Raw genomic sequence first — 56,116 nt, 5'->3', positions numbered from 1 at the left:
CGTGGAAACCACAGGCGCCACCGCCTCCGTCATCTATGTTCCGGCCCCGTTCTGCAAGGACGCCATCCTGGAAGCCATCGATGCCGGCATCAAGCTCATCGTCACCATCACCGAAGGCATCCCGACCTTGGACATGCTGCAGGTCAAGGTGAAGCTGCAGGAAACCGGCGTGCGGATGATCGGTCCGAACTGCCCGGGCGTCATCACCCCGGGTGAGTGCAAGATCGGCATCATGCCGGGTCACATCCACAAGCCGGGCAAGGTGGGCATCGTCTCCCGCTCCGGCACCCTGACCTACGAAGCGGTCAAGCAGACCACGGACGAGGGCTTCGGCCAGTCCACCTGCGTCGGCATAGGTGGTGACCCCATCCCGGGCTCCAACTTCATCGACATCCTGGAGATGTTCCAGAACGATCCCAAGACCGAAGCCATCGTCATGATCGGCGAGATCGGCGGCAGCGCCGAGGAAGAAGCCGCGGCCTATATCAAGGCCCACGTCACCAAGCCGGTGGTCTCCTACATCGCGGGCGTCACAGCCCCGGCTGGCAAGCGCATGGGTCATGCGGGCGCCATCATCGCCGGTGGCAAGGGCACGGCAGCAGAGAAATTTGCCGCCCTGGAAGATGCCGGCGTAAAAACCGTGCGTTCCCTCGCCGATATCGGCAAGGCCCTGCGTGAAGTAACCGGCTGGTAAGTTATTTAGCCTGTTATCTCTGATAAAAATGCCGACCTGATAGTCGGCATTTTTTATGGTTTAAAAATATAGGTATATCATCGCACTTATCAATGGTTAGAAGGTGGAATGTTATTATCACCAGAGTATGAGTTTTTTATTTTATTCCTCTTTATGGTTCTAATTTCCGCACGGCATATCAGTCTTTCTCTTCTTGTGTAAAAAACAACCACGCACAGGACTAACATGGAGAGCATTTCAACAATAACGATCCAGTCTGGCGCGTTTTTAGGTCTAATATCGGTAAAGAAAATTAAATATATTATTGAGAGTGCAGAAAACAGCTTGAATATATACTCAGCATTCAGGATTACTGATGCCAGTAAAAACTGATTATTATTGGCATATCTTAAAGCAATTCTACCTGTAGCCATTTTTGTAATGTTTTTTATTTTTCTTATTTTATGTAATAATATCATTATCTCATTCCTGACAGTTATCATGTTCTAGATGGATGAATCTGTAACTCAAAGGGCAGCTGATTTCTGTTGTGCCTTTCTCAGCTGGAAATTTACATGTCGCTCCCATTCAAGCTGCCGCTTGCCGCTTGCCGCGTGCCGCTTGCCGCTTGCCGCTTGCCGCTTGCCGCTTGCCGCTTGCCGCTTGCCGCTTCTTGGCCGTGGGTGGTAATAGGGATTTTCACTATATGGTTTCAATATTTAGAATGGTTTTTAACATTTAAGCATTTTACTGCGAGGCTAACAAGTGAAGCTAGGGAAATGTTTGTGTTCCAACCATATATAACTGGCTCATTCGCTATAAACAATTTGTTTAGTTCAGCAGTTCTGCTTTCCGAGAATATGGAGTGAGCCACTAAGTTCGATTCATTAGAATTGATAAAATCATATGAATCAGCTGGGTTTGGGGGCGAGGTTCAGGGAGATTTAAAACTCTTGCGTAATCTATGGAAACATTTTCCATAACTGTCATATTTGATGCTGAGTCTTGTCTGGTACAGCTTTAGAAGGCACTGAATTGTTGTCTATGGCATTCAGTGAGTAAGATGAGCAGTGCTTCATCATAACAATCATGAGTTCTGGTTTTATTTTCAATGTTCCTGCACGTTTAATGTCAAGATATTTTCTGAATTTATAACCGCAGAGTTTCATAGAAATGCCCTGTAATCTCGAAATTCAGTGTCCAATTTACCACCGTCATGCATAGAACTGTAGGTTCGATTAGCGAAGCGTAATCGGACGTTCGCGTGATTGGACCTCGTAATTAACAAGAAATCCATCTCGTATGTTGGGCTTCGCAGGCTCAACCACAACCTACAGGCGTTGTAGGTTGGCGCTGAGCGTAGCGAAGCCCAACGTTTAACCACAATTTCTGACCTTTCCGATTCTCTGGCATCTCCCCGTTTACCTTGAAAAATCGGGCCATAAGGCGTATAACCACGCGCTTGTCAGCGTATTGAGTGAGCCCATTGCCATGCAGCAAAAAGTGCCGCAGTTAAACGAAGTGCAGACCGCCCCCTTCTGGCAGGCGAAGAGCCTGCAACAGATGACCATGACGGAGTGGGAGTCCCTGTGCGACGGCTGCGGCAAATGCTGCCTGAACAAGCTGATCGACGAGGACACCGAGGAGCTGGTGTTCACCAACGTGGCCTGCAACCTGCTCAATACCAAGACCTGCCAGTGCTCCGACTACGGCAACCGCTTTAAAAAAGAGCCGGACTGCCTGCAGATCACCTTCGACAAGATTGCCGAGTTCGACTGGCTGCCGTCGAGCTGCGCCTATCGCCTGCTGGCAGAGGGGCAGAGCCTGCCGCAGTGGCATCCGCTTATCACCGGCAGCCGCAGCGCCATGCACCAGGCCGGTCAGTCGGTGCGCGGCAAGGTAGTGCACGAGGTGGATGCCGGCGACTGGATAGATCACATCATTACCTGGGCCAGCTAACGCCAGGCCTGTCTATCGGGCCAGCCGCGAGCCGTACCAACTGCGAAGGGGCAGGGGAGTCATCACTCTCCTGCCCCTTCGGCTTTCTGGCTTTTTCCTAAGCGCAGTGAAGGCGTCTATTTGTCCGCCTTGCCCGCCGCATCCGCCAGCCGGGCCAGCTGTTTGTCATACCAGGGCACAGGGCGGTTTTCATCTTCCGCTCGCTCCTTGCGCCGGATGGCATTGCGCACCACCATGGCCCCCAGCCAGCGCAAGGGCTCGGGCGGGAAATGGCCGCGCGGGCCGCTTACCAGGGCGCATTCGCGCCACACCTTGTCCGCTTCCCGCACCTCATCTCTCACCAGGGCCGCCAGTATTTGACCGCCCATCCAGCTCTGGGCCACTCCGTTGCCCGAATAGCCGAGGCCATAGACGACGTTGGGCTGCGCGCGCCAGTGGCCGAAGAAGGGAAGGCCATCCACCGAGCGATCGGAGGCGCCGCACCAGCTGGCGGCGACGGGTACATCTTCAAGTGCCGGAAAGAAGCGGCGCAGGGTGCGGGTGAGGGGCGCAAGATAGCGGCTCGGGGCATCAAACTCGGCCAGATGGCGGTTGGCAAAGGCGAAGGTGTTGCCCCCCTTGCCCAGCATCAACCGCCCTTGCGGGGTGGATCTGTAGTAGTGCACGAAGGTGCGGCCATCCACCACGGAGCGACCGTGCGCGAGTTGCTGGGCGGCAAGCGCCTGTGGCGCCGGGTCGGTTATCACCATATCCGAGGAGACCAGCACTATGCTGCGGCGAAACTCGCGAAAGTGCGCCGTCATGGCGCTGTTGAGGGCCAGCACCACCTTGCGGGCACGCACCTCACCCTGCGGCGTTTGCACCCGCACAGGCTGGCCTGCGTCGAGGCGCTGCATGGGGGAGCCTTCATACACCTCGACCCCGAGTTCCCGTGCCACCCGCAGCAGGCCGCGCACCAAGAGTGCCGGTTGCACCGAGCCCGCGTGGGGGCTGTAGAGCCCCTCCAGATGAACGTGGGAGCCGCTCTGGCTCGCCAGTTCACTCTCTTCAATCGCCTGCCACTGGTTAAGGTTGGCTCGCTTTAGTTCCCGCAATACCGGATCCATCAGGCCGCGCTGTGCCTCGCTGGTGGCGGTGTAGCAGGTGCCCTCGACTCTCAGCTCCGCCTCTATCTGGTGCTCCGCGCAGAAGCGGGCTATTTCGTGTACCGCCTGCTCGGAGCTTCGCACCAGCCAGGCGGCCTGCTGCTCCCCAAACAGGCGCTTCAGGGTCAGGTATTTGGCCGACCAGGTGAGCAGGCAGCCGCCGTTGCGCCCCGAGGCCCCGCTGCCACACAGGTCTTTTTCCAGCACCAGGATGCGCAAGTGAGGCTTGGCCTGTTTAAGGGCAATGGCGCTCCAGAGTCCGGTAAAGCCGCCGCCGACGATGCAGACATCCACCTCGTGGTTGCCGACAAGGGGCGTGGGGGGCTCGGGCTGTTCGGCGGCGAGCGCTTCGGCCAGCCAGAAGGGGCGAGTGGACATGATGACTCCTCGATAAGGTTATTGATGGCGCCAGCGCTGGGTGCGATCCAGCAGGGTGCGGCTCAAAAAGAGCTGGAGCAGCTTGACGGTGGCGGCGGCCAGCAGGATCAGGGTGGCCATGGCGGCGGCTGCGGCGGTATCGCCGGAATCCTCCATGTTCAGCACGGCGATGGAGGCGATCACGCTGTCACTCGAATAGAGGAAGATCACCGCCGAGGTGGTGGTCATGGCGTTGACGAACAGATAGATGAAGATCTCCAAGAGCGCCGGCAGGGAGGCGGGCAGGGTGACCCGCCAGAACGCCTTCCAGAGCGGAATACGCAGGGAGATGGCCACCAGCTCCAGCTCTCTGGGCAATTGTTTGAGGCTGGTCAGCGCCGTCATATGGCCCACTGTGTAGTAGTGGATGACGCAGGAGAGCACCATCAGCGGCAGGGTGCCATGGAGGCTGCCAAACAGCGGATTGCCGTTGAAGAAGAAGATGTAACCCAGCCCCAGCACCATGCCGGGTACCGCCAGCGACAACATGGCGAGCAGGTGCAGCAACTGGCGAAGCCATGCGAAGTGGCGCCCCTTCTCCTGTGCCCAGGCCAGCACCATCACCAGCACTGTGCCCACAAGGGCGGTATAGAGACCCAGTTGCAGGGTGTTGGTAAAGGGCTGCCAGCCATAGACGCTGTTGCTGTCAAAGGCGTAGTGATCCAGCGTCAGCCCAAGGTTGTAGGGCCAGAACTGCACCAGGGAGCCGTAAACCGCCATCCCGACCAGCGCCAGAAACAGCAGAGCCCAGAGAGTGCACCAGCCGAGCGCCAGCAGATCCCGCAGCCGATGGGGCTTGGGGCTATAGGGCACCGCCTTGGTGCTGCTCTGCTCCTGCATTTTGCTGCGCACCCTGTGTTCCAGCGCAAAGCTGAGCAGCGCCGGCAGCAGCAGGGTGACGCTGGCAACGGCGCCGAGGGAGAAGTTCTGCATCCCGATCACCTGGCGGTAGATATCGGTGGCCAGCACGCTGTACTGGCCGCCAATCACCTTGGCCACCCCGAAGTCGCAGATGGTGAGGGTGAAGACGGCAATGGCGGCGCTGAGCAGGCCATAACGGGCGGTAGGCAGGGTGACGGTGACAAAGGTGCGCCAGCCGCTGCTGCCCAGGACCCGGGCCGCCTCATAGAGACGGGCATCGCTCTGACCGAGCGCCGTGATCAGGATCATCAGGGCGTGGGGGAAGCACCAGAAGCCCAGACCAATGACGATGCCGATGGGGCCGTAGATGCTCTCGCCGCCGAGCAGCCCCTTGGCGATCCCCTGATTGCCAAACCAGTAGACCAGGCTGATGGCGGGCAGCAGGGAGGGCATCAAGAGTGGAATAAGGCCAACGAGGCGAAACAGGCTCTTGCCCGGCATGCAGGTGCGGGTGAGGGCATAGGCGTAGCCAAAGGCGATGGTCACCACCAGGGCGGTGATCAGCACCCCGAGCCAGAGGGTGTTGCCGAGGGTTTGACCCAGGTGAGGTGAATCGAAGTAGGCGCTGAAGTTGGCCAGCCCCACCCCGAGGCCATTCTCATCCTGCAGGCTCTTTTGCAACATGGTGAGCAGCGGCAGCAGCAGGCCGCCGGTGAGCAGGGCGATGCCTAGCAGAAGCAGCAGGAGTTGCAGCAACTGATCCCGGCTCCAGCCGGAGCAGAGCCGCTGCCACAAGGGGTAGCGAGGCTGAGGCTCTTGGGTTGCCTGTGCTGGGGTTGCCAGTGCCGGAGTGGAGAGATGAGGGCTCATGGACGCTCCCCTTCAAAGAGCTGCATGGCCCCGGCGGGCCAGTGCAGGGAGCAGCGCATGCCGCTTCGCCAGCCACCCTGTTCGTGGTGGGGCAGCTCCTGGGTCGGGCGCTCCACCAGAATTTGCTGTGGGCCCAGATAGGTGTCGGCGGTGCAGATAAGGCGCTGGGCGGCGCCGAGAAACTCCACCTGATCGATGGTTGCTTCAACGCCATGCTGACCAGGATAAGGCTCATGGGGGGCGCCCAGGGTGATCGCCTCGGGGCGTATGGCCACCTGCAATTTGCTGCCAGCCGCCGCCCGGTTGGCGAGCGTCAAGGGTTGTTCGTTGAGGCGCACCTGAGTGGGGCCGAGCACCAGGGTCTCGAGGAAGTTCATGGTGCCGACGAAGCTTGCCACGAAGCGGCTCGCAGGCTGGTGGTAGATCTCTTGCGGTGTGCCCACCTGCACTATGCGGCCGCCTTCCATCACTACTATGCGGTCCGCCATGGTCAGGGCTTCTTCCTGATCGTGGGTCACCATTATGGTGGTGATACCGAGGCGCTGCTGCAGGGCGCGGATCTCGCTGCGAAGGTGGGTGCGCACCAGGGCATCCAGGGCGCTGAGCGGTTCGTCCAGCAGCAGCAGACCGGGGGAGAGGGCGAGCGCCCGGGCCAGCGCCACCCGCTGCTGCTGGCCGCCGGAGATCTGGCTCGGGTATTTGTGGGACTGGGCAGTGAGATCCACCAGCGCCAGCCAGTGATCCACCCGCTCCTTGATGGCATCGCGCGCCAATCCCTGGTTCTCAAGGCCAAAGGCGATGTTCTGGGCCACCGTCAGGTTGGGGAAGAGGGCATAGGACTGAAACACTATGCCAAAGTCGCGCTCTTGAGGAGGCAGGCGGGAGATATTGCGCCCCCCTTGCCAGATCTCGCCGCTATCCGGCAGATCCAGACCGGCGATGGCTCTGAGCAAGGTGGTCTTGCCGCAGCCGGAGGGGCCGAGAAAGCAGATGAACTCCCCCGGCTCAATGGTCAGAGAGATCCCCTTGAGGGCCTGGAAGGCACCGAACTGCTTGTTGAGATGTTGAATGTCCAGATAGGGCTGGGTCATGATTCGACTCGCTACTGATTTGGTATATACCAGTTTGCGGGTGAAGTGTGACGGTCAGGTGATCGCGGGATGACAGCTCGATGACAGTCAGATGACGGCGGGCATTCGGCAGGTGGCTTGGCCGCGTGCGGAGAGGCTGGGCGCCGGCAATCGAGGGTGAAACAAAAACTGGGAGCGAAACCCAAAAAGCGAAGGCCAACACCTGTTGGCCTTCGACAATCGGTTTATCGGCATCGGCTTGTCTGGGGTGCACAAACCGCTCCTGTTCAGGATTACTGCTTGGCTTCCGACTTGCCGTCGAAGCTGGCGCTCCACTGGGTCAAGATGGCGTTGCGCTCGCGAGCTGCCCAGGCAAAGTCGTTGTCGATCATCTGGCCCTTGATATCTGCCGGATAGCCCGCTCTCGGTTGGGCGACCCCAGGGATGGCGACCACGGCGAACGACTTGTTGTAGAGGGCGTTGGCCTGCTCGGTGGCGGCAAAGTCAAGCAGCTGCTTGGCCGCATCCAGCTTGGGGGTGCCCTTGATGATGGCGGCGGCTTCCATGTCCCAGCCCGAGCCTTCGCTCGGGAACACCACCTCTATGGGGGCCCCCTTGGCCTTGAGGCTGGTGGCCGGGAAGTCAAAGGAGATGCCGATCACCGTCTCGCCGCTGGCGGCCAGCTTGCAGGGGGCCGAGCCTGAGTGGGTGTAGCGGTCTATGTTCTGGTGCAGGCCGTTCATGAACTGCCAGCCCTGCTGCTCGCCCATGGTCTGCAGCCAGCCCGCGACGCTCAGGTAGCCGGTGCCGGAGGAGCTGGGGTTGGGCATGATCACCTTGCCCTTGTAGATGGGCTTGGTGAGATCGGCCCAGCTGGTCGGCGCCGGTATTCCTTGCTTCTCTGCCTCTACCTTGTTGAAGCAGATGGCGCTGAAGAAGGCGTCCAGACCAATCCAGTGGGGCTCGGCCTTGCCGTCACGAAAACGGCTGTCGAGCTTCTCCAGCCCCTTGGGGGCGTAACCGGTCAGCATCTGCTGCTGATCGAGCTGCATCAGGCTGGTGGCGGCCAGTCCCCACACCACGTCGGCCTTGGGCTGGGCTTTCTCCGCCAGCAACCGGGCTGTGACCACCCCGGTGGAGTCACGCACCCACTTGATGTTGATATCCGGGTGCTGGCGCTCAAATGCCGTCTTCAGCTCGCCGAGCTGCTCCGGCTCGAAGGCGGTGTAGACGGTGAGATCGGTCGCGGCCAGTGCCGGGGCTGTCATGGCGGCCAGCACGGCGGCGGCCAGCAAATGGGTTCCCTGTTTCATCCTCTTCTCCATTTTGGTTGGCTTGGTATAAACCAGATTGGTCGAAGCAGAGGCTAGGGGAACTTTATGACGGTACGGTGACGGCCCCGTGACGTTTTGCCGCACTCGATTGGCCGTACTTAACTTGTCTGTTCCTAATTCTGGGTATCCACCTCTATCTCCAGGCTGTCGTGGCGCCAGTACTCCAGATCGAAGTCGAGCACCCGGCCGTGCTGATCGAAGTTGAGTCGCTCGAGGCGCAGGGCGGGTAGACCGGCGGTGGCCCCCAGCGCCTTGGCCACCTCGTCGGGCAGGGCGGTGGGGAAGAAGCGCACCTGCATGCGGGCGTAGTGAAGATCGTAATGGGCCTGGTAGATCTCGGTCAGGCTGCCGGCAAGATCCAGCTCCAGCAGACCGGGCACCCGCTCTGGCAGGCAGTGGTTCTCGCAATAGCAGATGGCGCGCCCGTTGGCATAGCGCAGCCGCTTGAGCAGAAACAGGCTGTCGAACGGTTTGAGCTGCAACTGCGCCATCAGTGCCGGGGGCACCGCCTGGCGGCTTTTCTCCAGCAGTTCGGTGCGCGGCTCGCCCCCTTGTTCGCGCACTATCTGGTGAAAGTTGGAGGTGCGTCTGGGGTTCAAGCGAAAGCGCGGCGGGGTGACGAACCAGCCCCGGCGATCCTCCCGATAGATGAGGCCATTGGCCTCCAGCTGCACCAGCGCCTCGCGGATGGTGACCCGGGTGGTGCCGTAGAGTTCCCCCAGCAGCCGCTCGGAGGGGAGCTTGTCGTTAGGGACCAGGCCCCCTGCCAGGATCTGGTTGGCGAGGGCATCCTTGATCTGCAGGTATTGGGGTTTGCTCATGAAAATCCTTGGCTGGGCAGTGGTAGGGGCGCAGGTCCGGTCGCTAAATGGAGGCGATATAATGCGTTGGTAGATACCAGTGTTGCCCCTGTTGTTCAGGCTTCCTAGATTATCGCGATCCCAGCGCTGAAAATGAATTTTTTGTTGCACGTGGCCCCACCCCTTTGACCTTGGCGGGGCAGTTACCCACAATGCGCTCATTCTGGTATATACCAAAAGGAGCGAAGTCATGACCCATATTCCTGCGGCCCCCGCCGCCGTCGATTACCTGCTGCTGACCCCGGGCCCCCTCTCGACTACCGCCACTGTGCGCGCCGCCATGCTGCAAGACAGCTGCACCTGGGATGCGGACTACAACCTCGGCGTGGTGGAGCCCATCCGCCGCGAGCTGGTGCGGCTGGCCACTGGCCCGGAATATGAAAGCCACTACAGCGCCGTGTTGCTGCAGGGGAGCGGCAGCTATGTGGTGGAGAGCGTGCTGGGCTCGGCGATCGGTGCCAATGAGTGCCTGCTCATCATCAACAACGGCGCCTACGGTGCCCGCATGGGGGAGATGGCCCGCTGCCTCGGCCTGCGCCATCATGAGCTCGACTGCGGCGAGACGACCCGCCCCGAGCCTGCCGCCATCGACGCCATGCTGGTGCGCCACCCCGAAATAACCCATCTGGCCATGGTGCACTGCGAAACCACCACCGGCATGCTCAACCCCCTTGAAGAGGTGGCTGAACTTTGCCAGCGCCGCGGCATTCGCCTGATCGTCGATGCCATGAGCAGTTTTGGCGGCATCCCCATCGACATGGGGCGCCTTGGCATCGAGTTTCTCATCAGCTCCGCCAACAAGTGCATTCAGGGGGTGCCGGGCTTTGGCTTCGTCATCGCCCGTCGCGCCGCGCTGACGGCCTGCGCCGGTCGCGCCCGCTCTGTCTCCCTCGACCTGCACGCCCAGTGGCAGACCATGGAGCAGCAGGGGGGCAAGTGGCGCTTTACCTCACCCACCCATACGGTGCTCGCCTTTGCCCAGGCCCTGCGCGAGCTGGACGAAGAGGGGGGCATTGCCGCCCGCCATCAGCGCTACAGCGAGAGCCAGCGCACGCTAGTGGCGGGGATGGCTGAGCTCGGCTTTGCGCCGCTGCTGCCCGAGCAGTGGCAATCCCCCATCATCACCGCCTTCTACTCCCCGGCTCACCCGGACTACCGCTTCGCCGACTTCTACCAGCGGCTCAAGGGGCAGGGCTTTGTCATCTACCCGGGCAAGGTCTCCCAGGCCGATTGCTTCCGTATCGGCAATATCGGCGACGTGACCCCAGAGCGGGTGCGAGCCCTGCTCGCCGCCATGGCCAGCGCCTGCTACTGGCAAGGGGAGGCGTGATGATGATGCGCGATGCCCTTCACGGCAGTGGCCGGGCCGACAGCGAAGGGGATATCAATCTGGGGGAGGGGCGTGCGCGCTGGTGGGCAGACCAGAGCGAGGCGGTGCAGGCGGGATTGGCGGAAGATAGCCGCTACTTCCTCCATCAGGCCCTCTCCAGCCCCTGCCTCGATCTGCTTGAGGGGGCGCAGGGGAGTTGGCTGACCAGCGCATCGGGCGCGCGTTACCTCGATTTTCACGGCAACAGCGTCCATCAACTGGGCCACGGCCACCCCAGGGTGGTGGCCGTGGTGCAGCAGCAGCTTGCCGATCTGCCGTTCGCGCCTCGCCGTTACACCCATCAGGTCGCCATCGACTGCGCCCGCACCCTGGCCGAGCTGGCTCCCAGGGATCTCAACCGGGTGCTGTTCGCCCCCGGCGGTAGCGAGGTGGTGGGGATTGCCTTGAAGCTTGCCCGTTTCATCACAGGCAACAGCAAGGTGGTGTCCCTGTGGGATGCCTTTCACGGTGCCTCCCTCGATGCCATCTCGGTCGGTGGCGAGGCATGCTTTCGCGCAGGCATGGGCCCGCTGATGGCCGGGGTGGAGCGCATCCCGCCCCCCACCCGCTATCGCGGTGTCTGGTATCGCGGGGAGGGGGATGACCTGCACTACGCCGATTATCTGGAGTACGTCATCGAGAAGGAGGGGGGGATAGGTGCCTTTATCGCCGAGCCTATTCGCAATACCGATGTGCAGGTGCCCTCGAAGGCCTACTGGCGGCGGGTGCGGGAGATCTGCGATCGCCACAAGGTATTGCTGATCGTCGACGAGATCCCCAATGCCCTTGGCCGTACCGGCCACTGGTTCAGCTTCGAAGAGTTCGGCATAGAACCCGACATCATCTGCCTCGGCAAGGGGTTGGGGGGCGGTGTGGTACCCTTTGCCGCGCTCATCACCCGGGATCGTTTCAATCAGGCTGCGGCTATTTCGCTCGGTCACTACACCCACGAGAAGAGCCCCATCGGCTGCGCGGCGGCCCTCGCCACCATAGCCACCATCCGTGAAGAAGGGCTGCTGGCCAAGGTGCAGGAGGATGGCCGCTTTATGGCGGCAGAGCTCGCGGCGCTTGCCGAGCGCCACCCGCTGATCGGTCAGGTGCGCGGCATAGGTTTGCTCTGGGCGCTGGATCTGGTGGTCGATCACCAGAGTCGCACCCGCAATAGCCAGGCCGCCGAGCGGCTGCTCTACCGCTGTCTGGAGCTTGGGCTCAGCTTCAAGGTCTCCCAGGGCAACGTCATCCAGCTCTCGCCACCGCTCAACATCGCCCGCGCCGATCTGGTGCGCGCCATCACTATTCTCGATCGTGCCCTCGGCGAGATCGCCCTTTCACCGGAACAGGAACATCACCATGACTGACTTGCAGATTGCCGTAGCCCCGACCACCGACGTGGAGGCACTGATCCTCGACTGGGCCGGCACCGTCGTCGATTTCGGCTCCTTCGCCCCCACCTCCATCTTCGTCGAGGCCTTCGTCCGCGCCTATGACTTCCCCGTGAGCCTGGATGAAGCGCGCCAGCCCATGGGCCTTGGCAAGTGGGATCACATCGCCGCCCTGGGCCGTCTGCCTTCGGTAGATGAGCGCTGGCAGGCCCGCTTCGGTCACCCCATGAGCCACGCCGAGGTGGACCACCTCTATCACACCTTTATGCCGCTGCAGATTGCTGCCGTGACCCGCTTCGCCGCCCCCATCCCAGGTGTGCTGCCGGTGCTGGATGGGCTGCGAGCACAAGGGATGCGGATCGGCTCCTGCTCCGGTTATCCCCGACCGGTGATGGAGGCGCTGGTGCCAGCCGCGGCCGATCACGGCTATAGCCCCGATCACTGGGTTGCCACCGACGATCTCAAGGCGGGTGGGCGCCCCGGCCCCTGGATGGCGCTGGCCAACCTGATTGAGCTGGGAGTGAGCGCAGTGCATCGTTGCATCAAGGTCGATGACGCCGTGCCGGGCATCAGCGAGGGGCTGAACGCCGGTATGTGGACCGTAGGTCTGTCGGTCTCCGGCAACGAGTTCGGTGCCACCTGGGAAGAATTTGATGCCATGAGCGAGGTGGAGATAGCCGCCAAGCGCGCACCGGCAGAGGCCAAGCTGCGGGGGGCAGGGGCCCACTATGTCATCGATACCCTGGCCGACATAGCCTCAGTCATCGCCGACATCAATCGCCGTCTGGCGGCAGGGGAGCGGCCCTGAACAAGGTGGTGTGAGGGAAGGGGAGGCTTGGGTTGTCATCGGCCTTGCAAGCCGCTGGGCCCTGAAGAGCAGACATAAAAAAACCGGCGCCTTGGGCGCCGGTTTTTGTTCACCGAGATTCTATTACAGAGAGGCGGTGAAGGTACGGGTGATGACGTCTTGCTGTTGCTCTTTGGTCAAAGAGTTGAAGCGAACGGCATAACCGGATACGCGGATGGTCAACTGCGGATATTTCTCCGGGTTTTCCATGGCGTCCAGCAGCATTTCACGGTTCATCACGTTGACGTTCAGGTGCTGACCACCTTCCAGGTTGGCTTCATGGTGGAAGTAACCATCCATCAGGCCGGCCAGGTTGGCTTTCTGGGCTTCCATGTCTTTACCCAGGGCGTTCGGTACTATGGAGAAGGTATAGGAGATACCATCTTTGGCGTAAGCGAACGGCAGCTTGGCGACGGAAGTCAGGGACGCAACGGCACCCTTCTGATCACGACCGTGCATCGGGTTGGCACCCGGGCCGAACGGCGCACCGGAGCGACGGCCATCCGGGGTGTTACCTGTCTTCTTGCCGTACACCACGTTGGAGGTGATGGTCAGCACGGACTGGGTAGCCACGGCACCACGGTAGGTGTTCAGCTTCTGAATTTTCTTCATGAAGCGCTCGACCAGGTCACAGGCGATGTCATCGACGCGAGCGTCGTTGTTACCGAACTGCGGGTACTCGCCGTCGATTTCGAAGTCGATGGCAACGCCATCTTCGTCACGAACCGGCTTGACCTTGGCGTACTTGATGGCAGACAGGGAGTCAGCTGCCACGGACAGACCGGCGATGCCGCAAGCCATGGTGCGATAGACGTCACGGTCGTGCAGCGCCATCAGGGAGGCTTCGTAGCTGTACTTGTCGTGCATGTAGTGGATGATGTTCAGGGCGGCGACGTATTGCTTGGCCAGCCAGTCCATGAAGTGATCCAGCCTGTCCATCACGTCGTTGTAGTCGAGGTACTCGCCCTTGACCATCTCGGTTTTCGGGCCGACCTGGATCTTGAGCTTCTCGTCCATGCCGCCGTTGATTGCATACAGCATGGTCTTGGCCAGGTTGGCACGAGCACCGAAGAACTGCATCTGTTTGCCGACGATCATCGGGGACACACAGCAAGCGATGGCATAGTCATCGTTGTTGAAGTCCGGACGCATCAGGTCGTCGTTCTCGTACTGAACGGAAGAGGTCTCGATGGATACCTTGGCACAGTACTTCTTGAAACCGACCGGCAGCTTCTCGGACCACAGTATGGTCAGGTTCGGCTCAGGGGACGGGCCCATGGTGTACAGGGTGTTCAGCATACGGAAGCTGTTCTTGGTGACCAGGGTACGGCCATCAACGCCCATACCGGCCAGGGTCTCGGTGGCCCACATGGGGTCGCCGGAGAACAGTGAATCGTATTCAGGAGTACGCAGGAAGCGAACCATGCGCAGCTTCATGACCATGTGGTCCATCAGCTCCTGGGCTTCTTGCTCGGTCAGCAGGCCTTTCTTCAGGTCACGTTCGATGTAGACGTCCAGGAAGCTGGAGGTACGACCGAAGGACATGGCGGCACCGTTCTGGGACTTGACTGCCGCCAGGTAGGCGAAGTAGGTCCACTGCACGGCTTCTTTGGCGGTCTTGGCCGGTACAGAGATGTCGCAGCCATATTTGGCGGCCATCACCTTCATCTGGGCCAGGGCACGGTGCTGCTCGGAGATCTCTTCGCGCAGACGGATGGTGGCTTCCAGGTTGACACCGTTTTCCAGATCGGCCTGCAGGGACTTGAACTGGGCCAGTTTGTCGGCCATCAGGAAGTCGATACCGTACAGGGCAACACGGCGGTAGTCACCGATAATGCGGCCACGGCCGTAGGCATCCGGCAGACCGGTGATGACGCCGGATTTACGGCAGTTCAGGATGTCCTTGGTGTAAACGTCGAACACGCCCTGGTTGTGAGTCTTGCGGTACTCGGTGAAGATCTTCTCGACCATGGGGTCAAGTTGACGGCCGTAGACTTCGCAAGAGGTCTTGACCATCTTGATACCGCCGTTGGCGATGATGGCGCGCTTGAGCGGCTTGTCAGTCTGCAGACCGACGATTTGCTCCAGGCTCTGATCGATATAGCCGGCATCGTGAGCGGTAATGGTGGAGGGCAGGTCGGTATCAAAATCGACCGGCGCGTGAGTGCGGTTCTCGATCTTGATCCCTTCCATGACCTTGTCCCACAGCTTGGTGGTAGCTTCGGTCGCGCCAGCCAGGAAGGACTCGTCACCTTCATACGGGGTGTAGTTCTTCTGGATGAAGTCACGGGTGTTGACAGAGGTCTGCCATTCACCGGCCGCGAAGCCTTCCCATGCTTTTTGGAACTGTTCGTTAAGTTCTGCCATTTTCATTACCTCTCAAGGTATTTATGTGTCTGCCGCCATCCTTAATGATGGCGACGGAAGATAAACCAGTAAGTCAGACCAACCATGACGCCGCCACCAATGATATTACCAAGGGTGACCGGAATGAGGTTGTTTAGGACGAAGTTGGATACGGTCAAGTCGGCGAACGAGGCCGGGTCCTGGCCGATGGCCTGCCAGAATTCCGGGCCTGCTACCGCATGGATGGCGATGCCGACCGGGATCATAAACATGTTTGCGATGCTGTGCTCAAAGCCGGAGGCCACGAACATGGCGACGGGGAGCAGCATCACCATCACCTTGTCGGTGGCAGTGCGGGCACCGAAGGCCATCCACACGGCGAGACACACCATGAGGTTGCAGAGGATGCCAAGGGCCAGGGCCTCGAAGAAGGTGTGGTGGATCTTGTGCTGGGCCACTTTCATGGCGTTCAGTCCCCACTGACCATCCGCCGCCGTGTATTCGGCCGACATGATGATGAGCGCGACTATGATGAGCCCGCCGATGAGGTTGCCAAAGTAGACCAGACCCCAGTTCTTGAACAGCTGAGCCCAGCTGATGCGGTTGGCGGCCTTGGCCACCAGGGTCAGGGTGGTGGAGGTGAACAACTCGGCACCGAGCAGTACGCACAGAATGAGACCGAGGGAGAAACAGAGACCGCCGACCAGCTTGGACATACCCCAGGCCATGCCGCTCGATCCCGTGGTGACGGTGATATAGAAGACGAATGCGATGGCGATGAAAGCACCTGCCGTGATGGCCAGAGGAATGACCTTGTGGGCGGGCTTGGTTGCCTTGGCATAGGTAATGTCTTCAGCCAGCGCGGCTATGGCTTCGGGCTTCAGACAATCAAAGGGAGATTCTGCTTTCAATTCTCAGTACCTGCATATTTTGCCTGTGGAAATCATAACAAAGGGGCTGATCCCCAAAATTGACTCCGATCAAGAATTACAGATTGTGAATGTAATTTTACTACAGGTTTTTTCTTCATCCGGAAGCTTGACTTTACACCAGGTTTCAGGTGAAACAGAAATGGGTCTGTTTTTAATTTCATGATTTTTAAGAATTTATATCTTTCGCATCAAAAAAAGCACCGGCAATGCACCTTTACGCCTCCCGAACATGATGAACCTCGAACTGACAACCCCCTAAGAGGTATTTTTTGTTATTTATTTCATCTTTGAGTAAGGGCCCGCCAAAGCGTAGCCCATAAAACAGAAGGGGCCATCAGGCCCCTTCGTCACACTAGCATATCAGTTCCACGTATGGATTCGTTTGGCTTTTTGCAGTTTCTCGTAGGCCGCGAGCAATTTCTGATGCAGCGGGAACTGGGAGAGGGACAGATCGGCCGCCTCCAGCCCGTGGAAACGCGCCTCGCCGCGGGCATGGGCCCAGGCCTCGGCCAGGGTCTCTTCCCCGAACATGCGGGCGAACACCGGGCGGTACTGCTCGGGGTCACGCTCTTCATCCAGGAACAGCTCGACGCAGGCGCGCAGGGCGCGGTAGTAGTTCGCGCGATCCGCCGGGAACACCGACTGGTTGAACTCCATGGTCCAGTCGATGAGATCCAGCGCGCTTTCCAGCTCACCGGCGGCCAGCGCCAGCATGGCTTTGAGCTCACCGACCCGCAGGGTGTGCAGGGCTGTGCCCTTGGCGGCGGCGATGCCGAGCAGCTCGCGCACCCGGGTGCGCTCGTCGTGACCCTCTTCATCCAGCTGATCAAAGAGTGCCATGTACTGCTCCGCGTCCCACTCCAGGGACGGCAGGGCCAGGATGATTTCCCGCAGGTGGGCGCCCATGGTGTTGTTGGCCAGCAGCAGATCCTCGACCGGATAGATGTCGGACATGCCCGGCACCAGGATGCGGCAGGCGTAGACGCCCAGGTGCTCGTAGTCGGCGATGTAGACCGGCTGCTCCAGCTCGTGGAAGATGCCGATCAGGTGATCGAACTCCTCCTGGGAGCTGCCGCGGAAGTCCCAGTCGGCAAATTCGAAGTCGGACTCCTGCTTGAACAGATCCCAACTGATGAGGCCGGACGAGTCGATGAAGTGGGTCTCCAGGTTGTGGTGATCCGCCACCTGCTCGTTGTCGAATGACGGCGGCACGAAGACGTCCAGATCCTTGAGGCCACGGCCCTGCAGCAGCTCGGTGACGGTCCGCTCGAAGGCGACCTCGAAGCGCGGGTGGGCGCCGAAGGAGGCAAAGCAGGTGCCGTTGCTCGGGTTGAGCAGCACCACGCAGATGACCGGATAACGGCCACCCAGGGAGGCATCGAAGCTGTAGATGGGGAAGCCTTCGGCCTCCAGCGCATCGATGGAGGCCTTGATGCCGGGGTAGCGGGCGATCACCTCGCTCGGGATCTCGGGCAGGCTGATGGCTTCGGCGATGATCTTGTTCTTCACGTGGCGCTCGAACACCTCGGACAAGCCCTGGGTGCGGGCCTCGGTCCTGGTGTTGCCGGCGCTCATGCCATTGGAGACATAGAGGTTGCCGATGATGTTCATCGGGATATAGACGGTCTGATGATCGGACTGACGCTCGAACGGCAGGGCGACTATGCCGCGCTCTTCGTTGCCGGATTGCAGATCCACCAGCATGTCGGCAGTCACTTCGCCATCCGGGTTGTAGAACTTGCGGGTGAAGCTGTCGAGCAGACCGGCAGGCAGTTGGTCACCCTGGATGGGGAACCACTTTTCGTTCGGGTAGTGGACGAAGTCGCCATTCGCTACCTGCTCGCCCAGATAGAAGTCGGCGAAGAAGTAGTTGGTGGAGAGACGCTCGAAATACTCCCCCAGGGCCGACGCCAGGGCCGCCTTCTTGCTGGCTCCCTTGCCGTTGGTGAAGCAGAGGGCGCACTCTTTGTCCCGGATGTGCACGGACCAGACGTTGGGCACTGGGTTGAGCCAGGAGGCCTCTTCGATATCAAACCCCAGGGCCTGCAATTTGGTCTGGAACCGCTCGATGGAGTCTTCCAGCGCCGCGTCCTTGCCGGGAATAAAAGTGTGGTCGGTCATCACAATATCCTGATTTTTAATGGCTCATGTTCGGTCGCAGATAATAGCATGAGTGGCGGGAAAAGCGGCCAGGACAATCCCCTGCCAGGTGCGGGTCTGGTTGCCGTCGGTGGCCGGCATAGTCTGGGTTATTAGCCCTCCTTAACAACATTAAGAAAAAGTAGATTTTTTTATGCCATGCCGCCGTCCATCATGGGGCCGACTTGTTTCTTCGTGGTGACAAGCATCACGCGCTAGCTTTCTGGGCACGGGTCACTTGGCCTCGTCTGCCGTTATCGCCTTCGCCACGATTCACCCATTGGGAGTTGCTATGCCATTCATGACACCACAGATTGATGCCAGGGTGACCAGCCTGGCCCCGGGATTCCGGGCCCTGAGCATCCAGGTCGACGGGGCCACCATGGTCGATCGCAACGTCGGCGCACAGGCGCTGGCGCGGGCCTGCCAATCCGTTGCGGCGGGCGGTGCACCTTGGGCACAGGATCATCTGTCCGCCTGGGGCGAGGTGTTCAAACGCTTCGGTGCCAAGCCCCAGCGGACCCCCTGCTCGGCACAGGCGCTGCTCAAGCGGGTGCAACGGGAGGGCAGCCTGCCCTGCATCGATCCTGTCGTCGATCTCTACAACGCCATCAGCATCGAATACGCCATCCCCGTCGGTGGGGAGGATCTCACCGCTTATGAGGGGTCGCCCCGGTTGATCATTGCCGATGGCACCGAACTGTTTGACACCATGAAGGAGGGGGCCCCTGCCCACGAGACCCCCGAACCTGGCGAGGTGGTCTGGTGTGATGACAGAGGCGTGACCTGTCGCCGCTGGAATTGGCGTCAGGGGACCAGAACCCGGCTCAGCGCCGAGTCCGGGCAGATGTGGTTCATTCTGGAAAGCTTGCCTGAAATGCCGCTGGCGGCGCTGCAGGAGGCCGGTGATCGGCTGATCGAGGGGTTAAGGCAGATGATGCCGGGCGCCCGGATTGAGAGTGTGCTGATAGGAAGCCCAGACGGGGCATGAGGAAAACATAATGGCCACCCTGGGTGGCCATTTTTAATACGCGCTGCTGGGGCGCCGCTGGGCTGCGCTTCCATCTCGTTATCAGCCGATAAACTTGAGTCCCAGAATACCGCCGATGATCAGCAGCAGGCAGAGCACCCGGGCCAGGGTGGCTGGCTCGTTAAACAGCCAGATCCCCATCAACACAGTGCCGACCGCGCCTATGCCGGTCCAGACCACGTAGGCTGTGCCAAGCGGCAGTTGTTTGACCGCCATGGCGAGCAACAGCACGCTCACCCCCATGGCAGCTAGGGTCAGCAGGGTGGGGAGGGGACGGCTGAAACCGTCGGTGTACTTGAGGCCGATGGCCCAGGCGACCTCGAACAGGCCGGCCAGTAGCAGGAGTAACCAGGGCATATGAGTATTCCACGCGGGGCAGGGTCGTCCCTGCGAGTCAAGGAGGCCTTGGGGTCGTCCCCAGGGGGCAGTGGTTGCCAGTCGGACATCATGATGCCTGACCGATGGGGAGTCCGCCAAGCGTGGTAGCCCGGAACCCATGGTTATTGCGGCAAATGACACAGATTATTGCGCAATTCGACTTGCGCCTGTCGCCACAATCCGTAATGTGGACAGACGCATTATTTACACATCATGCTTGTGGCCAATTTGTGAACGGACCCGCGTCCGGCAAGGGATCACGGCGTATGAGACTTCATTTTTACAGCAGCTATCCAGGGTAGGACATTATGAAAAAAGTTGGTTTGGTCGGTTGGCGTGGCATGGTGGGTTCGGTACTGATGAGCCGGATGCAGGAAGAGAAGGATTTTGCCCGCATTCAACCCACCTTCTTCACCACCTCCCAGGCCGGTGAGGCCGCCCCCAATTTCGGCGTCGATGCCGGCACCTTGCAGGACGCCTTCGACATCGAGGCGCTGGCCGCACAGGAGATCATCATCACGGCTCAGGGTGGCGACTACACCAAGGATGTCTATCCCCGTCTGCTGGCCTCCGGCTGGCAGGGTTACTGGATTGATGCCGCCTCCTCCCTGCGCATGGAGAAGGACGCCGTCATCATCCTGGATCCGGTCAACGGCGACGTGATCGACGAGGCGCTGGACAAGGGGATCAAGACCTTCGTCGGCGGCAACTGCACCGTCAGCCTGATGCTGCTGGCCCTGGGTGGCCTGTTCAAGGCCGATCTGGTGGAGTGGGTGAGTGTGGCCACCTATCAGGCCGCATCGGGCGGTGGCGCGCGCCACATGCGCGAGCTGGTCACCCAGATGGGGCTGCTGCGTGACGAAGTGGCGGTGGAGCTGGCGGATCCCGCCTCCGCCATCCTGGACATTGAGCGCAAGATCACCGAGAAGACCCGCTCCGGCACCCTGCCGGTGGACAACTTCGGCGTGCCGCTGGCAGGTGGCCTCATCCCCTGGATCGACACCAAGCTCGACAACGGTCAGAGCCGCGAAGAGTGGAAGGGCCAGGCCGAGACCAACAAGATCCTCGGCATCGAAGATGCCGCCATTCCGGTGGATGGCCTCTGCGTGCGCATCGGTGCCCTGCGCTGCCACAGTCAGGCCTTCACCATCAAGCTGAAGAAAGACGTGCCGCTCCCCGAGATCGAGGCCCTGCTGGCCGCTCACAACGACTGGGTCAAGGTGATCCCGAACGATCGCGACATCACGGCCCGCGAGCTGACCCCGGCCGCCGTCACCGGTACCCTCAGCATCCCGGTAGGCCGTCTGCGCAAGCTCAACATGGGCCCGGAATACCTGGCGGCCTTCACCGTGGGTGACCAACTGCTGTGGGGCGCCGCCGAGCCGCTGCGCCGCATGCTCAACATCCTGCTGGCTCGCTGACAGGGGATAGCTCGCAAGGGCACACAATAAGGAAGGCCCGGCCTTTCTTATTGTGTCGGCACAACGAGTGACATAAAAAAACGGCATCCTTGCGGGATGCCGTTTTTTAATTGATCCAGTTTGACTCTTACATGTTTTGTGCTTCGTTTGGCACGATGACAGAGGCGTGATTTCCTTTCGGCCCCTGCTGCAGTTCAAAGTTGACTGCCTGACCCGCTTTCAAGGTCTTGTAACCTTCCATTTGAATCGTGGAGTAGTGAGCGAAGATGTCTTCACCACCGCCTTCCGGACAGATAAACCCAAATCCTTTTGCGTTGTTGAACCACTTGACTGTTCCGGTTGCCATACATCTACATCCTTTTATTGATTACCCTGAAGTCGTTGAGTAACCTGCGCCAGCCTTATATAACTAGAGCATCACCCCGTAGCAGACGGGCGCCGATTAGCAAGTAACCAATCTAGTCCAACTTTTAAGCGAGTCAAGAAGTTGTTAACAACCGATGTGATCTGGTTAACAAGTCTATTGACAATCTTGAGCGAGACGGTAGTAATCTAGAGGTACCAAAGCGCAACTATGAGCAAGCAGAAAGAACTCTTTGCTAATGAAGAGATTGCAGAAGCAGAGAAAACGAAGCTGCAACCGCCACCCATGTACAAGGTCGTCTTGAACAACGATGACTACACACCGATGGAATTCGTGGTGGAGGTGCTGCAAAGGTTCTTTGGTATGGATCTGGAGAAGGCCACTCAGGTCATGCTGAGCGTGCATTATAGTGGTAAGGGAGTCTGCGGCACATTTACCGCCGAGATTGCCGAGACCAAAGTGGTCCAGGTCAACACCTATTCACGTAACAACGAACATCCACTGCTATGTACCATGGAAAAGGCTTGAATCTGATGACTTGATGGCGATAACGACACCGCATTGTTGCTGTACTGAGGGGAGGTGCCTATGTTGAACAAAGATCTAGAAAAGACGCTGAACGAGGCTTTCAAACTGGCCCGTGACGAGCGCCACGAATTCATGACCGTCGAGCACCTGTTGTTAGCCCTGCTGGATAACAGCTCAGCCCATGAGGCGCTGAGTTCGTGTGGTGCGGATGTGGAGCAGATGCGCAAGGAAATTCGCGCATTCATCAATCAAACGACCCCGCTCATCCCCCGCGATGACGAAGACAGAGAAACCCAACCGACCCTTGGTTTTCAGCGCGTGTTGCAACGTGCCGTGTTCCATGTCCAGTCGTCGGGCAATACCGAGGTAAGCGGCGCCAATGTGCTGGTCGCCATCTTCAGCGAGCAAGAGTCCCAGGCCGCCTACTTCCTGAAAAAAGCCGAAATAAGCCGCCTGGATGTGGTGAACTTTCTCTCCCACGGGGTGCGCAAAGACAGCAAGCCCGAGAGTGGCGGCAACAATGCCGAGTCCGATGATGAGGTCTCGTCCGCCCAGATCGAGAGCTTCGCCACCAACCTCAACCAGCTGGTGCTGGAGGGGCGCATCGACCCGCTGATCGGTCGCGATCAGGAGCTGAGTCGCACCATCCAGGTGCTCTGCCGTCGGCGCAAGAACAATCCCTTGCTGGTGGGGGAGGCTGGCGTGGGCAAGACCGCCATCGCCGAGGGGCTCGCCTATCGTATCGTCAAGGGTGACGTGCCCGAGGTGATAGCTAACAGCACTATATATTCCCTGGACATGGGCTCCCTGCTGGCAGGCACCAAGTACCGCGGTGACTTCGAGAAGCGTCTCAAGGTGCTGCTCAAGCAGATCGAACGCCAGGAAGGGGCCATCCTCTTCATCGACGAGATCCACACCATCATTGGGGCGGGTGCAGCCTCCGGCGGTCAGCTGGATGCGGCCAACCTCATCAAGCCACTGCTCTCCAATGGCTTGCTGCGCTGTGTGGGATCCACCACTTATCAGGAATATTCCCAGATCTTCGAAAAAGATCGGGCTCTGGCGCGCCGTTTCCAGAAGATCGACATCGTCGAGCCGAGCATAGACGACACCACCCGTATCCTGATGGGGCTCAAGAGCCGCTATGAGGCGCACCATGGCGTGCGTTATACCGTCAAGGCCATCCGTGCCGCGGTCGAGCTCTCCGCCAAGTACATCAACGACCGCCACCTGCCGGACAAGGCCATCGACGTGATCGACGAGGCGGGGGCGGGGCAACGTTTGTTGCCGGTCAGCAAGCGTAAAAAAGTGATCAATGTGCCGGAGATCGAGGCCATAGTCGCGAAGATTGCCCGCATCCCGGAGAAATCAGTCTCCTCTTCCGACAAGGAGGTGCTGAAGAACCTGGAGCGCAACCTCAAGATGGTGGTGTTCGGCCAGGACAAGGCCATCACCGTATTGACCGATGCCATCCGGCTGTCACGCTCCGGCCTTGGCAACGAGCGTCGCCCTGTGGGCTGCTTCCTGTTTGCCGGCCCGACCGGGGTGGGCAAGACCGAAGTAACCCAGCAGCTCGGCAAGGCGCTCGGGGTCGAGGTGCTGCGCTTTGATATGTCCGAATATATGGAGCGCCATACCGTTTCCCGCCTGATTGGGGCACCTCCCGGTTATGTGGGCTTCGAGCAGGGCGGCTTGCTGACCGATTCTGTGCTCAAGCATCCCCATTCGGTGGTGCTGCTGGACGAGATAGAGAAGGCGCACCCGGATGTCTTCAATCTGCTGCTGCAAGTGATGGACAACGGTACCCTGACGGACAACAACGGGCGCAAGGCCGATTTTCGCAACGTGATCCTGGTGATGACCACCAACGCGGGGGTGCAGGAGACCCAGCGCAAGTCCATTGGCTTCCAGCAGCAGGACATGAGTCACGATGCCATGGCGGTGATCAACAAGACGTTCAGTCCGGAGTTCCGCAACCGGCTCGATCACACCATCTGGTTCAACCATCTGGACATGACGGTGATCCATCAGGTCGTCGACAAGTTCATCGTCGAACTGCAGGTACAGCTGGATGCCAAAGGGGTATCACTTGAAGTATCTGAAGAGGCGCGCCACTGGTTGGCCGAGAAGGGTTATGATCGGGCAATGGGTGCAAGACCCATGGGACGGGTCATTCAGGAGCACCTCAAGAAGCCGTTGGCCAATGAGATCCTGTTCGGCTCACTGGTCGATGGCGGAGTGGTGAGAGTGGAGCTGGTGAATAACAGCCTCAGCTTTGACTTCCAGGTCAATGTTGAAGCTGTCTCTCACTAAATGTGATTGAGGCCAGAAACGACAAAAAACCCCAGCCGAGAGGCTGGGGTTTTTTGCTGAATTCCTGGCTTAGCGAGAGCGGAAAACAATACGTCCCTTGGAGAGATCGTACGGAGTCAGAGCCACCGTTACTTTGTCCCCAGTCAGGATACGGATGTAGTTTTTGCGCATCTTGCCGGAAATATGAGCGATAACCACGTGACCATTTTCCAGTTCCACACGGAACATGGTATTGGGCAAGGTTTCGAGAATGGTACCCTGCATCTCAATACTGTCTTCTTTAGCCATTGAATCCTCTTGATAAGCCACAACAAAAAACCGCTGGATCATGCCGGATTTAAGGCTATGTGTAAAGTTTACTCGGGCTTGGTGTCGATATTTTTCCATTCTCCCTGCACCAGCAGCTCGTGGGGCAGGTATTGGCGTTTGTAATTCATCTTGCGACAGGCCTCCACCAGATAGCCCAGATACAGCCAGCTGCGACCCGTGCGCCTGGCTAGTTCCAACTGGCTCAGAATGGCAAAGGTGCCCAGAGAGCGGTCAGCATAGTCAGGATCGAAGAAGGTATACATGGCGCTCATGGAGTGGGGTAGCAGGTCCGTGGTGGCCACCCCGATGAGGCGTCCCTCTTTGCGTATCTCCATGTAGAGCGGTGGCATCCAGTCGCAGTGCAGGAATCCCTTGTACTGGGTCCGACTCGGCGGGTACATGCTGCCATCGTGGTGGCGCTCGCGGATGTAGCGCTCATAGAGCTGGTAATACTCGGGTTTATCGTCGTAACTCAGCACCAGCTCGAGATCCCGGTTCAGCTGACGCACGCGTTTCTGACTGCGGTTCGGCACGAAACGCTCGCTGTGGATGCGCAGTGACTGGCAGGCACTGCAGGCCGGGCAATGGGGGCGATAGATGTCGTTGCCACTGCGCCTGAATCCTGCCGTCAGCAGTCGCTCATAACCGGCAGCATTGAGCAGCTCATGATCCATCAGTACCAGCAACTGCTCCTGCTCATGGCCGAGGTAGCTGCACGGGTGTCTGGGGGTCAGGCCTACCTTGAGGATCACTTCTTCTGTCATAGGCTGATTCTCCTCTGCTGCCAGCAACCGTCCTGCAGTGGTTGCCTGGTCAGGCGCGCCAATGTGGTCAGAAACCGGCTTCTTGGCCACTCCTGGACCCCCAGGGTGGCCAGGAAGTCGTTCTGCATCTGGCAATCGATGAGGGCACCCCAATGGCGTGAAAAGTGACGACAGAGCGCCACCATGGCCAGTTTGGCGCCGTTATCGATGCGGCTGAACATGGATTCGCCGCAGAAGAGGCGGCCAAGGGAGAGGCCGTAGAGCCCCGCCTGCAACTCCCCGTCCTGCCAGATCTCGACGGAGTGGGCATGGCCCAGGCGGTGCAACTGCCGATAGGCGTCGATCATGGGGGCGCTTATCCAGGTGCCGCTGGCGCTGCGACGGGGGGCGGCGCAGGCCGCTATCACCTCATCGAAGGCACTATCGACGGTAATGTCGAAGGGGGTGCGGCGCAGATACTTCTGCAGGCTGCGCCCTATGTGCAGCTCATCGGGCACTATCACCCCCCTGGGATCCGGCGACCACCACAGCAGTGGCTGGTGTGGCTCATTCCACGGAAAGATCCCGCTGTGATAAGCTGCCAGCAATCGAGCAGGAGAGAGATCTCCCCCAATCGCCAGCAGGCCATTGGGCTCTTCCAGCGCATGGCTGGGGGAGGGAAACCAGCACAGCTCATCATCCAGTTCGGTGAGATAGCGAGACATAAGACAGAGGTTCACAGATGAAGGCCATTATCCTGATAGTATCCAGCTTGCTGGGCTTTGTCACGGCGCCCGCCTGGGCCGCACCCTATGAGCGCAATACGGCGCGCCCCGTCGATCAGGTGGTGTTTGGCCAGGTGGATACGGTGCGCAACATCACCCAGCGCCAGGTGCTGGAATCCGAGCATACCGGCTGGAAAACCCTGGGGGGGGCCGTGCTGGGGGGGCTGCTCGGCAACCAGTTTGGCGGCGGTCATGGGCGGGAGATAGCCACCGCCGTGGGGGCATTGGCGGGGGCGGCCGCGGTGCAGCACTACCAGTCAGGGGGCAGCGTGGTGGAGAACAAGCTGGTGGAGCTGCTAATCCGCAACGAGCAAGACGGGCTTATCAACGTGATCCAGGATTACGATCCGGCCATGGTGTTTGCGAGGGGGGACAAGGTGCGCATCCTCTATTTCAGCGATGGGGTGCGGGTCGACAAGACCTATTGAGGAAACCCGTGGCGGCAGGGATGGCGTGCTGAGAAGGAATAACCCGGCGGCCGCAAAGGGCGCCGGGCGGTACTACACGGAGCGTCTCACTCGAGACGTGCTCAGGCGTCCTGGGAGACTATCTTGTCACGACCCGTGTTCTTTGCCTGATACAGCTGGCGATCTGCCTCGCAGAGCGCCTCGTCCATGGAGAGCCGCCCGACATTGATGACGCCAAAACTGGCGCGCACGAACAGCGGCACTTCCCGTGACAGCGGCTGCTGACGCAGCTGTTGGCGCAGCCCTTCCAGCCGCTTGAGCAGCACGGGAACCGGGCAATGGGGCACCATCAGGGCAAACTCCTCTCCGCCGAAGCGGGCTATCATGGCATCCGGGAAGAACTGGGAGAGCAACCGGGTCAGGTGGCAGAGCAGCTCATCGCCGATGGCATGGCCCCAGTGATCGTTGACCTGCTTAAAATGATCCACATCGAGTACGCACAGGGCGAGCTGCGCCTGCTGACGCTGATGCTCCTCGAACCACTTCTGCCCCTCGTTGAACCAGTAACGCCGGTTGTAGAGCCCGGTCAGGTAGTCGCGATTGGCGGATTCCTGGATGCTGTTGAACTGCTCAAGGGCCTCCAGATTGTGGCTGACCCGGCACTGCAGCTCCTCGGGCTCGAACGGCTGGTTGAGAAAATCGTTCGCCCCCTGCTTGAGGTAGCGGGCAGAGAGGCCGTGCTTGTCCGACACCGAGATGCCGATGATGGCGAGCTGCTGCTTGCTGTAGCGCTCCCGCAGCATCCGCACCAGGCTGATGCCGTCGATTTCCGGCATGTAGTAATCCACCAGCATCAGGCGAATGGCCGGGTGCTGCTCGAGCAGGGCCAGGGCATCCCGGGCGCAGGTTGCCTCGTGCACCAGCAGCAGTTGCTTGCGCAGCTGGGCGGCGGTGCGATGACGGGAAGTGAGCGAATCATCGACCACCAGCACTTCTATGGCCTGGTTGAGGTAGAGGCGGTGCACCAGGCTGACGGCGTATTGCAGGGAGTGCCGTGAATCCTTCATCACGTAATCCAGCACCCCGGCCTCCAGCCAGGCTTCCCGTTTCTCCTCGCTGATGTCGGCGGTGAGGATCACCACGGGCAACCCTCGCGCCAGCAACACGTTGACGGCTTCTCCGCTCGGGGCATCCGGCAGGGTGAGATCCACCAGAGCTACCACGTACTCTTCTCCCTGGCAGTCACGGGCGCCCTCCAGGGTATCGAACGCATCTATCTCCAGCCCGGTTTGCTGCGCAATGGCCTGGGTCAACATGCGGCGCACCGTCAGGCTGTCTTCCACAATCAATATTTTCCGTTTCATCCGGCTCCTTAAAAGAAAAGGGCATGCCACTTGGCATGCCCTTTATATCCTTGTGCTTATTGTGCGTCCAGATATCGCTCGGCATCCAGGGCTGCCATGCAGCCGGTACCGGCTGAGGTGATCGCCTGACGGTAAACGTGGTCGGCCACGTCGCCGGCGGCAAACACGCCCGGGATGCTGGTCTGGGTCGCGAAGCCTTCCAGGCCGCCACGGACCTTGAGGTAGCCGTTTTCCATCGCCAGCTGGCCTTCGAAGATCTGGGTGTTGGGCTGGTGACCTATGGCGATGAAGACCCCCATCAGCGGCAGCTCGGAGGTGGCGTCGTCCCGGGTGCTGCGCAGGCGCACGCCGGTCACGCCCATGTTGTCACCCAGCACCTCGTCCAGGGTCTGGTGAGTGTGCAGCACTATGTTGCCGCTCTCGACCTTGTCATTGAGGCGCTTGATCAGGATCTTCTCGGCGCGGAACTCGTCGCGGCGGTGGATCAGGTGCACCTTCTTGGCGATGTTGGCCAGATAGAGCGCCTCTTCCACGGCGGTGTTGCCGCCGCCGACCACGGCCACTTCCTGGTTGCGGTAGAAGAAACCGTCACAGGTGGCACAGGCGGAGACGCCACGGCCCTTGAAGGACTCCTCGGAAGGCAGCCCCAGGTACTTGGCGGAGGCGCCGGTGGCGATGATGAGCGCGTCGCAAGTGTATTCACCGTTGTCACCCTTGAGACGGAAGGGGCGCTGGGTCAGCTCCACTTCATTGATGTGATCAAAGAGGATGCGGGTATCGAATTTTTCCGCATGCTCTTTCATGCGCTCCATCAGGGCCGGGCCGGTCAGCCCTTCCGCGTCACCTGGCCAGTTTTCCACCTCAGTGGTGGTGGTCAGCTGACCACCTTGCTGCATGCCGGTGATGAGCAGGGGATTGAGGTTGGCGCGGGCGGCGTAGACGGCGGCGGTGTAACCCGCCGGGCCTGACCCCAGGATCAGCAGTTTGCTATGAATGACTTGGCTCATGATGTGATTTCCGAGACGTGATGAGTTTGCGCGATTGTAGGTAATTCGTGATCCGGGGTCAAAGGCCAGGGCATCGATTGTGGCAATCGCCAAAGAGGGGGGAGGGTGGCCGGATTGCGCCATAAAAAAACCGCCCATCGCGGGCGGATTTTCACTCATCGACGCACCCTTGCGGGGGCGGGATCAGTTCAACAGGGTCAGGGGATCCGTGTAGGCCAGGTTGTGCGCCACGGCGACCTCCTTGCAAGTGATCTTGCCCGCCATCACGTTCAGGCCGTGCAACAGGTGGGGATCGCTGAGCAGTGCACCGCGATAACCCTGTTCCGCCAGCTTGATGATGAAGGGCAGGGTGGCGTTGTTGAGGGCCACGGTGGAGGTGCGGGCCACGGCGCCTGGCATGTTGGCCACGCAGTAGTGCACCACCTCGTCGACGATGAAGGTGGGATCCTCATGGGTGGTGGCGTGAGAGGTCTCGACGCAGCCGCCCTGATCGATGGCCACGTCCACGATGGCGGAGCCCGGCTTCATGCGTGCAATGTGGTCACGGCTGACAAGTTTTGGCGCAGTGGCGCCCGGCACCAGCACGCCGCCGATGACCAGATCCGCCGCCAGCAGGTGGCGCTCCAGGGTCTCGCGATTGGAGTAGACCACCTTGGCCGCCCCCTGGAACTCGCTGTCGAGACGGCGCAGGGTGTCGATGTTGTTGTCGAGTATGGTCACGTCGGCACGCAGGCCGATGGCCATGCGGGCTGCGTTGGAACCCACCACGCCACCGCCGATGATCACCACCTTGGCCGGTTCGACTCCGGGCACGCCGCCGAGCAGCATGCCGCTACCCCCGCGGGACTTCTCCAGCGCCTGGGCGCCGGCCTGAATAGACATGCGTCCTGCCACTTCCGACATGGGTGCCAGCAGGGGCAGACCGCCACGGCCGTCGGTGACTGTCTCGTAGGCGATGCAGACGGCGCCGCTGTCGACCAGCTCCCGGGTCTGGGCCAGGTCTGGCGCCAGGTGCAGGTAGGTAAAGAGAGTCTGGCCCGGACGCAGCATGGCGCGCTCGACCGCCTGGGGTTCCTTGACCTTGACGATCATCTCCGCCTTGGCGAAAACGTCTGCTGCGGAGGCCAGGATCTCGGCTCCGGCAGCCAGATAATCTGCGTCACTGAAGCCAATGCCATTTCCTGCGCCGCTTTGGACGAAAACGGTATGGTTTCGTGCTGTCAGTTCACGTACACTGGCCGGAACCATGCCTACGCGATATTCATGGTTTTTTATTTCCTTAGGTACACCGATAATCATGCTATCCCTCGTCTATCGATTGGTGGTTTATGTTGCCCAGATGTTAAGCAACATTTGCGCCTAGTATATTCAGGTATTGACAGGATTTGTGACCATTATTATAAAATGACTGGTGATTCTTACCAAAAAATAGCCAAAGGATGGAATTAAATGATGGAAGCTAAGAGTCGGCTAAAGGATTTGGACAGGATTGACCGCAACATTCTGAATGAACTGCAAAAGGATGGCAGGATTTCGAACGTTGAGTTGTCCAAACGAGTTGGCCTGAGTCCCACACCGTGTCTGGAACGGGTTCGTCGCCTCGAGCGTCAAGGCTATATCGAAGGATATGCCGCTATTCTGAACCCTCATTATCTGGATGCGTCTCTGCTGGTGTTCGTGGAAATTACCCTCAATCGTGGCGCCCCCGACGTGTTCGAACAGTTCAACAAGGCTGTTCAGGTGCTCGAAGAGATCCAGGAGTGCCATCTGGTGTCCGGTGATTTCGACTATCTGCTCAAGACCCGCGTCAGCGACATGTCGGCCTATCGCCGCCTGCTGGGGGAAACCCTGCTGCGTCTGCCCGGCGTCAATGACACCCGTACCTATGTGGTCATGGAAGAGGTCAAGCAGAGCAGCCGTCTGGTGATCAGCACCCGATAAGCGGGATTGTGCTGTGACTTGCAAGCACCACGACGAGTCACGATAGTCAGAAACGAGCGGCCGGTCCGCTCGTTTCTTCTTATTACTGTATTCATGGCCCCGCCCTCAGGCACTGGCTGACAATCGGTGGGCTTTTCAGGGATACTAGGCCCCCTATCCCCGCATTACATGTTTTCAGAAAGGAGCCGGAGTTTGGCCGATAAAAAGCTGTTTACTCCTTTGTCAGGTACGCAACGGATCTTCGAGGCCGTCTTGATCGCCATCACGCTGATGGCTGCCTATCTCTTGCTTGCCCTGTTGACCTACCATCCCGCCGATCCCGGTTGGTCCCAGACCTCCTGGCAGGGAGAGGTGAAGAACCTGGCGGGCAGCGCCGGGGCCTGGCTCGCCGACATCACCATGTTCACCTTCGGGGCCTTCTCCTATCTGGTGCCTCCTCTGGTGGTGCTGCTCGGCTGGAGCCTGTTCTGGCGCCCGAGCCGGCTGCTGGAGGTGGACTATCTCACCCTGTCGGTGCGTATTATCGGCTTCGTCCTGACGGTGCTCGGCATGTCGGCGATTGCCAGCATGAACTTCAATGACTTGCAGAATTTCTCCGCAGGCGGCCTGGTGGGGGACGTGATCGCGTCCGCCGTGGTGCCCCTGTTTGGCGGGGTCGGGGCCAACCTGATGCTGCTCTGCTTCGTGGCAACCGGCATCACCCTGTTCACCGGCTGGTCCTGGCTCACCATAGTCGAGCGGATCGGTGCCACCTGCACCGGCAGCATCAGCGCCATCTACCATTTCCCCACCACCTTGGGTCGCTGGCTGACCGGCGGCTGGCGCCAGCCCCGTTTTGAGGGGCCGGATCCCCTGCTGGAAGGGGGCGTGGGCGCTCTGGATCTCGACGAGGAAGAGGACGAGCCCCATAGCAGCTGGACGCGCAACCCCAAGACCAAGGGGAGCCAGAAGTCAAAATCAGACGAATGGCTGCCGGAGCTCGATGACGATACCTTCCAGTTCGATCCGCAATTCGATGATGAAGAGGACGAGCCGGCGCCCGTGGCCAGACCCAAGCGCGCCGCCGTTGCCCATGCCCGCCGTCAGCCGGCCCTGGCCGATGACGGGGACGACGAGCTCGATCTGCCCTGGGCGGAAGGGGAGGAGGCAGCCGCCGCGCCTGCGGTCGCCGCACCGGTCAAGCCCAAGCGTCGCCCCCAGCCCGCCATGGCGCCGCTGCCGAGCATAGATCTGCTGGACAGACCGCCCGCCAAGACCCAGATGATGAGCAAGGACGAGCTGGACCGCATGGGCCGGCTGGTGGAGGCGAAACTCGCCGACTACAACGTGCAGGCCAAGGTGGTCGGCGTCTATCCGGGCCCGGTGATCACCCGCTTTGAGCTGGATCTGGCGCCGGGCATGAAGGCGAGCAAGATAACCAACCTGTCGCGGGACTTGGCCCGCTCCCTCTCCGCCAGCAGCGTGCGGGTGGTGGAGGTTATCCCGGGCAAGACCTTCGTCGGCATCGAGCTGCCCAACCGGGTGCGCCAGACCGTCTACCTGCGTGAGACCCTGGACTGCGAGGCCTTCTCTGGCAGCCACAATCCGCTGACCATGGGACTGGGGCAGGACATCGCGGGGGAACCCGTGGTGGTCAACCTCGCCAAGATGCCCCACCTGCTGGTGGCCGGTACCACGGGCTCCGGCAAGTCGGTGGGGGTCAACACCATGATCATCTCCATGCTCTACAAGTCATCCCCCGATGATCTGCGCTTCATCATGATCGACCCCAAGATGCTGGAGCTCTCGGTCTACGAAGGTATCCCCCATCTGCTGACCGAGGTGGTCACCGACATGAAGGACGCCGCCAACGCCCTGCGCTGGTGCGTAGGAGAGATGGAGCGTCGCTACAAGCTGATGTCCGCGGTCGGGGTGCGCAACCTCAAGGGTTACAACGACAAGGTGCTGGCCGCGGCCGCCGAGGGCGAGCCCCTGCGGGATCCCCTGTGGCGTCCGGGTGACTCCATGGATCAGATGCCGCCTGAGCTCGAGAAGCTGCCCCACATAGTCGTAGTGGTGGACGAGTTCGCCGACATGATGATGATCGTCGGCAAGAAGGTGGAAGAGCTGATTGCCCGTATCGCCCAGAAGGCGCGGGCGGCCGGTATTCACCTCATTTTGGCGACCCAGCGCCCCTCTGTGGATGTCATTACCGGCCTCATCAAGGCCAACATCCCGACCCGGATCTCCTTCCAGGTGTCGAGCAAGATCGACTCCCGTACCATCCTGGATCAGGGCGGCGCCGAATCCCTGCTCGGCATGGGTGACATGCTCTACATGCCGGCCGGTACCTCCAACCCGACCCGGGTCCACGGCGCCTTCGTCGATGACCACGAGGTGCACAAGGTGGTGGCGGACTGGAAACTGCGCGGCGAGCCGAACTACATCGAGGAGATCCTCTCCGGTGAGTCGGACGGCGAGGGCGGTGGCGGCGAGTACGGCGGCGGTGGTGACGAGGAGCTGGATCCTCTGTTCGACGAGGCGGTGGCCTTCGTGGTGGAATCCCGCCGTGGCTCGACCTCCAGCGTGCAGCGCAAGTTCAAGATTGGTTACAACCGGGCGGCCCGTCTCATCGAGCAGATGGAAAACCAGGGCATCGTCAGCTCTCCGGGGGGCAACGGCCAGCGCGACGTGCTGGCACCGCCTCCGGTGCGTGATTAAGCCTTCATATCATCCTGGCCATGTCTGCGGACATGGCCTTTTATCTGACCCTCTTCAACGGGAATCGCGATGAAAAAAGCATTATTGATGGGTTCTGTACTGTTGCTCGCCAGCAGCCAGGTGTGGGCCGATGCGGCCAGCGATCTCAAGCAGAAGCTGACGGGCGTCAGCCTGTTCTCGGCCAAGTTTGCCCAGACCGTCTATGACAGCAAGGGCAAGGAGCTGCAGAAGGCGAGCGGCTCCCTGCTGGTGCAGCGCCCGAATCGCTTCAACTGGCACACCACTGCCCCGGACGAGAGCCTGATAGTGGCGGACGGCAAGGATGTGTGGGTCTATGACCCCTTCGTCGAGCAGGTCACCGCCCTCAAGATGAAGGATGCGGTGCTCAACACCCCCTTCGTGCTGATCGCCGGCAACGATATCGGGCTCTGGAAGAACTACGACGTGACCCAGCAGGGGGACGTCTACACAGTCACCAGCCGCAACAAGGATGAGCTTATTGCCTCCTTTCGCATCACCTTCGACCGTCAGAACAACATCAGCCGGTTCGATGTGAAAGAGGCCCAGGGGCAGTGGAGCGAATTCACCTTGAGCAACTTCAACCGCAAGCCGGTGCTAAAGGGCAACGAGTTCGTGTTCAAGATACCCAAGGGGGTCGCACTGGACGATCAGCGCTGATGAGCCCTCTCTCTTTGGATCTCCGGTCGGGCCGTCATCCGCTGACGGCCCCTCGGGGGCTCTCAACCAAGATGAGCAAGCGCTCTTTGGAATCATCGTCGGAGCGCCTCTCACCGGCGGCCGGCGTGGCACTGGACGGTTAACGCAGATGAGCAACTTGTCCCTGGATTTCTCGTCGGACTTTCGTCCGCTGGCGGCCAGGATGCGGCCGCAGAACCTGGATCAATACATAGGCCAGCAGCACATCCTGGGGGCCGACAAACCCCTGCGCAAGGCGATCCTGGCGGGGCACTGCCACTCCATGATCCTGTGGGGGCCGCCCGGTACCGGCAAGACCACCCTCGCCGAGCTGATGGCCCACTACTGCCAGGCCGAGGTGGAGCGGCTCTCCGCGGTCACCTCCGGCATCAAGGAGATCCGCGCCGCCATCGACAAGGCGAAGGAGAACAGCTGGCGCGGGGTGCGCACCATCCTCTTCGTCGATGAGGTGCACCGCTTCAACAAGAGCCAGCAGGATGTGTTCCTGCCTCACATCGAAGACGGCACCATCACCTTCATCGGCGCTACCACCGAAAACCCCTCGTTCGAACTCAACAACGCACTGCTCTCCCGGGCCCGGGTCTACCTGCTGAAAAGGCTGGAGGAAGACGACATCCTCGCCATGCTCGATCAGGCGATGACAGACCCCCGTGGCCTCAATGACCCTAGCCTCACCTTTGCCCCCGGGGTGAAGGTGGCGCTGGCCAAAGCCGTGGATGGGGACGGGCGCAAGTCCCTCAACTACCTGGAGCTGTTGGCCGACATGGCCGAGACCAATGGGGCAGGGGAGAAGGTGATCGACAGCGCCCTGCTCGCCGCCGTGGTGGGGGAGCACGTGGCACGTTTTGACAAGGGCGGGGATCACTTCTACGACCTCATCTCGGCGGTGCACAAGTCCATTCGCGGCTCGGCGCCGGATGCGGCCCTCTACTGGTATGCCCGCATGGTGAGTGCCGGTTGCGATCCCCTCTATATTGCCCGCCGCTTGCTGGCGATTGCCTCGGAAGACGTGGGCAACGCCGATCCCCGTGCCATGCAGGTGGCGCTGTCTGCCTGGGACTGCTTCCATCGGATAGGCCCGGCGGAAGGGGAGCGGGCCATCGCCCAGGCCATCGTCTACCTCGCCTGCGCCCCCAAGAGCAATGCTGTCTACACCGCCTGGAAGGCGGCGCTCAATGACGCCAAAAACCTGCCCGATTTCGAGGTGCCGCCGCACCTGCGCAACGCGCCGACCAAGCTGATGAGCGAGCTTGGCTATGGTGCCGAGTACCGCTACGCCCACGACGAACCCGGCGCCTATGCCGCCGGCGAGGAGTACTTCCCGCCTGAACTGGCTGGCAAGCACTACTACCAGCCCACCGAACGGGGTCTCGAGAAGCAGATCGCCCAGAAGCTCGACTATCTGCGCGAGCTGGACCGCCAAAGCCCGCTCCAAAGAGAGAAGTAAGGGCGCCTTGCCCGGGCAGCATGGCGATCCCTCGGATCGGCGAAGATAAGCCTGCCGATGCCGTCAAACTTGGCAAAAACGACAGCAATACGCCCTGTTCGGGCGGGGGGGCGGTCTGCTACACTGCCCCTCTGACCCCGCTTGTCTTGGCCTTGCACCATCTTCTTGATTTAGAAGGCCCGATTCCGAAGACATAGGGGGGCGCCAACCGATGTTAACTTCCGGATCTGTTTTCTCGCCAGGGCGGATGACCCAGGCCCAGATCCCATTAAAAAAAGTAGGTAAACCATGCTGGATCCCAAATATCTGCGCAGCGATATCGAAGAGGCCGCCGCTCGTCTGGCTGCACGTGGCTACGCGCTGGACGTAGCGGCTGTCAACGCTCTGGAAGAGAAACGCAAGGATCTGCAGTCCCGTACCCAGGAGCTGCAGGCCGAGCGCAACGCCCGCTCCAAGTCCATCGGTGAGGCTGCCCGTCGCGGCGAAGATGTTGCTCCCCTCAAGGCCGAGGTGACCAAGATCAACGACGAGCTGGAGACCAGCAAGGTCGCGCTCGAGGCACTGCTGGCCGACATCAAGGCCATCTCCGACGCCATCCCCAACCTGCCGAGCGACACCACCCCGGTGGGCCGCGACGAGAACGACAACGTGGAAGTGCGCCGCTGGGGCACCCCGCGCGAATTCAGCTTCCCGGTGCGCGATCACATCGATCTCGGCGAAGCGGCCAAGGGCGTGGACTTCAAGAACGGCGTCAAGCTCTCCGGTGCCCGCTTCGTGGTGATGAAGGGTCAGATTGCCCGCCTGCACCGCGCCCTGGCGCAGTTCATGCTGGACCTGCACACCCTGCAGCACGGCTACACCGAATGCTACGTGCCCTACCTGGTGAACCCGGACAGCCTGTACGGCACCGGCCAGCTGCCCAAGTTCTCCCAGGACCTGTTCAACACAGGTATCGAGGGCGAAGGGGAAGACGAGGGCAAGGTGCGCAAGTTCTCCCTGATCCCGACCTCCGAAGTGCCGCTCACCAACATGGCCCGCGACGAGATCTTCGACGAGCAGGAACTGCCCATCAAGATGACGGCTCACAGCCCCTGCTTCCGCTCCGAAGCCGGCTCTTATGGCCGTGACACCCGGGGTCTGATCCGCATGCACCAGTTCGACAAGGTCGAGATGGTCCAGCTGGTGCACCCGGAGAAGTCCTGGGATGCGCTGGAAGAGATGGTGGGTCACGCCGAGAAGGTGCTGCAGTTGCTGGAGCTGCCCTATCGCGTGATGGCGCTCTGTACCGGTGACATGGGCTTCTGCGCCGCCAAGACCTACGATCTGGAAGTCTGGCTGCCGGCTCAGAACACCTACCGCGAGATCTCCTCCGTCTCCAACTGCACCGACTTCCAGGCGCGCCGCATGCAGGCCCGCGTGCGTGTCGACGGCAAGCCGCAGCTGCTGCACACCCTGAACGGCTCCGGCCTGGCGGTGGGCCGCACCCTGGTGGCGGTGATCGAGAACTACCAGCAGGAAGACGGCCGCATCGCCATCCCGGCGGCGCTGCAGTCCTACATGGGCGGCCTGACCCACATAGGGTAAGCGCCTCTTGCTGAACACAACGCCATGGCCATGCCATGGCGTTGTGCATTTGGGCGCCAGTCGCCCCCCGGCAGGGGAGAGGAGCGGTCTCCTTCGGCGCTCCATTGAACCTTTAACACATTTTTATCAAGCATTGCGCAATCGTTTTTGTTAGACTGCGCCGCAATTTCGCAGGACATCTTTTTCTATGGTCTGGATTGATTACGCCATCATCGGCATCGTCGGTTTCTCTGCCCTCATCAGCCTGGTGCGCGGCTTCCTGAAGGAAGCCATGTCCCTCGTCACCTGGTTCGTCGCCTTTTTCATTGCCAGCCATTTCTATCCCGATCTCGCCATCTACTTCACCTCCTTCTCCGACGCTATGGTGCGCAACGGCCTGGCCATCGCCGCCCTCTTCGTGGCGACCCTGATCCTGGGGAGCGTGGTCAACTACGTGGTGGGCCTGCTGGTGGAAAAGACGGGACTCTCCGGCACGGATCGGGTGCTGGGTGTCTGTTTTGGCGCCATTCGCGGGGTACTGATCGTCAGTGCCCTGCTGTTTTTTATGGATACCTTCACCAGCCTCTCCCAGAGCGACTGGTGGGTGGCGTCCAGACTGGTTCCCGAGTTCAAGCCGGTGATCCAGTGGTTTTTCGGGTTCATGCTGAACTCGTCCAGTTTTCTTCAACAGGTACAGTGACTTCGAGGTAGCAAAGACATGTGCGGTATTGTCGGTATAGTTGGCACCACCCCCGTCAATCAGGCCCTCTACGACGCCTTGACGGTGTTGCAGCACAGGGGACAGGATGCCGCCGGGATCGTGACCATTGACAGTGGAAACTTCCGGCAACGCAAGGCCAACGGCCTGGTGAAGGATGTGTTTGAAGTGCGCCACATGCAGCGACTGAAGGGGCATATCGGCATAGGACATGTCAGATATCCCACCGCAGGCAGCTCCAGTGCCGCTGAAGCCCAACCTTTTTACGTGAACTCTCCCTACGGCATGGTGCTGGCCCATAACGGCAACCTCACCAACGCCAAGGATCTCAAGGAGCAGCAGTTCAAGGTGGCCCGCCGCCACATCAACACCACCTCGGATTCCGAAGTGCTGCTGAACGTGCTGGCCCACGAGCTGGATCTGTGCGACAAGATGGCGCTGCGGCCGGAGGACATCTTCTCTGCGGTGCGCAAGGTGCACCAGCAGATCCGCGGCGCCTATGCCGTGGTCTCCTTGGTGATAGGCCACGGCCTCATCGGCTTCCGCGATCCCAACGGCATTCGTCCGCTGATCCTGGGTCGTCGCGTCGACGATCAGGGCCAGGTGGAGTACATGCTCGCCTCCGAGAGCGTGGCGCTGGACGCCATCGGTTTCGAGACGGTGCGTGACGTCGCCCCGGGCGAGGCCATCTACATCACAGAGCAGGGCCAGCTCTTCTCCGAGCAGTGTGCGGAGAACCCCCAGATGAGCTCCTGCATCTTCGAGTACGTCTACTTCGCCCGTCCCGACTCCTGCATCGACAAGGTCTCCGTGTACGCCGCCCGCCTCAACATGGGTCGCAAGCTGGGCAAGAAGATTGCACGGGAGTGGGAAGATCTCGACGTGGACGTGGTCATCCCCATCCCCGAGACCTCCTGCGACGTGGCGCTGGAAATCGCCCATACCCTGGGCCTGCCTTACCGCCAGGGCTTCGTGAAGAACCGTTACATAGGCCGTACCTTCATCATGCCGGGCCAGACCCAGCGCAAGAAGTCGGTGCGTCGCAAGCTCAACGCCATCAGCTCCGAATTCAAGGGCAAGAAGGTGCTGCTGGTGGATGACTCCATCGTGCGTGGCACCACCTCGGAGCAGATCATCCAGATGGCCCGTGAAGCGGGGGCGGCCAAGGTCTATTTCGCCTCGGCGGCACCGGAAATTCGCTTCCCCAACGTCTACGGCATCGACATGCCCACCGCCAACGAGCTGATCGCCCATGGCCGTGAAGTGGAAGAGGTGTGCAAGCTGATCGGCGCCGATGGCCTGATTTTCCAGGATCTGGAAGATCTGGAAGAGGCGGTGCGGGAGATCAACCCCGAGCTGCGCCACTTCGAGACCTCGGTGTTCAATGGCCACTACGTGACCTCGGACGTGGATCAGGGGTATCTGGACCACCTGAACGCCCTGCGCAGCGACGACAACAAGGCGGTGCGCGAGTGGCAGGAAGGGACCAGCAATCTGGAGATCTTCAACGAAGGCAGTTAAACGTTTTCCGATTGCCGTCGACATGAAACAGAGATGGGGGCCAAGGCCCCCATCTCTGTTTTCGTCTCTGTCTCAAGCCACCCCTCCCTCACCGGGGGCGGCCCTCGTCACGCCAGATCTTCCCCGTTGCTGGCGATCACCTGTCGGTACCACCAGAACGACTTCTTGCGCCTGCGCGCCAGGGTGCCCTTGCCGGCATCGTCCCTGTCCACATAGACGAAGCCGTAGCGCTTGCTCATCTCTCCGGTGGAGGCGGCCACCAGATCGATGCAGCCCCAGCTGGTGTAGCCCAAGAGTGGCACCCCGTCATCGATGGCGTCCCCCATGGCGCTGATGTGCGCGCGCAGGTAGTCGATGCGATAGTCGTCCTCTATCTCGCCATCGGCGTTGATCTCGTCCATGGCCCCCAGACCGTTCTCCACCAGAAACAGCGGCTTCTGATAGCGGTCATAGAGGGTATTCATGGTGATGCGCAGGCCGAGCGGGTCTATGCCCCAGCCCCATTCGCTTACCTTGATGTGGGGGTTGCGCAGGGACTTGACCACGTTGGCGGCGCTGGTGTTGCCCGCGTTCATGTCGGCGGAAGCACAGCGGGAGGCGTAGTAGCTGAAAGAGACGAAGTCGACGGTGTTGCGAAGGATCTCGTCATCCCCCGGCTCCTTGAGCAGGGTCACCCCCTTCTCGCGAAACACGCGCTCGGCATAGGCCGGGTAGGCGCCGCGAGCCTGGACGTCGATGAACAGCAGGTTCTCCCGCTCCTTTTGGAGCGCAGCCCACACATCGTCCGGCTTGCAGGAGTGGGGGTAGAAGTTGCCCCCCGCCAGCATGCAGCCGACCTGGTTGTGCGGGTTCACCTCGTGGGCAATTCGGGTCGCCAGGGCGCTGGCGATGAGCTCGTGGTGGGCCGCCTGATACTTCACCTGCTCCTGATCTTCACTCGCTTCAAACACCAGCCCGGCCCCGGAGAAGGGGCTGTGCAGCATGATGTTGATCTCGTTGAAGGTGAGCCAGTACTTCACCAGCCCGTCGAATTGCTCGAAGCAGGTGCGCGCGTAGCGGGTGAAGAACGCCACCATCTTGCGGTTGCGCCAGGAGCCGTACTCCACCACCAGGTGCATGGGCACGTCGAAGTGGCACAGGGTCACCAGCGGCTCGATGCCGTACTTGCGGCACTCCTCGAACACCGCCCGGTAGAAGGCGATGCCCTCGGCGTTGGGCTCTTGCTCGTCCCCCTTGGGATAGAGCCGGGCCCAGGCGATGGCGGTGCGAAACACGGTGAAGCCCATCTCGGCCATCAGCGCTATGTCTTCCTTGTAACGGTGATAAAAATCGATGGCGTCATGGCTCGGATAATACTCGTCGTCCCGCAGGGTGAAGCGCGGTTCCTGGCCGAGTTTCACCGCCATCCGGTTGGCGCCGTGGGGGATCATGTCGACCGTGGTCAGCCCCTTGCCCCCTTCGAGATAGGCCCCTTCCGCCTGGTTGGCGGCCAGGGCGCCGCCCCAGAGGAAGCCTTGTGGAAATCTTGCTAACGACATTGGTTACCTCTTGTCATGTCTGATAGGGGAGTCACGCGCCGGCGGTGGCCTGCGTCTGGCTGGCCGCGACGGGCTGGGGAGCGGCGCTCTCGCCGGGTACCTCCACAGGTATGTCCTCAAAGCCCATCAGCAGGGTCAGCACGAAGGAGAACACCACCGAGAGCGCCATCACGGCGAACACCCAGGCGATGCTCATGGGGTTGGCCGGATCGAAGAACTGCACGCTGGTAAAGAGCCCCGGTGCCGCCATGGAGTGGCTGGCGAGCCCGGCCATGCCCGCCACGGCGCCGCAGATGAAGCCACTGATAAGGCTGGCTATGAGGGGCCGCTTCAGTCGCAGGGCCACCCCGTAGAGGGCGGGCTCGGAGATCCCCGCCATGATGGCGGAGGCGGCCGCCGCGAGCGCGGTCTGGCGCAGCTCGGGGTTCTTGGTACGCCAGGCCACCGCCAGGGAGGAGCCCCCCAGGGAGAGGTTGGCGCCAATCTCGGAGGGCATCACCATGCCTTCCTTGCCGGTCTCGGCGATGGTCTGGATGATGGTCGGGGTGAAGACGCGGTGCATGCCGGTCATCACCAGCAGGGGCCAGAGCGCGCCCATGATGGCCACCGACAGCCAGCCCAGGTAGTCGTGGACCGTGTAGACCAGGCCCGAGATGGCGGTGCCAATCCAGATGCCGATGGGGCCGATGAGCAGGATGGCGAGCGGCGCCGCGAGCAGCACTATCAGCATGGGCTTCAAGAAGTTCTTGGTCACTGCCGGGGTGATCCTGTCCACCCAGCGCTCTATGTAGGAGAGGCACCAGGTCATGACCAGGGCCGGGATCACTGTGTAGGTGTATTTCACCGCGGTGACCGGGATCAGGGCGAAGGTCACCTGCTCCCCCTGGGCGGCCCTGGCCATCAGCTCGATGAAGCTGGGGTGCACCAGCACGCCGGCGATGGCGATGGCGAGCGACATATTGGTCTTGAACTTGACGGCGGCGGAGGCGGCCACCATCAGGGGCAGGAAGAAGAAGGCGCCGTCACCGGCCACAGTGAGTATGGTGAGGGTCGAGGATCCTTTCTCCAGCACCCCTGTCATCTCCAGCACCATAGCCAGCAGCTTGAGCATGGAGCCGCCGATGATGGCCGGAATGAGGGGCGACATGGTGCCGATCAGGGCGTCGAGGATGGCGGCGCCCATGCGGCGCAGGCTGAAACCTGGCTTGGCCGCCGGCACGTCTCCCTGTGCGCCTTCCGGCAACTGGGCAAGCACCTCGCGATAGGCGTGGGAGACCATGTTGCCGATGATCACCTGGCACTGGTTATCACTGCTGACCACCCCAAGTACCCCGGCAGTGGCCTTGAGCGTTGGACTGTCCACCAGGGTGGGGTCTTGCAGCACGAAACGCAGGCGCGTCATGCAGTGGGTCACGGCGACTATGTTGCCGGTTCCGCCGAGGGCCGTGATGACCTTGCCGGCCAGGGCCGCGTAGTTCTTTGACATCTAGTCGTATCCTTTTTACCAAATGAGGCCTGTCGAACCCCGTCATTGACGACGGGAAGAACGGGAATGAAACTGCATTGTGGAACCGGTTCCACATAGCATGCTCAGTTTCATGCTCACAGACAAGACGGCCGCACCGCCGTTGTGCAGAACCGTGAATGGGATCACTGAAAGGGGGGGCCTGCGCCCATTCTCGTTAGCACAAACGGGTCCCGTGCAGTACACTGCGGCCCGTCGAGAAGAGGGGAAGATGATGACGACTATGCTGGAGGTGGCGAAGCGGGCAGGGGTGTCGAAGGCGACTGTCTCCCGGGTGCTGTCGGGCAATGGCTATACCAGTCAGGAGACCCGGGATCGGGTGTTCCAGGCCATAGAGGAGAGCGGCTATCGCCCCAACCTGCTGGCCAGGCAACTGGCCACCAAAAACACCCAGACTCTGGGCCTGGTGGTGACCAATACCCTCTATCACGGCGTCTATTTCAGCGAGCTGCTCTCCCACGCGGCGCGGTTGACCGAAGATCGGGGCCGGCAGTTGATCCTGGCCGACGGCAAGCACAGCGCCGAGGAGGAGCGACAGGCCATCCAGTACCTGCTCGACTCCCGCTGTGACGGCGTCATCATCTACCCGCGTTTTCTCAGCGTCGAGGAGATGGACGAGATCATCGAGCAGCACTCCCAGCCCATCATGGTGCTCAACCGCAAGTTACGGCGCCACCCGGCGCACTGCGTCTACTCCGATCAGCAGGCTGCCGCCGCGGCCGTGGTGGACAGGCTGATCGGGATGGGGCACAGCGACATCGCCTTCATCACAGGCTCGGCGGATTCCCCCACCGGTATGGAGCGCCTCGCCGGCTACCGCGAGGCCCTTGCCCGGCACGGCATTCCGGTGCGAGAGGCACTGATCGCCCCCGGCAAGTGGACCCCCGCCTGCGGCGCGGCCGGGGTTTCGACCCTGCTGGCGCGCGGGGTGAGCTTCAGTGCCCTGATCGCCAGCAACGATGACATGGCGATCGGTGCCATCAAGCAGTTACACGAGTGCGGCCTGTCGGTGCCGGAGCAGGTCTCTGTGGTGGGGTTCGACGACATCGCCCTGGCTCCCTATGTCATTCCTTCGCTGGCCAGCGTCAAGATGCCGGTGACCGAGATGATCCAGGAGACCATCAGCCGGCTGATCACCATGGTGGAGGAGGGGGAAGCCGGTGAGCTGCCCTCTTTCAGCGGCAAGCTGGTCCGGCGCGATTCCCTCAAGCGCCTGCTGGAGTGAGGCCGCCTCTGCGCTGGGCAGGCGGGTCGGGATCCGTTAGCATGGGCCCCCTTCGCGGGCTTCGCCCGCCGTATCAAGCCGCATCAATATATGCCAATCAAGACTAACCAGAGAGTACAAGAGTTCAGATGGATGACCTGCTAGCCCCCGTTCGCCAATTCCTGCATTGTGAGACCCCGGATGAGTGGGTGGAGATGGCGCGGGATCCCGCCCAGTTGCCGACCCTGCTCATCGATCACGCCAACTGCGAGAACAAGGCCGCCCTGACGGCCCACAGCCTGGTGCGCCGCTACTGCCTGCCCAAGGAGAAGCGCCACCTGCTGCCCAAGCTTGAATTTTACCGTGAGCTGGATGCCATCCCCGAGAAGGCCGAGATCCTCGGCAAACGCACCATGGGGGAGTCCGACAGAAGCGTGTTCGCCGAGCTCGAGCGCAATCCCCTGCTGTTTCCCATGGTGCGGCTCATCCAGGAGGAGCTGCACCACTTCGAGCAGGTGCTGGAGATAATGCAGGCCCGCGGCATCCCCTACGGGCCCGTCACCGCCTCCCGTTATGCCCGCAGCCTGCTGGCCCACGTGCGTACCTACGAGCCGGCGGCCGTGGTGGACAAGATGATCATCGGCGCCTACATAGAGGCGCGCTCCTGCGAGCGCTTTGCGAAGATTGCCCCCCACCTGGACGAGGAGCTGGGCCGCTTCTATATCTCCCTGCTGCGATCGGAGGCACGCCACTACCAGGACTACCTGGCACTGGCGGAGCAATATGCGGGGGAGGATATCAGCGAGCGGGTCGCCTATTTTGGCCGGATTGAAGCCGAGCTTATCTGCTCGCCGGATCCGCAGTTCAGGTTCCATAGCGGCCTGCCTGTCAGATCTGACAGTTGTTGACCCCAGAGGGGCTGCCTACTATCTCGGTGTTCCTACTACGAGCGACGCAATCACTTTTTTGAGCGCAATCCCCCGGCGACTGATGCGACATCAGGCCGGGTTTTTTTATGCCCGGCCCATGGGCCGGAGGGGGAACGGCTGGGGATCAGCGGCGATATTCGTTGTTGTAGTTCTGGATGAGGCGGCGGGTCACGTCGTGCTGGGGATCGGCAAACACCTTGAGGGTCTTGCCGCGCTCCACCACCCGGCCCTCGTGCATCACCAGCACCTCGTCGCTGATGTGGCTGACGATGCCCAGATCGTTGGCCACCAGCACATAGCTCAGCCCCGTGGTCTCCTGCATCTCCAGCAGCAGGTTGATGATCTGGGAGCGCACCGAGATGTCCAGGGTCGAGAGCGCCTCGTCGGCCACCACTATCTTGGGATTGAGGATGAGCGCCCGCGCCAGCCCCACCCGCTGCTGCTGACCGGCGGAGAGCATCTGGGGGTAGAAGAGTGCGTGATCCGCCAGCATGCCCACCATGCGCAGGGTCTGGACCACCTTCTCCCGGCGCTCCTCCTCGCTCAGGGCCGTGTTGAGGCGCAGCGGCGTCTCCAGGATCTGGCCGACCCGGATCTTGCGGTTGAGCGAGGTATTGGGGTCCTGGAAGATCATCCTAAGCAGCTTGCAGCGGGTCTGATAGTCACCGTGGATCAGGGGCTGTCCCTCGATGGCGATCTCGCCGCCGCTCGGCTCTATCATGCCCGCCAGGATCCGCGCCAGGGTGCTCTTGCCCGAGCCCGCCTCCCCGACGATGGCCAGGGTCTGGCCCACACCGAGATCAAACGACAGGGGCTTGATGGCCTCCACCGCCTGGCGCCGGAACAGGCCGGTGCGGTTCTGATAGGTCTTGCACAGGCCCCTGACCTGCAACAGGGCGGGTTCGATCACAGGCTGGGCTCCTTTATGGCGATATTCACGGTCAGGCTCATTTCTTCGATTCTTCCATGTTCAGCGGAAAGTGGCAGCTGGGAAATGGATGTCCCTTGGCCATGCAGATGGGACATGGAGTGGTGATGACTCGGGTTCATTTCTTTGGCGCTTCCATATTCAGCGGGAAGTGGCAGCTGGGGCATGGATGTCCCTTGGCCTTGCTGATTGGACATGGAGTGGTGATGACTCGGGTTCATTTCTTCGATTTTTTCATGTTCAGCGGGAAGTGGCAGCTGTGAAATGGATGTCCCTTGGCCTTGCTGATTGGACATGGGCTGGTGATGACTCGGGTTCATTTCTTCGGCTCTTCCATGTTCAAGGGGAAGTGGCAGCTAAATTGATGTCCCTTGACCTTGCTCATCAGCGGGGTCTGCACGCACTGCTTCTGGGCGTAGGGGCAGCGGGGGCCGAGGCGGCAGCCGATGGGCAGGTGCTGCAGGGGGGGGATCACCCCAGGCAGGGTCTCGAGCCGGGACTTGTGGCGCACCAGCTTGTCAAAGTCGGGAATGGACTTGAGCAGGGCGTCCGTATAGGGGTGGCGGGGGGATTCGAGGATCTGATCCCGGGTGCCCACTTCCACCATCTGGCCGCAGTACATGATGTTGATGGTGTCGGTCAGGTTGGCGATGGCGGCGATGTCGTTGCTGATGATGAGGATGGTGGTGTTGCCCAGTTTGTTCATCTTGTCCAGCAGCCGCAGGATCTGGGAGTGGGTGGTGGACTCCATGGCACTGGTGGGCTCGTCCGCCACCAGCAGCCGCGGCTGGTTGGCGATGGCCATGGCGATCATCACCTTCTGGCACATGCCATCCGACAACTCGTGGGGATAGGCCCGCATCACCTTGCGGTGATCCTTGACGCCGACTCTGTGCAGCAGGGCGATGGCCCGCTTCTTGCGCCACTGGAAACGCTGCCAGAACTTGCCGGCGAAGGCGCTGGTGGGGATGGCCTCCTCGAGCTGGGTGCCTATCTCCTCGGAGGGGTCGAGACAGCTGATGGGATCCTGGAAGATCATGGCGATCTCCCGGCCCATGATGCGGCGTCGCTCCTTGGGGGCCATGGTCAGCAAGTCCATGTCGTTGAAGCGCATCCGGTCGGCGCGCACCGTCCAGTTGTCCTTCTGGATACCGACGATCACCTTGGCCACCAGGCTCTTGCCCGAGCCCGATTCTCCTACCAGGCCGCGGATCTCCCCCTCGTTCAGGGTCAGGCTGACCCTGTCCACCGCCTTGACCTTGCCCTGGGGGGTGTCGATTTCTATGGTCAGGTTGCGTATGTCGAGCAAGGGCATCAGTGGCGCTCCTCATGAGGGTGTGGCTGGGCGTGCTGCATCTGGGCCATGCCGTCCTTGATGGTATAGAGCCGCAGTATCATCAATCGTTCCCCTCTTTGAGCGCTTCGCGGATCCCTTCGCCTACCAGGTTAGTCACCAGCACGCTGAACAAAATGGCCATGCCCGGCAGGGTCACTGTCCAGGGGGCCAGATAGATGAGATCGCTCGAATCCGCCAGCATGGCGCCCCACTCCGGCTGGGGTGACTGGGCACCGAGGCCGAGAAAGCCCACCGCCGAGATATCCAGGATGGCGGCAGAGAGGGTCCGGGTAGTCTGAGTCACCAGGGTTTCCACTATGTTCGGCAGTATGGCGAGGCGCATGATCCGCAAGGGGGGCGAACCGTCGAGGCGGCTCGCGATGATGTACTCCTTCTGCATCTCGGCGTGGACGGCGTTGTAGGTCGCCCGGATGAAGGGCGGGATCAGCGCCAGCGTGATGGCGATCAGGGTGTTGAACAGCCCTGGCCCCAGGATGGCGACCACTATGATGGCCAGCAGCAGGGAGGGGATGGAGAGCAGGGTATCGAGCAGGTGATGGAGCACGCTCGACTTCACCCCCTTGCTCATGCCGCCGAGGATGCCGATGGCGGAGCCGACGAGGAGCGCTATCACCACCACCAGCAAGGCGTTGCCGAAGGTGAGGCGGGCCCCCACCACGAGGCGGGAGAGGATGTCGCGGCCCAGATCGTCGGTGCCGAGGAAGTAGTCGATGTTCCCCGTGCTGGCCCAGGAGGGGGCCAGCAGCAGGCGGCCGCTGTGCTGATCATCGATGCCGTAGGGCACCACCAGGGGGCCCACCAGTGTGATGAGCAGCAGCAGGCCGAAGCACCAGAGCCCCCCCATGGCCAGCGGATTGCGGCGGTAGGAGGCCCAGGTCTGCTCCAGGGGGGAGAGGATCTTGAGCTCCGGATAGATGTTCGATTTATCGTGCATGATGCAGGCTCCAGCCCTGGCCATGAGCGGGGTCAGTCTTGTTTTGCATGGTGTTCTTTGCGCCGTGCCGGATACAGCATGAAGGCGGTGAGCAGCGCGAGGCCGACATGCTGGCGTGCGTGCCGCTGTGGGCGTACTCAGTCTTGTTTTGCATAGAGTTCTTTGCGCCGTGCCGGATACATTATGGTGGTCAGCAACTCGGTGCTGACGCTGATGAAGATGACGAAGCTGGCCACCACCAGGAAGGCGCCGCGGATGGCGGCATAGTCCTGCAGCGCTATGCTGCTCACCAGCCAGCGGCCGATCCCGGGCCAGTCGAATACCACCTCGGTGATCATGGCGGAGGTGAGCACGCTGCCGAGTTGCAGGCCGAGCAGGGGCAGCACGGGGGGCAGGGCATTCTTGAGGCCGTGGCGCCAGACGATCTGGCGGCGGGAGAGACCACGGCTGGCGGCGGCCTTGATGTAGTTCTGCTTCATCACGTCGATGAGGGAGCTGCGCACGTGGCGGATCACCTCTGTGGTGGGCACCACGGCCAGCACCAGGGATGGCAGCACCAGGTGGCGCAGGGCGTCATGGAGTGCCGCCTCGCGCCAGGGCTCCTGGCTCATCAGCACGTCGACGATGGCGATCCCCGTGATGGAGGGAACGTCGTAGAGCAGGCTGATCTGGCCCGAAGAGGGCAGCCAGCCGAGATCCAGGGAGAAGAACATCACCATCAGCAGCGCCAGCCAGAAGACGGGCACGGCGTAGCCGATGAGGCCGGCGGCCATGATGGAGAGATCCAGGCCACGCCCCTGATAGAGGGCCGCCAGGGTCCCGAGCGGGATCCCCACCAGCAGCGAGATGGCAAAGGCCGCGAGACAGAGGGTCAGGGTCGCCGGGAAGTAGTGACGGATCTCGTCCAGCACCGGCAGGCCGGAGACGCTGGAGAGGCCGAAATCCCCGGCGGCGATGCGCTGCAGGAAGTCCGGGTAGCCATGCCAGAAGTCCAGCACCTGGCCGATGAGGCGAAACTCCAGCAGGTAGGCCCCCATGGTCAGCACCAGCAGGGTGATCACCAGCAATGTGATGCGACGCAGAATATAAAAAAACATGCTTATGCCTCCGCGCAGGGGTGCGTCGATGGGAAGGGAGGCCAGATGCCACCGATGGGATGGATGCCCGCCATGTTCACTCCCGATAGGCCTGGTTGAAGGTGGTGCCGCCAAAGGGCATGAGGGTCAGTCCCTGAATGTCACTGCGGCTCACCTGGGTGCGCAGGGCATGGGCCAGCGGGATGAGCGGCAGCTGTTCGTTGAGCAGCGACTGGGCATAGTAATAGTTGCGCAGGCGGAAGGCGAGTTGCGGTGTGGTCACCGCATCGTCCAGCAGCTGATCGAAGGCGGGGCTGCACCAGCGGCTGTAGTTGTTGCCCCGCTCGACGGCGGCGCAGCTCAGCAGCTGGCGGAAGAAGTTGTCCGGATCCGCGTTATCGGCGATCCAGCCGGAGAGCAGGCTGTCATATTGCCCGTGGGCGAGCCGGGTCTCGATGACCGGCCAGGCCTGCTGCACTATCTTGAGCTTCACCCCTATCTTGGCGAGATCGCTGCGCATCAGCTGGGCCGTCTTGAGACCGTCCGGGTTGTAGGGGCGGGCGCCGGGCTGCACCAGCACCTGCATCTCGAACCCTTGCGGGTAGCCGGCATCCCTGAGCAACTGACGGGCGAGCTTCAGATCGGGCTTGCGCTGGGTCAGGGAGGGGTTGTAGCCCCAGGAGAGCGGCGGCAGCAGGCTGGCGGCAGGCTGACCCGTCTCGAAATAGACCGCCTGCAACAGGTTTTGCACGTTGATGGCACTGGCCAGCGCCTGGCGCACCTGCACCTTGTTGAAGGGGGCCTTGCGGGTATTGAGGGCGAGGAAGGCGACGTTCATGCCCGACTGCACCGACAGATTGAGGTGGGAGTCCTTGTCTATCACCGACAGCTGGCTGGCGGAGGGGGTGCTCATCACGTCGCACTCGCCGGTCAGCAGCTTGGCGAGCCGCTTGGACGACTTGGGGGTGATGTCGTAGATGAGCTGCTCAATCTTCGCCTCGCCGCCCCAGTAGCCGGGGTGGCGCAGGTAGCGCACGAACTCGTTGTGACGGTACTCCTTGAAGCTGAAGGGGCCCGTCCCTATGGGGCGGCTGTCGAGCAGCTCGGGGGTGCCTGCCTTGTCCATCTGTTCGCCATATTCAGCCGAGAGCACTATGGCGTAGTCGCTGGCCAGGGTCGCGAGGAAGGAGGCATCCGGCCGGTTCAGCTCGAACACCACCTCATGGGGGCCCTTCTTGTAGACCCGCTTGATGAGGCTGCCGAGCCCCAGGCTGTGAAAATAGGGGTACTCGCCACCCGAGATGCTGTGGAAGGGGTGGTGCTCGTCCAGCAGGCGATGATAGGTGAAGAGCACGTCGTCGGCGTTGAAGTGGCGCGTCGGATTGAACCAGGGGGTGCGATGGAAGGTCACGCCCTTGCGCAGGGTCAGGGTATAGGAGAGGCCGTCCTCGCTGCTGCGCCAGTGGGTGGCCAGCCCCCCCTCGATGCTGAGGGTATTGGCATTGACCTCGAGCAGGCGATCGTAGAGCGGGCGGGCGCTGGCATCCAGGGTCGCCTCTGAATTGGCAAGCTGCGGGTTGAAGGATCTGGGCGCCCCGTCGGCACAATAGATGAGCCCGGTCCTGGAGGCATCGTCTTGTTTCTGACAGCCGGTGACCAGTACCAGGAGGCCGAGCAGCAGTGGTGTGAGCATTCTCATGTTGGAACCATGTTTTCAGACAGAGTTGCCCGCCAGAGGGCGGGCGCGTTGCGGGATCCTGCCGGGCAGGGCGTCCCATCGGGGTGTGCAAACATCCCCCTCGTCAATTCCCTCGAGCAGCGGGTATTTACCTGGCATGTCTCGACGGGGGTGATGGCAGAGGGTCAGTCGTTGTCCGCATTGCCATTGTTGTCATCCCCCTCGAGCAGCTGGTATTTGCACAGCATGCTCCGGAGCGGGTGGTGGCAGAGGGTCAGTCGTTGTCCATGTTGCCATTGTTGTCATCCCCCTCGAGCAGCTGGTATTTGCGCAGCATGCCCCTGAACTGGTGATAGCTCAGGGTCAGCAATTGGGCGGCTTTGCGCTGATTATACTGGGATTGCTGCATCGCTTGCTTGAGTAAATTAATCTCGTATTCCGCGACCGCCCCCTTGAGATCCAGTGGCAGGCTCATGGCCTGGGGGCCGCTTGCCGAGGTCGCCTCGGTGGTGACCGGGGACGGGCTGCCGGTGCGGGGGCGCCAGGGGGAGTCGAAGGGGTTGATCACCAGCTCCGAGAGCGGCAACTGCGGATTGCCCTGACGGTAGAGGCTGCGCTCCACCACATTCTTGAGCTCCCGCACGTTGCCGGGCCAGGGGTAATCTTGCAGCAACTGGGTCGCCTTGCGAGAGAAGCCGGCAAACAGCGGATACCCCAGCTCCCGGGTCATGCCGTGGGCGAAGTGCTCCGCCAGCATCAATATGTCTTCTCGCCGCTCCCGCAGCGGGGGCAGGGTGATGACGTCGAAGGCCAGCCGGTCCAGCAGATCGTGACGAAACTGTCCCCGGGCCGCCAGCTGCGGCAGATCCTCGTTGGTGGCGCACACCAGGCGCACATCCACCTTGAGTGCCTTGGCGCCGCCCACCCGCTCGAATTCACCGTACTCTATGACCCGCAGCAGCTTCTCCTGCACCCGGGCGCTGGTGGTGGCCAGCTCGTCGAGGAACAGGGTGCCGCCATCGGCCCGCTCGAAGCGACCCTGATGACGCTTGGCGGCGCCGGTGAAGGAGCCCGCCTCGTGGCCGAACAGCTCGGTTTCCAGCAGGCTCTCGCTCAAGGTGGCGCAGTTGATGGTGACAAAGCTTTGATCCCAGCGATCCGAGAGATAATGTAGGCGGTGGGCGATGAGCTCCTTGCCGGTCCCCCGCTCGCCGATGATCAGCACGGGTTTGCGCAGGGGGGCGAGTCGCGAGGCCTGCTCGATGATCTCTAGAAACGCGTTGGACTCACCCAACAGACTTTCCGTGGCCGTGGTCATCCTGATCCCTGTTCGTTGAAAAATCTGGTTAATCTTACCAAAAGTTGGTTATTTTAATCATCTCTTGTTCCGGGCGTCTTGAAACTCATGGAGAGTGCCCATATAAATCAACAAGTTAATTATTGTTCCAGATTGGCACACAAGTTGCCATTGTCAATGGAGAAACAACCCAATGCCCATCACAGGAGTACAACCATGAGTATTTTTTCCCGCCTGGCCGACATCATCAATTCCAATCTGACGTCCCTGCTCGACAAGGCCGAGGATCCCCAGAAGATGGTGCGCCTGATCATCCAGGAGATGGAAGATGAACTGGTGAAGGAGCGCTCCAACCTGGCCCGCTTCCTCGCCAACCAGAAAGAGATCGGCCGTCAGGTCAGCCGCCATCAGGAGCGGGTGAACGAATGGCAGGCCAAGGCCGAGCTGGCCCTGACCAAGGGGCGCGAGGATCTGGCCCGTGCCGCCCTCATCGAGAAGAACAAGCAGAGCGAGCTTGCCGAGGCGCTCTATCGCGAGCAGCAGGCGGTGGACAGCGGCATCGACAAGCTGGGTGACGAGATCCGCCAGCTGGAAGCCAAGCTCGAAGACGCCCGTGCCCGCCAGAAGGCGATGGCCATTCGCAGCGAGGCCGCCAGCAGCCGCCTGAACGTGCAGAGCCAGGTGGCCCGTGGCGACAGCCAGGCCGTGGTCAGCAAGTTCGAGCGCATGGAGCGCCGCATCGACGAGATGGAAGCCCGGGCCGATCTTGGTCAGTCCGACAAGGCGCTTGCCCAGCAGTTTGCCGAGCTGGAGGCGGACGATCAGATCAGCCGCGAGCTGGAGGCCATGCGCCAGAAGCTCGGCCAGAGCGACACCGCCTCGAAAGGAGAGTGATGAATGGAAGACATTCTTGGGATATTGGCGACGCCACTCATCGTCTTCATGGTCATAGTGGCCCCCATCTGGCTGGTGCTGCACTATCGCGCCAAGGGCCGGATCGGTGCGGGTCTCGCCGACAATGAGCGGGAGCAGTTGCAGGGCCTGCTGGTCCGTGCCGAGAAGATGCAGGAGAGAGTCGGGGCCCTGGAATCCATTCTGGATGCCGAGGTCCCCGGTTGGAGGAACAAGGTATGAATGCCATCTATGGCTGCCATGGCGTGAGGTCTGCGTCGGTCGGTACACAGGGTTTCATTGCGGATGCGGAAGTCCCCGGTTGGAGGAACAAGGTATGAGCGCCTCGAATAACTCTCGCAATCTCTACCGGGATCCCCAGAAGGGCAAGATAGCCGGCGTCTGCGCCGGTCTTGCCGACTACTTCGGGGTGGAGACCTGGATAGTGCGGCTGCTGGCCATCACAGGCCTCATCTTCGCCGGTTTCATCACCTTCACCGCCTACATAGCCGCCTGGTTCCTGCTCGACAAGAAGCCGGTCACCCTCTACGGGGAGCAGGAGGCGGATTTTGCCGAGGTGCGCATGAAGGCGCGCAGCTGGCAGGCGGGGGTCACCCCCCATCAGGCGCTCGGCCGCATCGCCCAGGAGCTCGACACGCTCGAGCCCAGACTGCAACGCATCGAGAAGCTGGTGACCTCCAAGGAGTTCACCCTGCAGCGCGAGTTCAGCAAGCTCTGAGTACCGCAAGGGCGCGGGGCCCTGGCCCCGGCCCTTATCCCCATGGTTCGGCTGTGACAGGAGAAAAAGACCCGCCTTGATACGCAACAAACTCGAACAGTCATGGTCTGTGCTGCAGCACAAGGCCTTTGAGGTGGTGAACCGGGCTCGGGATCGCCACATCCGGCTGGCGGTCACCGGCCTGTCCCGCAGCGGCAAGACCGCCTTCATCACGGCGTTGGTCAATCAGCTGGAGCACGCCGCCATCGACGGTCGTCTGCCCCTGTGGGATGCCCAGCGCCAGGGGCGGATCCTCGGCGCTCGCCGGGTTCCCCAGCAAAATGCCCACATTCCCACCTTCCCCTACGAGCGGGGCCTAGACGCCCTGTTCGGCGAGCCCCCCGCCTGGCCCGAGCCGACACGTGGGGTGGCCGAGGTGCGCCTGGAAATTCGCTACCGCACCCGCCATCCACTGCGCCGTCACCTGGGGGAGATCTCCACCCTCTATGTGGATCTGGTGGATTATCCCGGCGAGTGGCTGCTGGACTTGCCGCTGCTGGATCTGAGCTACGAGCAGTGGAGCGAGCAGGTAGCAAGTCAGTTGCGTCGCCCCGAGCTGCAGGCCCTGGCCGCCGACTGGCTGACCCCCGGCTGGCAGGCCGAGCAAGCCTTCGAGGAGCGGCCGGCGAGCCAGCTGGCGGCGCGTTACACCGACTATCTGCACGCCTGCAAGCGCGAGCTGGGGCTGCACCTTATCCAGCCGGGCCGTTTCGTGCTGCCGGGGGAGTATGCCGGGGCGCCGCTGCTGCAATTCGTGCCCTGGGTCTGGGACAAACCGGCCCAGGAGCCCGCCGATGGCACCCTCTACGCCACCTTCAAGCAGCGCTTCGAGCAGTACAAGCAGCACCTGGTGCAGGGCTTCTACGAGCAGCACTTCGCAGGCTTCGATCGCCAGATAGTGCTGGTGGACTGCCTGGCGCCCCTCAACGCCGGGGCCGCCAGCTTTGGCGACATGCAGCAGGCCATCGCCCGCATCATGGAGAGCTTCGCCTATGGCAAGAGCAACTGGTGGCGCCGCCTGTTCTCCCCGCGCATCGACAAGCTGTTGTTCGTGGCGAGCAAGGCCGATCACGTCACCCCGGAGCAGCATGGGCCCCTGGTCTCCCTGCTCCAGCATCTGGTGAGCAGCGGCCGGGGCCAGGCCCGCTTCGAGGGAATAGAGACCGAATGCCTGGCGCTGGCCGCCATCAAGGCCACCGAGGTGGGCAAGGGGCAGGCCAATGGCCGCGAGTTCCCGGCCATCCGTGGCACCAGCCTGGCAGGGGAGCCGCTCTTGCTCTTCCCCGGGGAGGTACCGCCCCAGATACCGCCTGCCCAGTGGTGGCAAAGCCAAGGCTTTGATTTTCAGGCATTTCGCCCCATGCCCATGAGCGCCCATCAGGCGCTGCCCCATATCCGGCTGGACGCGGCACTGGAGTTCTTGCTCGGGGATCACCTCGAATAAACGGCGCCGCACCAAGGAGCAGAGAACAAGATGAACGATCAGACAACACAGAAGGTGCCGCTGCAAGGCAAGGTGATCCTGGAGCCGACCCTGTCGGTGGCGAGCGAGGCGCCGCCTCCGGCCCCGGCCCAGCGGCTGGAAGAAGAGAGCTTCGAGCGACTCGAGGAGCTCGATGAGTTCACCGAAGTGGCCCCGGCCCTGACGGTGCGGCCCCGTCGCCGCCATCGCCTCTTGGGTTGGGGGCTGGGGGCGGTCGGCCTGCTCTCTCTGGGCCAGTTTGGCGCCTTCCTCTACGACCAGTTTCTCACCACCCCGCTCTGGGGCGGTGCCTGGCTGCTGGCTTCTGGCCTGGTGGCGGTGGGCACGGCCGGGGTGGTCGGGCGCGAGTGGCTGCGGCTGCGCACCCTCAAGCGGCGCCAGGATGTGCGCTCCCGCGCCGAAGATCTGCTGGCCCATCAGGGGGTAGGGCAGGGGCAGGCATTCTGCGAGGCCCTGGCCGAAAAGAGTGGCGACAAGGGGCGGGAGGGGTATCAGACCTGGCTCGGCCAGCTCGATGAGAGCCACAGCGATCGGGAGGTGCTGACCCTCTACAGCCAGCTGGTGCTTGGCGAGCGGGACAAGCTCGCCCAGGCCCGGGTCGCCAAATGGTCGGGGGAGGCCGCCGTGCTGGTGGCCCTGAGCCCGCTCGCCACCGTCGACATGATGCTGATGCTGTGGCGCAATCTGCGGATGATAGAGGACATCGCCGATGTCTACGCCATCGAGCTTGGCTACTGGAGCCGCATTCGCCTCATCCGCCAGGTGTTTCGCAACATGATCTATGCCGGCGCCACCGAGCTGGTGACCGAGGTGGGCATGGATCTGCTGGGGGCCGAGCTCACCGCCAAGCTCTCCGCCCGCGCCGCGCAAGGGGTGGGGGCCGGCCTGCTCACCGCCCGCCTGGGGCTGCGCACCATAGAGGCGTGCCGCCCGCTGCCCTGGTGTGCGGACGAGAAACCCAGGCTAGGTGAGCTGCGCAAACGGCTTATCGGCCAGCTGGCGGGCTATCTTCGCAAATCATAGGGGCTATCCAAGGGG

The 56,116-nt window shown here is 61.4% G+C and carries 51 protein-coding genes (1 of these 51 cut by a window edge); 25 read left to right on the top strand and 26 right to left on the bottom strand.

Annotated features, from left to right (window positions below):
• A protein-coding gene (sucD, locus tag AB5Y91_RS11710) for a succinate--CoA ligase subunit alpha (protein ID WP_042872308.1) crosses the window boundary here: on the top strand, positions 1-694 show its 3' portion. Its footprint begins 179 nt before the window's first position; 694 of the gene's 873 nt are visible here — the last part of the coding sequence; its start codon lies beyond the left edge, outside the window; the stop codon is at positions 692-694.
• A gap of 89 nt (positions 695-783) precedes the next feature.
• On the opposite strand, the gene AB5Y91_RS11705 is transcribed toward sucD, so the two are convergent.
• Positions 784-1,152: a hypothetical protein gene (locus tag AB5Y91_RS11705; RefSeq protein ID WP_368169870.1), complete on the bottom strand. Its 369-nt coding sequence runs from the start codon at positions 1,150-1,152 to the stop codon at positions 784-786.
• A gap of 96 nt (positions 1,153-1,248) precedes the next feature.
• Here AB5Y91_RS11705 and AB5Y91_RS11700 point away from each other — a divergent pair, with 96 nt between their 5' ends.
• Both AB5Y91_RS11700 and AB5Y91_RS11695 read left to right on the top strand, forming a co-directional pair.
• Entirely contained in the window at positions 1,249-1,542 is a 294-nt protein-coding gene (locus AB5Y91_RS11700) for a hypothetical protein (RefSeq protein ID WP_368169869.1), read from the top strand.
• 622 nt (positions 1,543-2,164) lie between these two features.
• Positions 2,165-2,632, top strand: coding sequence for a YcgN family cysteine cluster protein (locus AB5Y91_RS11695; protein ID WP_368169868.1), 468 nt, complete (start codon positions 2,165-2,167; stop codon positions 2,630-2,632).
• Between the two features lie 116 nt (positions 2,633-2,748).
• Here AB5Y91_RS11695 and AB5Y91_RS11690 read toward each other — a convergent pair whose 3' ends face one another.
• The 5 genes from AB5Y91_RS11690 to phnR all read right to left on the bottom strand — a co-directional run bounded on the left by AB5Y91_RS11690 (position 2,749) and on the right by phnR (position 9,150).
• Positions 2,749-4,155, bottom strand: a complete 1,407-nt coding sequence (locus tag AB5Y91_RS11690; RefSeq protein WP_368169867.1) for an FAD-dependent oxidoreductase — start codon at positions 4,153-4,155, stop codon at positions 2,749-2,751.
• A gap of 18 nt (positions 4,156-4,173) precedes the next feature.
• On the bottom strand, positions 4,174-5,925 hold the full coding sequence (locus tag AB5Y91_RS11685) for a putative 2-aminoethylphosphonate ABC transporter permease subunit (protein WP_368169866.1): 1,752 nt from the start codon (positions 5,923-5,925) through the stop codon (positions 4,174-4,176).
• Positions 5,922-7,016, bottom strand: coding sequence for a putative 2-aminoethylphosphonate ABC transporter ATP-binding protein (locus AB5Y91_RS11680; protein ID WP_368169865.1), 1,095 nt, complete (start codon positions 7,014-7,016; stop codon positions 5,922-5,924). The genes AB5Y91_RS11685 and AB5Y91_RS11680 overlap by 4 nt, the downstream gene beginning before the upstream one ends.
• Before the next feature lie 272 nt (positions 7,017-7,288).
• Positions 7,289-8,308 (bottom strand): putative 2-aminoethylphosphonate ABC transporter substrate-binding protein, encoded by a 1,020-nt coding sequence (locus AB5Y91_RS11675; RefSeq protein ID WP_106886988.1) that lies wholly within the window; start codon positions 8,306-8,308, stop codon positions 7,289-7,291.
• A 134-nt stretch (positions 8,309-8,442) separates the two neighbouring features.
• Positions 8,443-9,150, bottom strand: a complete 708-nt coding sequence (phnR, locus tag AB5Y91_RS11670) for a phosphonate utilization transcriptional regulator PhnR (RefSeq protein ID WP_368169864.1) — start codon at positions 9,148-9,150, stop codon at positions 8,443-8,445.
• Between the two features lie 229 nt (positions 9,151-9,379).
• On the opposite strand from phnR, the gene phnW reads away from it, so the two are divergent.
• Genes phnW through phnX form a run of 3 tightly spaced genes read left to right on the top strand, consistent with a single transcriptional unit; the run spans position 9,380 to position 12,748 of the window.
• Positions 9,380-10,519 carry a 2-aminoethylphosphonate--pyruvate transaminase gene (phnW, locus tag AB5Y91_RS11665; RefSeq protein ID WP_368169863.1) on the top strand — a complete coding sequence of 380 codons (1,140 nt, stop codon included), beginning with the start codon at positions 9,380-9,382 and terminating at the stop codon, positions 10,517-10,519.
• Entirely contained in the window at positions 10,519-11,916 is a 1,398-nt protein-coding gene (locus AB5Y91_RS11660; protein WP_368169862.1) for an aspartate aminotransferase family protein, read from the top strand. Before phnW ends, AB5Y91_RS11660 begins: the two co-directional genes overlap by 1 nt.
• The gene (gene phnX, locus AB5Y91_RS11655; RefSeq protein ID WP_368169861.1) at positions 11,909-12,748 is read left to right on the top strand and encodes a phosphonoacetaldehyde hydrolase; all 840 of its coding nucleotides are present in this window, start codon (positions 11,909-11,911) and stop codon (positions 12,746-12,748) included. Before AB5Y91_RS11660 ends, phnX begins: the two co-directional genes overlap by 8 nt.
• A 123-nt stretch (positions 12,749-12,871) precedes the next feature.
• Here the strand turns inward: phnX and pflB are convergent, their stop codons facing one another.
• From pflB to ycaO, 3 genes are all read right to left on the bottom strand, one after another.
• Positions 12,872-15,154, bottom strand: a complete 2,283-nt coding sequence (gene pflB, locus AB5Y91_RS11650; RefSeq protein WP_368169860.1) for a formate C-acetyltransferase — start codon at positions 15,152-15,154, stop codon at positions 12,872-12,874.
• A gap of 41 nt (positions 15,155-15,195) precedes the next feature.
• The gene (focA, locus tag AB5Y91_RS11645; protein ID WP_106886983.1) at positions 15,196-16,044 is read right to left on the bottom strand and encodes a formate transporter FocA; all 849 of its coding nucleotides are present in this window, start codon (positions 16,042-16,044) and stop codon (positions 15,196-15,198) included.
• A 381-nt stretch (positions 16,045-16,425) separates the two neighbouring features.
• The gene (ycaO, locus tag AB5Y91_RS11640) at positions 16,426-18,186 is read right to left on the bottom strand and encodes a 30S ribosomal protein S12 methylthiotransferase accessory factor YcaO (RefSeq protein WP_368169859.1); all 1,761 of its coding nucleotides are present in this window, start codon (positions 18,184-18,186) and stop codon (positions 16,426-16,428) included.
• 310 nt (positions 18,187-18,496) lie between these two features.
• Here ycaO and AB5Y91_RS11635 point away from each other — a divergent pair, with 310 nt between their 5' ends.
• On the top strand, positions 18,497-19,195 hold the full coding sequence (locus tag AB5Y91_RS11635; protein ID WP_368169858.1) for a B3/4 domain-containing protein: 699 nt from the start codon (positions 18,497-18,499) through the stop codon (positions 19,193-19,195).
• An 81-nt stretch (positions 19,196-19,276) separates the two neighbouring features.
• On the opposite strand, the gene sugE is transcribed toward AB5Y91_RS11635, so the two are convergent.
• On the bottom strand, positions 19,277-19,591 hold the full coding sequence (gene sugE, locus AB5Y91_RS11630) for a quaternary ammonium compound efflux SMR transporter SugE (protein WP_368169857.1): 315 nt from the start codon (positions 19,589-19,591) through the stop codon (positions 19,277-19,279).
• A gap of 329 nt (positions 19,592-19,920) precedes the next feature.
• On the opposite strand from sugE, the gene asd reads away from it, so the two are divergent.
• A complete protein-coding gene (asd, locus tag AB5Y91_RS11625; protein ID WP_139744376.1) occupies positions 19,921-21,033 on the top strand; it encodes an aspartate-semialdehyde dehydrogenase in 1,113 nt (370 codons plus the stop codon).
• A gap of 127 nt (positions 21,034-21,160) precedes the next feature.
• On the opposite strand, the gene cspD is transcribed toward asd, so the two are convergent.
• On the bottom strand, positions 21,161-21,379 hold the full coding sequence (cspD, locus tag AB5Y91_RS11620) for a cold shock-like protein CspD (RefSeq protein WP_005300025.1): 219 nt from the start codon (positions 21,377-21,379) through the stop codon (positions 21,161-21,163).
• Between the two features lie 228 nt (positions 21,380-21,607).
• On the opposite strand from cspD, the gene clpS reads away from it, so the two are divergent.
• Complete coding sequence (gene clpS / locus AB5Y91_RS11615) at positions 21,608-21,925, top strand: ATP-dependent Clp protease adapter ClpS (protein WP_005325410.1); 318 nt, start codon at positions 21,608-21,610, stop codon at positions 21,923-21,925.
• Positions 21,926-21,985: 60 nt separating this feature from the next.
• Complete coding sequence (gene clpA, locus AB5Y91_RS11610; RefSeq protein WP_106886978.1) at positions 21,986-24,238, top strand: ATP-dependent Clp protease ATP-binding subunit ClpA; 2,253 nt, start codon at positions 21,986-21,988, stop codon at positions 24,236-24,238.
• A gap of 69 nt (positions 24,239-24,307) precedes the next feature.
• On the opposite strand, the gene infA is transcribed toward clpA, so the two are convergent.
• Genes infA through aat form a run of 3 tightly spaced genes read right to left on the bottom strand, consistent with a single transcriptional unit; the run spans position 24,308 to position 26,015 of the window.
• Positions 24,308-24,625, bottom strand: coding sequence for a translation initiation factor IF-1 (infA, locus tag AB5Y91_RS11605; protein ID WP_231557514.1), 318 nt, complete (start codon positions 24,623-24,625; stop codon positions 24,308-24,310).
• Positions 24,595-25,311 carry an arginyltransferase gene (locus tag AB5Y91_RS11600; RefSeq protein WP_139435447.1) on the bottom strand — a complete coding sequence of 239 codons (717 nt, stop codon included), beginning with the start codon at positions 25,309-25,311 and terminating at the stop codon, positions 24,595-24,597. Before AB5Y91_RS11600 ends, infA begins: the two co-directional genes overlap by 31 nt.
• The gene (aat, locus tag AB5Y91_RS11595; protein ID WP_368169856.1) at positions 25,308-26,015 is read right to left on the bottom strand and encodes a leucyl/phenylalanyl-tRNA--protein transferase; all 708 of its coding nucleotides are present in this window, start codon (positions 26,013-26,015) and stop codon (positions 25,308-25,310) included. The genes AB5Y91_RS11600 and aat overlap by 4 nt, the downstream gene beginning before the upstream one ends.
• Before the next feature lie 17 nt (positions 26,016-26,032).
• On the opposite strand from aat, the gene AB5Y91_RS11590 reads away from it, so the two are divergent.
• A complete protein-coding gene (locus tag AB5Y91_RS11590; protein WP_234568032.1) occupies positions 26,033-26,503 on the top strand; it encodes a glycine zipper 2TM domain-containing protein in 471 nt (156 codons plus the stop codon).
• Positions 26,504-26,604: 101 nt separating this feature from the next.
• Here the strand turns inward: AB5Y91_RS11590 and AB5Y91_RS11585 are convergent, their stop codons facing one another.
• The 3 genes from AB5Y91_RS11585 to ald all read right to left on the bottom strand — a co-directional run bounded on the left by AB5Y91_RS11585 (position 26,605) and on the right by ald (position 30,152).
• The gene (locus AB5Y91_RS11585; RefSeq protein ID WP_171276042.1) at positions 26,605-27,846 is read right to left on the bottom strand and encodes a diguanylate cyclase; all 1,242 of its coding nucleotides are present in this window, start codon (positions 27,844-27,846) and stop codon (positions 26,605-26,607) included.
• 56 nt (positions 27,847-27,902) lie between these two features.
• Positions 27,903-28,853 (bottom strand): thioredoxin-disulfide reductase, encoded by a 951-nt coding sequence (gene trxB / locus AB5Y91_RS11580; protein WP_106886974.1) that lies wholly within the window; start codon positions 28,851-28,853, stop codon positions 27,903-27,905.
• 183 nt (positions 28,854-29,036) lie between these two features.
• Positions 29,037-30,152 carry an alanine dehydrogenase gene (gene ald / locus AB5Y91_RS11575; RefSeq protein ID WP_106886973.1) on the bottom strand — a complete coding sequence of 372 codons (1,116 nt, stop codon included), beginning with the start codon at positions 30,150-30,152 and terminating at the stop codon, positions 29,037-29,039.
• Between the two features lie 150 nt (positions 30,153-30,302).
• Here ald and lrp point away from each other — a divergent pair, with 150 nt between their 5' ends.
• From lrp to purF, 7 genes are all read left to right on the top strand, one after another.
• Positions 30,303-30,794 carry a leucine-responsive transcriptional regulator Lrp gene (gene lrp, locus AB5Y91_RS11570; protein ID WP_005300047.1) on the top strand — a complete coding sequence of 164 codons (492 nt, stop codon included), beginning with the start codon at positions 30,303-30,305 and terminating at the stop codon, positions 30,792-30,794.
• Positions 30,795-30,986: 192 nt separating this feature from the next.
• On the top strand, positions 30,987-33,494 hold the full coding sequence (locus tag AB5Y91_RS11565; RefSeq protein ID WP_368169855.1) for a DNA translocase FtsK 4TM domain-containing protein: 2,508 nt from the start codon (positions 30,987-30,989) through the stop codon (positions 33,492-33,494).
• Positions 33,495-33,563: 69 nt separating this feature from the next.
• A complete protein-coding gene (gene lolA, locus AB5Y91_RS11560; RefSeq protein ID WP_289982929.1) occupies positions 33,564-34,172 on the top strand; it encodes an outer membrane lipoprotein chaperone LolA in 609 nt (202 codons plus the stop codon).
• Positions 34,173-34,320: 148 nt separating this feature from the next.
• A complete protein-coding gene (locus AB5Y91_RS11555; protein ID WP_368169854.1) occupies positions 34,321-35,658 on the top strand; it encodes a replication-associated recombination protein A in 1,338 nt (445 codons plus the stop codon).
• A gap of 288 nt (positions 35,659-35,946) precedes the next feature.
• Positions 35,947-37,242, top strand: coding sequence for a serine--tRNA ligase (gene serS / locus AB5Y91_RS11550; RefSeq protein ID WP_368169853.1), 1,296 nt, complete (start codon positions 35,947-35,949; stop codon positions 37,240-37,242).
• A 187-nt stretch (positions 37,243-37,429) separates the two neighbouring features.
• Positions 37,430-37,921, top strand: a complete 492-nt coding sequence (locus tag AB5Y91_RS11545; RefSeq protein ID WP_106886968.1) for a CvpA family protein — start codon at positions 37,430-37,432, stop codon at positions 37,919-37,921.
• An 18-nt stretch (positions 37,922-37,939) separates the two neighbouring features.
• Positions 37,940-39,460, top strand: coding sequence for an amidophosphoribosyltransferase (gene purF / locus AB5Y91_RS11540; protein ID WP_025326767.1), 1,521 nt, complete (start codon positions 37,940-37,942; stop codon positions 39,458-39,460).
• Positions 39,461-39,567: 107 nt separating this feature from the next.
• Here purF and AB5Y91_RS11535 read toward each other — a convergent pair whose 3' ends face one another.
• Entirely contained in the window at positions 39,568-40,998 is a 1,431-nt protein-coding gene (locus AB5Y91_RS11535; protein WP_368169852.1) for a 6-phospho-beta-glucosidase, read from the bottom strand.
• 31 nt (positions 40,999-41,029) lie between these two features.
• Entirely contained in the window at positions 41,030-42,484 is a 1,455-nt protein-coding gene (gene ascF, locus AB5Y91_RS11530) for a PTS cellobiose/arbutin/salicin transporter subunit IIBC (RefSeq protein ID WP_368169851.1), read from the bottom strand.
• A 250-nt stretch (positions 42,485-42,734) separates the two neighbouring features.
• Here ascF and AB5Y91_RS11525 point away from each other — a divergent pair, with 250 nt between their 5' ends.
• Both AB5Y91_RS11525 and AB5Y91_RS11520 read left to right on the top strand, forming a co-directional pair.
• Positions 42,735-43,748 carry a LacI family DNA-binding transcriptional regulator gene (locus AB5Y91_RS11525; protein ID WP_368169850.1) on the top strand — a complete coding sequence of 338 codons (1,014 nt, stop codon included), beginning with the start codon at positions 42,735-42,737 and terminating at the stop codon, positions 43,746-43,748.
• Positions 43,749-43,876: 128 nt separating this feature from the next.
• Positions 43,877-44,635 carry a tRNA-(ms[2]io[6]A)-hydroxylase gene (locus tag AB5Y91_RS11520; RefSeq protein ID WP_368169849.1) on the top strand — a complete coding sequence of 253 codons (759 nt, stop codon included), beginning with the start codon at positions 43,877-43,879 and terminating at the stop codon, positions 44,633-44,635.
• A gap of 145 nt (positions 44,636-44,780) precedes the next feature.
• On the opposite strand, the gene AB5Y91_RS11515 is transcribed toward AB5Y91_RS11520, so the two are convergent.
• The 7 genes from AB5Y91_RS11515 to pspF all read right to left on the bottom strand — a co-directional run bounded on the left by AB5Y91_RS11515 (position 44,781) and on the right by pspF (position 51,947).
• Entirely contained in the window at positions 44,781-45,566 is a 786-nt protein-coding gene (locus tag AB5Y91_RS11515) for an ATP-binding cassette domain-containing protein (protein WP_289982918.1), read from the bottom strand.
• The gene (locus tag AB5Y91_RS11510; protein ID WP_368169848.1) at positions 45,563-45,904 is read right to left on the bottom strand and encodes a hypothetical protein; all 342 of its coding nucleotides are present in this window, start codon (positions 45,902-45,904) and stop codon (positions 45,563-45,565) included. The genes AB5Y91_RS11515 and AB5Y91_RS11510 overlap by 4 nt, the downstream gene beginning before the upstream one ends.
• A complete protein-coding gene (locus AB5Y91_RS11505) occupies positions 45,901-46,899 on the bottom strand; it encodes an oligopeptide/dipeptide ABC transporter ATP-binding protein (RefSeq protein WP_005325353.1) in 999 nt (332 codons plus the stop codon). The genes AB5Y91_RS11510 and AB5Y91_RS11505 overlap by 4 nt, the downstream gene beginning before the upstream one ends.
• A gap of 82 nt (positions 46,900-46,981) precedes the next feature.
• Positions 46,982-47,875: an ABC transporter permease subunit gene (locus tag AB5Y91_RS11500; RefSeq protein WP_005325348.1), complete on the bottom strand. Its 894-nt coding sequence runs from the start codon at positions 47,873-47,875 to the stop codon at positions 46,982-46,984.
• Positions 47,876-48,012: 137 nt separating this feature from the next.
• A complete protein-coding gene (locus tag AB5Y91_RS11495) occupies positions 48,013-48,972 on the bottom strand; it encodes an ABC transporter permease subunit (RefSeq protein WP_106886964.1) in 960 nt (319 codons plus the stop codon).
• A 76-nt stretch (positions 48,973-49,048) separates the two neighbouring features.
• Positions 49,049-50,644, bottom strand: coding sequence for an ABC transporter substrate-binding protein SapA (sapA, locus tag AB5Y91_RS11490; RefSeq protein WP_303805173.1), 1,596 nt, complete (start codon positions 50,642-50,644; stop codon positions 49,049-49,051).
• A 259-nt stretch (positions 50,645-50,903) separates the two neighbouring features.
• Positions 50,904-51,947, bottom strand: a complete 1,044-nt coding sequence (pspF, locus tag AB5Y91_RS11485; RefSeq protein ID WP_106886962.1) for a phage shock protein operon transcriptional activator — start codon at positions 51,945-51,947, stop codon at positions 50,904-50,906.
• A 195-nt stretch (positions 51,948-52,142) separates the two neighbouring features.
• On the opposite strand from pspF, the gene pspA reads away from it, so the two are divergent.
• The 5 genes from pspA to AB5Y91_RS11460 all read left to right on the top strand — a co-directional run bounded on the left by pspA (position 52,143) and on the right by AB5Y91_RS11460 (position 56,101).
• Entirely contained in the window at positions 52,143-52,820 is a 678-nt protein-coding gene (gene pspA / locus AB5Y91_RS11480; RefSeq protein WP_106886961.1) for a phage shock protein PspA, read from the top strand.
• 3 nt (positions 52,821-52,823) lie between these two features.
• Positions 52,824-53,060, top strand: coding sequence for an envelope stress response membrane protein PspB (pspB, locus tag AB5Y91_RS11475; protein WP_106886960.1), 237 nt, complete (start codon positions 52,824-52,826; stop codon positions 53,058-53,060).
• Between the two features lie 94 nt (positions 53,061-53,154).
• Positions 53,155-53,556, top strand: a complete 402-nt coding sequence (pspC, locus tag AB5Y91_RS11470; RefSeq protein WP_106886959.1) for an envelope stress response membrane protein PspC — start codon at positions 53,155-53,157, stop codon at positions 53,554-53,556.
• Between the two features lie 76 nt (positions 53,557-53,632).
• Positions 53,633-55,039 (top strand): YcjX family protein, encoded by a 1,407-nt coding sequence (locus AB5Y91_RS11465; RefSeq protein ID WP_368169847.1) that lies wholly within the window; start codon positions 53,633-53,635, stop codon positions 55,037-55,039.
• 30 nt (positions 55,040-55,069) lie between these two features.
• On the top strand, positions 55,070-56,101 hold the full coding sequence (locus AB5Y91_RS11460; protein WP_368169846.1) for a YcjF family protein: 1,032 nt from the start codon (positions 55,070-55,072) through the stop codon (positions 56,099-56,101).
• Positions 56,102-56,116 lie beyond the last annotated feature (15 nt).

This window comes from Aeromonas sp. R4-3, assembly GCF_040908275.1.
In the GTDB taxonomy this organism is placed as follows: Bacteria; Pseudomonadota; Gammaproteobacteria; order Enterobacterales; family Aeromonadaceae; genus Aeromonas; species Aeromonas rivipollensis.
Note: the sequence above shows the minus strand (reverse complement) of the source record. Positions and strands in the feature narration are given on the sequence as shown.

What these genes read in the sequence shown, in the direction of transcription:
- AB5Y91_RS11590 (WP_234568032.1), top strand. Translation starts at nt 26,033, where the DNA reads ATGAAGGCCATTATCCTGATAGTATCCAGCTTGCTGGGCTTTGTCACG.
- clpA (WP_106886978.1), top strand. Translation starts at nt 21,986, where the DNA reads ATGTTGAACAAAGATCTAGAAAAGACGCTGAACGAGGCTTTCAAACTG.
- sapA (WP_303805173.1), bottom strand. Translation starts at nt 50,644, where the DNA reads ATGCTCACACCACTGCTGCTCGGCCTCCTGGTACTGGTCACCGGCTGT.
- AB5Y91_RS11555 (WP_368169854.1), top strand. Translation starts at nt 34,321, where the DNA reads ATGAGCAACTTGTCCCTGGATTTCTCGTCGGACTTTCGTCCGCTGGCG.
- AB5Y91_RS11690 (WP_368169867.1), bottom strand. Translation starts at nt 4,155, where the DNA reads ATGTCCACTCGCCCCTTCTGGCTGGCCGAAGCGCTCGCCGCCGAACAG.
- AB5Y91_RS11700 (WP_368169869.1), top strand. Translation starts at nt 1,249, where the DNA reads ATGTCGCTCCCATTCAAGCTGCCGCTTGCCGCTTGCCGCGTGCCGCTT.
- asd (WP_139744376.1), top strand. Translation starts at nt 19,921, where the DNA reads ATGAAAAAAGTTGGTTTGGTCGGTTGGCGTGGCATGGTGGGTTCGGTA.
- AB5Y91_RS11705 (WP_368169870.1), bottom strand. Translation starts at nt 1,152, where the DNA reads ATGATATTATTACATAAAATAAGAAAAATAAAAAACATTACAAAAATG.
- pspB (WP_106886960.1), top strand. Translation starts at nt 52,824, where the DNA reads ATGGAAGACATTCTTGGGATATTGGCGACGCCACTCATCGTCTTCATG.
- purF (WP_025326767.1), top strand. Translation starts at nt 37,940, where the DNA reads ATGTGCGGTATTGTCGGTATAGTTGGCACCACCCCCGTCAATCAGGCC.
- AB5Y91_RS11600 (WP_139435447.1), bottom strand. Translation starts at nt 25,311, where the DNA reads ATGACAGAAGAAGTGATCCTCAAGGTAGGCCTGACCCCCAGACACCCG.
- AB5Y91_RS11545 (WP_106886968.1), top strand. Translation starts at nt 37,430, where the DNA reads ATGGTCTGGATTGATTACGCCATCATCGGCATCGTCGGTTTCTCTGCC.
- infA (WP_231557514.1), bottom strand. Translation starts at nt 24,625, where the DNA reads ATGGAAAAATATCGACACCAAGCCCGAGTAAACTTTACACATAGCCTT.
- ald (WP_106886973.1), bottom strand. Translation starts at nt 30,152, where the DNA reads ATGATTATCGGTGTACCTAAGGAAATAAAAAACCATGAATATCGCGTA.
- AB5Y91_RS11585 (WP_171276042.1), bottom strand. Translation starts at nt 27,846, where the DNA reads ATGAAACGGAAAATATTGATTGTGGAAGACAGCCTGACGGTGCGCCGC.
- pspC (WP_106886959.1), top strand. Translation starts at nt 53,155, where the DNA reads ATGAGCGCCTCGAATAACTCTCGCAATCTCTACCGGGATCCCCAGAAG.
- AB5Y91_RS11520 (WP_368169849.1), top strand. Translation starts at nt 43,877, where the DNA reads ATGGATGACCTGCTAGCCCCCGTTCGCCAATTCCTGCATTGTGAGACC.
- ascF (WP_368169851.1), bottom strand. Translation starts at nt 42,484, where the DNA reads ATGTCAAAGAACTACGCGGCCCTGGCCGGCAAGGTCATCACGGCCCTC.
- AB5Y91_RS11660 (WP_368169862.1), top strand. Translation starts at nt 10,519, where the DNA reads ATGATGATGCGCGATGCCCTTCACGGCAGTGGCCGGGCCGACAGCGAA.
- AB5Y91_RS11495 (WP_106886964.1), bottom strand. Translation starts at nt 48,972, where the DNA reads ATGTTTTTTTATATTCTGCGTCGCATCACATTGCTGGTGATCACCCTG.
- AB5Y91_RS11685 (WP_368169866.1), bottom strand. Translation starts at nt 5,925, where the DNA reads ATGAGCCCTCATCTCTCCACTCCGGCACTGGCAACCCCAGCACAGGCA.
- AB5Y91_RS11635 (WP_368169858.1), top strand. Translation starts at nt 18,497, where the DNA reads ATGCCATTCATGACACCACAGATTGATGCCAGGGTGACCAGCCTGGCC.
- AB5Y91_RS11695 (WP_368169868.1), top strand. Translation starts at nt 2,165, where the DNA reads ATGCAGCAAAAAGTGCCGCAGTTAAACGAAGTGCAGACCGCCCCCTTC.
- ycaO (WP_368169859.1), bottom strand. Translation starts at nt 18,186, where the DNA reads ATGACCGACCACACTTTTATTCCCGGCAAGGACGCGGCGCTGGAAGAC.
- AB5Y91_RS11525 (WP_368169850.1), top strand. Translation starts at nt 42,735, where the DNA reads ATGATGACGACTATGCTGGAGGTGGCGAAGCGGGCAGGGGTGTCGAAG.
- serS (WP_368169853.1), top strand. Translation starts at nt 35,947, where the DNA reads ATGCTGGATCCCAAATATCTGCGCAGCGATATCGAAGAGGCCGCCGCT.
- sugE (WP_368169857.1), bottom strand. Translation starts at nt 19,591, where the DNA reads ATGCCCTGGTTACTCCTGCTACTGGCCGGCCTGTTCGAGGTCGCCTGG.
- pspF (WP_106886962.1), bottom strand. Translation starts at nt 51,947, where the DNA reads ATGACCACGGCCACGGAAAGTCTGTTGGGTGAGTCCAACGCGTTTCTA.
- phnW (WP_368169863.1), top strand. Translation starts at nt 9,380, where the DNA reads ATGACCCATATTCCTGCGGCCCCCGCCGCCGTCGATTACCTGCTGCTG.
- phnX (WP_368169861.1), top strand. Translation starts at nt 11,909, where the DNA reads ATGACTGACTTGCAGATTGCCGTAGCCCCGACCACCGACGTGGAGGCA.
- lrp (WP_005300047.1), top strand. Translation starts at nt 30,303, where the DNA reads ATGATGGAAGCTAAGAGTCGGCTAAAGGATTTGGACAGGATTGACCGC.
- AB5Y91_RS11510 (WP_368169848.1), bottom strand. Translation starts at nt 45,904, where the DNA reads ATGAACCCGAGTCATCACCAGCCCATGTCCAATCAGCAAGGCCAAGGG.
- AB5Y91_RS11505 (WP_005325353.1), bottom strand. Translation starts at nt 46,899, where the DNA reads ATGCCCTTGCTCGACATACGCAACCTGACCATAGAAATCGACACCCCC.
- cspD (WP_005300025.1), bottom strand. Translation starts at nt 21,379, where the DNA reads ATGGCAACCGGAACAGTCAAGTGGTTCAACAACGCAAAAGGATTTGGG.
- AB5Y91_RS11500 (WP_005325348.1), bottom strand. Translation starts at nt 47,875, where the DNA reads ATGCACGATAAATCGAACATCTATCCGGAGCTCAAGATCCTCTCCCCC.
- pflB (WP_368169860.1), bottom strand. Translation starts at nt 15,154, where the DNA reads ATGGCAGAACTTAACGAACAGTTCCAAAAAGCATGGGAAGGCTTCGCG.
- trxB (WP_106886974.1), bottom strand. Translation starts at nt 28,853, where the DNA reads ATGAGCCAAGTCATTCATAGCAAACTGCTGATCCTGGGGTCAGGCCCG.
- AB5Y91_RS11535 (WP_368169852.1), bottom strand. Translation starts at nt 40,998, where the DNA reads ATGTCGTTAGCAAGATTTCCACAAGGCTTCCTCTGGGGCGGCGCCCTG.
- aat (WP_368169856.1), bottom strand. Translation starts at nt 26,015, where the DNA reads ATGTCTCGCTATCTCACCGAACTGGATGATGAGCTGTGCTGGTTTCCC.
- clpS (WP_005325410.1), top strand. Translation starts at nt 21,608, where the DNA reads ATGAGCAAGCAGAAAGAACTCTTTGCTAATGAAGAGATTGCAGAAGCA.
- AB5Y91_RS11675 (WP_106886988.1), bottom strand. Translation starts at nt 8,308, where the DNA reads ATGAAACAGGGAACCCATTTGCTGGCCGCCGCCGTGCTGGCCGCCATG.
- AB5Y91_RS11460 (WP_368169846.1), top strand. Translation starts at nt 55,070, where the DNA reads ATGAACGATCAGACAACACAGAAGGTGCCGCTGCAAGGCAAGGTGATC.
- phnR (WP_368169864.1), bottom strand. Translation starts at nt 9,150, where the DNA reads ATGAGCAAACCCCAATACCTGCAGATCAAGGATGCCCTCGCCAACCAG.
- lolA (WP_289982929.1), top strand. Translation starts at nt 33,564, where the DNA reads ATGAAAAAAGCATTATTGATGGGTTCTGTACTGTTGCTCGCCAGCAGC.
- pspA (WP_106886961.1), top strand. Translation starts at nt 52,143, where the DNA reads ATGAGTATTTTTTCCCGCCTGGCCGACATCATCAATTCCAATCTGACG.
- AB5Y91_RS11680 (WP_368169865.1), bottom strand. Translation starts at nt 7,016, where the DNA reads ATGACCCAGCCCTATCTGGACATTCAACATCTCAACAAGCAGTTCGGT.